This is a genomic window from Ruegeria sp. BC5 (genome assembly GCF_056539205.1).
The window spans coordinates 166,701-221,685 of sequence record NZ_JBQFUN010000005.1 but is presented as its reverse complement, the minus strand read 5'-3'; the positions used below and the strand labels follow the sequence as shown (position 1 = coordinate 221,685).

The 54,985-nt window shown below is 58.0% G+C and carries 57 protein-coding genes and 1 tRNA gene (2 of these 58 only partly in view); 28 read left to right on the top strand and 30 right to left on the bottom strand.

What is annotated here, in order from left to right; all coding sequences use genetic code 11:
* The 4 genes in view from ACR0LY_RS14005 to ACR0LY_RS13990 are tightly spaced (each overlapping or abutting the next) and all read left to right on the top strand, a layout consistent with a single transcriptional unit that may run on beyond the window.
* On the top strand, positions 1-1,064 hold the 3' portion of the coding sequence (locus ACR0LY_RS14005; RefSeq protein WP_170350512.1) for a BtaA family protein. It extends 37 nt beyond the left edge of the window; only the last 1,064 of its 1,101 coding nucleotides appear in the window; its start codon lies beyond the left edge, outside the window; its stop codon occupies positions 1,062-1,064.
* A complete protein-coding gene (locus tag ACR0LY_RS14000; protein ID WP_170350513.1) occupies positions 1,061-2,392 on the top strand; it encodes a hypothetical protein in 1,332 nt (443 codons plus the stop codon). Before ACR0LY_RS14005 ends, ACR0LY_RS14000 begins: the two co-directional genes overlap by 4 nt.
* The gene (locus ACR0LY_RS13995) at positions 2,389-3,234 is read left to right on the top strand and encodes a hypothetical protein (RefSeq protein ID WP_170350515.1); all 846 of its coding nucleotides are present in this window, start codon (positions 2,389-2,391) and stop codon (positions 3,232-3,234) included. Before ACR0LY_RS14000 ends, ACR0LY_RS13995 begins: the two co-directional genes overlap by 4 nt.
* On the top strand, positions 3,227-4,648 hold the full coding sequence (locus ACR0LY_RS13990; protein WP_170350517.1) for an AMP-binding protein: 1,422 nt from the start codon (positions 3,227-3,229) through the stop codon (positions 4,646-4,648). The genes ACR0LY_RS13995 and ACR0LY_RS13990 overlap by 8 nt, the downstream gene beginning before the upstream one ends.
* A 139-nt stretch (positions 4,649-4,787) precedes the next feature.
* Here ACR0LY_RS13990 and ACR0LY_RS13985 read toward each other — a convergent pair.
* The 3 genes from ACR0LY_RS13985 to ACR0LY_RS13975 all read right to left on the bottom strand — a co-directional run bounded on the left by ACR0LY_RS13985 (position 4,788) and on the right by ACR0LY_RS13975 (position 5,688).
* Positions 4,788-4,864: transfer RNA gene (locus ACR0LY_RS13985), tRNA-Arg, on the bottom strand.
* A gap of 21 nt (positions 4,865-4,885) precedes the next feature.
* Complete coding sequence (locus ACR0LY_RS13980) at positions 4,886-5,380, bottom strand: GNAT family N-acetyltransferase (protein WP_480641038.1); 495 nt, start codon at positions 5,378-5,380, stop codon at positions 4,886-4,888.
* The gene (locus ACR0LY_RS13975; protein ID WP_170350520.1) at positions 5,377-5,688 is read right to left on the bottom strand and encodes an ETC complex I subunit; all 312 of its coding nucleotides are present in this window, start codon (positions 5,686-5,688) and stop codon (positions 5,377-5,379) included. Before ACR0LY_RS13975 ends, ACR0LY_RS13980 begins: the two co-directional genes overlap by 4 nt.
* Before the next feature lie 153 nt (positions 5,689-5,841).
* On the opposite strand from ACR0LY_RS13975, the gene uvrB reads away from it, so the two are divergent.
* From uvrB to ACR0LY_RS13960, 3 genes are all read left to right on the top strand, one after another.
* Entirely contained in the window at positions 5,842-8,028 is a 2,187-nt protein-coding gene (gene uvrB / locus ACR0LY_RS13970) for an excinuclease ABC subunit UvrB (protein WP_254440240.1), read from the top strand.
* Positions 8,029-8,122: 94 nt separating this feature from the next.
* Positions 8,123-8,758 carry a hypothetical protein gene (locus ACR0LY_RS13965; RefSeq protein WP_170350522.1) on the top strand — a complete coding sequence of 212 codons (636 nt, stop codon included), beginning with the start codon at positions 8,123-8,125 and terminating at the stop codon, positions 8,756-8,758.
* Between the two features lie 200 nt (positions 8,759-8,958).
* Positions 8,959-9,666 (top strand): ORF6N domain-containing protein, encoded by a 708-nt coding sequence (locus ACR0LY_RS13960; protein WP_170350524.1) that lies wholly within the window; start codon positions 8,959-8,961, stop codon positions 9,664-9,666.
* Here ACR0LY_RS13960 and ACR0LY_RS13955 read toward each other — a convergent pair.
* The 4 genes from ACR0LY_RS13955 to ACR0LY_RS13940 form a co-directional block, all read right to left on the bottom strand.
* On the bottom strand, positions 9,663-10,016 hold the full coding sequence (locus tag ACR0LY_RS13955) for an MmcQ/YjbR family DNA-binding protein (protein ID WP_170350525.1): 354 nt from the start codon (positions 10,014-10,016) through the stop codon (positions 9,663-9,665). The genes ACR0LY_RS13960 and ACR0LY_RS13955 overlap by 4 nt on opposite strands.
* Before the next feature lie 77 nt (positions 10,017-10,093).
* On the bottom strand, positions 10,094-10,477 hold the full coding sequence (locus ACR0LY_RS13950) for a hypothetical protein (protein ID WP_170350527.1): 384 nt from the start codon (positions 10,475-10,477) through the stop codon (positions 10,094-10,096).
* 87 nt (positions 10,478-10,564) lie between these two features.
* A complete protein-coding gene (locus ACR0LY_RS13945; protein ID WP_170350529.1) occupies positions 10,565-10,855 on the bottom strand; it encodes an antibiotic biosynthesis monooxygenase family protein in 291 nt (96 codons plus the stop codon).
* A gap of 98 nt (positions 10,856-10,953) precedes the next feature.
* Entirely contained in the window at positions 10,954-11,259 is a 306-nt protein-coding gene (locus ACR0LY_RS13940; protein WP_226689361.1) for an excalibur calcium-binding domain-containing protein, read from the bottom strand.
* Positions 11,260-11,501: 242 nt separating this feature from the next.
* Here ACR0LY_RS13940 and ACR0LY_RS13935 point away from each other — a divergent pair, with 242 nt between their 5' ends.
* On the top strand, positions 11,502-12,005 hold the full coding sequence (locus ACR0LY_RS13935) for a HugZ family pyridoxamine 5'-phosphate oxidase (protein WP_170350531.1): 504 nt from the start codon (positions 11,502-11,504) through the stop codon (positions 12,003-12,005).
* Here ACR0LY_RS13935 and ACR0LY_RS13930 read toward each other — a convergent pair.
* Together ACR0LY_RS13930 and ACR0LY_RS13925 are read right to left on the bottom strand one after the other, a co-directional pair.
* Positions 11,990-12,397, bottom strand: coding sequence for a universal stress protein (locus ACR0LY_RS13930; RefSeq protein ID WP_170350532.1), 408 nt, complete (start codon positions 12,395-12,397; stop codon positions 11,990-11,992). The genes ACR0LY_RS13935 and ACR0LY_RS13930 overlap by 16 nt on opposite strands.
* A 62-nt stretch (positions 12,398-12,459) precedes the next feature.
* Positions 12,460-12,786, bottom strand: coding sequence for an antibiotic biosynthesis monooxygenase family protein (locus ACR0LY_RS13925; RefSeq protein ID WP_170350533.1), 327 nt, complete (start codon positions 12,784-12,786; stop codon positions 12,460-12,462).
* Between the two features lie 125 nt (positions 12,787-12,911).
* On the opposite strand from ACR0LY_RS13925, the gene ACR0LY_RS13920 reads away from it, so the two are divergent.
* Positions 12,912-13,595: a hypothetical protein gene (locus tag ACR0LY_RS13920; protein WP_480641035.1), complete on the top strand. Its 684-nt coding sequence runs from the start codon at positions 12,912-12,914 to the stop codon at positions 13,593-13,595.
* 45 nt (positions 13,596-13,640) lie between these two features.
* Here ACR0LY_RS13920 and ACR0LY_RS13915 read toward each other — a convergent pair whose 3' ends face one another.
* The 5 genes from ACR0LY_RS13915 to phhA all read right to left on the bottom strand — a co-directional run bounded on the left by ACR0LY_RS13915 (position 13,641) and on the right by phhA (position 19,374).
* Positions 13,641-15,929: a glycosyl hydrolase family 28-related protein gene (locus ACR0LY_RS13915; protein WP_170350535.1), complete on the bottom strand. Its 2,289-nt coding sequence runs from the start codon at positions 15,927-15,929 to the stop codon at positions 13,641-13,643.
* Between the two features lie 134 nt (positions 15,930-16,063).
* Positions 16,064-16,465 carry a DUF4864 domain-containing protein gene (locus tag ACR0LY_RS13910; protein WP_170350536.1) on the bottom strand — a complete coding sequence of 134 codons (402 nt, stop codon included), beginning with the start codon at positions 16,463-16,465 and terminating at the stop codon, positions 16,064-16,066.
* A gap of 48 nt (positions 16,466-16,513) precedes the next feature.
* On the bottom strand, positions 16,514-18,088 hold the full coding sequence (locus ACR0LY_RS13905) for a lysine--tRNA ligase (RefSeq protein WP_170350537.1): 1,575 nt from the start codon (positions 18,086-18,088) through the stop codon (positions 16,514-16,516).
* Positions 18,089-18,212: 124 nt separating this feature from the next.
* Positions 18,213-18,566 (bottom strand): 4a-hydroxytetrahydrobiopterin dehydratase, encoded by a 354-nt coding sequence (locus tag ACR0LY_RS13900; RefSeq protein WP_170350538.1) that lies wholly within the window; start codon positions 18,564-18,566, stop codon positions 18,213-18,215.
* Between the two features lie 7 nt (positions 18,567-18,573).
* A complete protein-coding gene (phhA, locus tag ACR0LY_RS13895) occupies positions 18,574-19,374 on the bottom strand; it encodes a phenylalanine 4-monooxygenase (protein ID WP_170350539.1) in 801 nt (266 codons plus the stop codon).
* Between the two features lie 109 nt (positions 19,375-19,483).
* Between phhA and ACR0LY_RS13890 the strand changes: the two genes are divergently transcribed.
* Entirely contained in the window at positions 19,484-19,951 is a 468-nt protein-coding gene (locus tag ACR0LY_RS13890) for an Lrp/AsnC family transcriptional regulator (RefSeq protein ID WP_368040146.1), read from the top strand.
* A gap of 80 nt (positions 19,952-20,031) precedes the next feature.
* Positions 20,032-20,454, top strand: a complete 423-nt coding sequence (locus tag ACR0LY_RS13885; protein ID WP_170350540.1) for a tellurite resistance TerB family protein — start codon at positions 20,032-20,034, stop codon at positions 20,452-20,454.
* A 2-nt stretch (positions 20,455-20,456) separates the two neighbouring features.
* Here the strand turns inward: ACR0LY_RS13885 and dacB are convergent, their stop codons facing one another.
* From dacB to ACR0LY_RS13870, 3 genes are all read right to left on the bottom strand, one after another.
* Positions 20,457-21,935, bottom strand: a complete 1,479-nt coding sequence (gene dacB, locus ACR0LY_RS13880) for a D-alanyl-D-alanine carboxypeptidase/D-alanyl-D-alanine endopeptidase (RefSeq protein WP_170350541.1) — start codon at positions 21,933-21,935, stop codon at positions 20,457-20,459.
* A 66-nt stretch (positions 21,936-22,001) separates the two neighbouring features.
* Positions 22,002-22,622, bottom strand: coding sequence for a nicotinate-nucleotide adenylyltransferase (locus ACR0LY_RS13875; protein WP_170350542.1), 621 nt, complete (start codon positions 22,620-22,622; stop codon positions 22,002-22,004).
* 32 nt (positions 22,623-22,654) lie between these two features.
* Complete coding sequence (locus ACR0LY_RS13870; protein ID WP_170350543.1) at positions 22,655-23,125, bottom strand: MOSC domain-containing protein; 471 nt, start codon at positions 23,123-23,125, stop codon at positions 22,655-22,657.
* 135 nt (positions 23,126-23,260) lie between these two features.
* Between ACR0LY_RS13870 and ettA the strand changes: the two genes are divergently transcribed.
* The 5 genes from ettA to ACR0LY_RS13845 all read left to right on the top strand — a co-directional run bounded on the left by ettA (position 23,261) and on the right by ACR0LY_RS13845 (position 27,742).
* Complete coding sequence (gene ettA, locus ACR0LY_RS13865; protein ID WP_170350544.1) at positions 23,261-24,928, top strand: energy-dependent translational throttle protein EttA; 1,668 nt, start codon at positions 23,261-23,263, stop codon at positions 24,926-24,928.
* The gene (locus ACR0LY_RS13860) at positions 24,925-25,671 is read left to right on the top strand and encodes a hypothetical protein (protein ID WP_170350545.1); all 747 of its coding nucleotides are present in this window, start codon (positions 24,925-24,927) and stop codon (positions 25,669-25,671) included. Before ettA ends, ACR0LY_RS13860 begins: the two co-directional genes overlap by 4 nt.
* A 38-nt stretch (positions 25,672-25,709) precedes the next feature.
* Positions 25,710-26,573, top strand: a complete 864-nt coding sequence (locus tag ACR0LY_RS13855; protein WP_170350546.1) for a sulfotransferase family protein — start codon at positions 25,710-25,712, stop codon at positions 26,571-26,573.
* A gap of 210 nt (positions 26,574-26,783) precedes the next feature.
* Complete coding sequence (locus ACR0LY_RS13850) at positions 26,784-26,990, top strand: cold-shock protein (protein ID WP_170350547.1); 207 nt, start codon at positions 26,784-26,786, stop codon at positions 26,988-26,990.
* Positions 26,991-27,181: 191 nt separating this feature from the next.
* Positions 27,182-27,742, top strand: coding sequence for a L,D-transpeptidase (locus ACR0LY_RS13845; RefSeq protein WP_170350548.1), 561 nt, complete (start codon positions 27,182-27,184; stop codon positions 27,740-27,742).
* Here the strand turns inward: ACR0LY_RS13845 and ACR0LY_RS13840 are convergent, their stop codons facing one another.
* Entirely contained in the window at positions 27,743-28,402 is a 660-nt protein-coding gene (locus ACR0LY_RS13840; protein WP_254440241.1) for an arylesterase, read from the bottom strand.
* 26 nt (positions 28,403-28,428) lie between these two features.
* On the opposite strand from ACR0LY_RS13840, the gene ACR0LY_RS13835 reads away from it, so the two are divergent.
* Positions 28,429-29,124 carry an ABC transporter ATP-binding protein gene (locus ACR0LY_RS13835; RefSeq protein ID WP_170350549.1) on the top strand — a complete coding sequence of 232 codons (696 nt, stop codon included), beginning with the start codon at positions 28,429-28,431 and terminating at the stop codon, positions 29,122-29,124.
* Positions 29,121-31,649, top strand: coding sequence for an ABC transporter permease (locus ACR0LY_RS13830; RefSeq protein WP_170350550.1), 2,529 nt, complete (start codon positions 29,121-29,123; stop codon positions 31,647-31,649). The genes ACR0LY_RS13835 and ACR0LY_RS13830 overlap by 4 nt, the downstream gene beginning before the upstream one ends.
* Positions 31,650-31,651: 2 nt before the next feature.
* Here ACR0LY_RS13830 and ACR0LY_RS13825 read toward each other — a convergent pair whose 3' ends face one another.
* A complete protein-coding gene (locus ACR0LY_RS13825; protein ID WP_170350551.1) occupies positions 31,652-32,098 on the bottom strand; it encodes an RrF2 family transcriptional regulator in 447 nt (148 codons plus the stop codon).
* A gap of 94 nt (positions 32,099-32,192) precedes the next feature.
* Here ACR0LY_RS13825 and ACR0LY_RS13820 point away from each other — a divergent pair, with 94 nt between their 5' ends.
* Entirely contained in the window at positions 32,193-32,804 is a 612-nt protein-coding gene (locus ACR0LY_RS13820) for a gamma-glutamylcyclotransferase family protein (RefSeq protein ID WP_170350552.1), read from the top strand.
* A gap of 26 nt (positions 32,805-32,830) precedes the next feature.
* Here ACR0LY_RS13820 and gltX read toward each other — a convergent pair whose 3' ends face one another.
* Both gltX and ACR0LY_RS13810 read right to left on the bottom strand, forming a co-directional pair.
* Positions 32,831-34,156 carry a glutamate--tRNA ligase gene (gene gltX, locus ACR0LY_RS13815; RefSeq protein WP_170350553.1) on the bottom strand — a complete coding sequence of 442 codons (1,326 nt, stop codon included), beginning with the start codon at positions 34,154-34,156 and terminating at the stop codon, positions 32,831-32,833.
* Between the two features lie 59 nt (positions 34,157-34,215).
* Positions 34,216-34,650 (bottom strand): DUF1801 domain-containing protein, encoded by a 435-nt coding sequence (locus ACR0LY_RS13810; RefSeq protein WP_170350554.1) that lies wholly within the window; start codon positions 34,648-34,650, stop codon positions 34,216-34,218.
* Between the two features lie 116 nt (positions 34,651-34,766).
* Between ACR0LY_RS13810 and ACR0LY_RS13805 the strand changes: the two genes are divergently transcribed.
* The gene (locus tag ACR0LY_RS13805; RefSeq protein ID WP_170350555.1) at positions 34,767-35,699 is read left to right on the top strand and encodes an MBL fold metallo-hydrolase; all 933 of its coding nucleotides are present in this window, start codon (positions 34,767-34,769) and stop codon (positions 35,697-35,699) included.
* A 3-nt stretch (positions 35,700-35,702) separates the two neighbouring features.
* Here ACR0LY_RS13805 and ACR0LY_RS13800 read toward each other — a convergent pair whose 3' ends face one another.
* The 3 genes from ACR0LY_RS13800 to ACR0LY_RS13790 form a co-directional block, all read right to left on the bottom strand.
* The gene (locus ACR0LY_RS13800) at positions 35,703-37,031 is read right to left on the bottom strand and encodes an NAD(P)/FAD-dependent oxidoreductase (RefSeq protein ID WP_170350556.1); all 1,329 of its coding nucleotides are present in this window, start codon (positions 37,029-37,031) and stop codon (positions 35,703-35,705) included.
* 160 nt (positions 37,032-37,191) lie between these two features.
* On the bottom strand, positions 37,192-37,425 hold the full coding sequence (locus tag ACR0LY_RS13795; protein WP_170350557.1) for a hypothetical protein: 234 nt from the start codon (positions 37,423-37,425) through the stop codon (positions 37,192-37,194).
* Between the two features lie 314 nt (positions 37,426-37,739).
* Positions 37,740-39,398 (bottom strand): NAD+ synthase, encoded by a 1,659-nt coding sequence (locus ACR0LY_RS13790; RefSeq protein WP_170350558.1) that lies wholly within the window; start codon positions 39,396-39,398, stop codon positions 37,740-37,742.
* A 146-nt stretch (positions 39,399-39,544) separates the two neighbouring features.
* Between ACR0LY_RS13790 and ACR0LY_RS13785 the strand changes: the two genes are divergently transcribed.
* Positions 39,545-40,990 (top strand): MORN repeat-containing protein, encoded by a 1,446-nt coding sequence (locus ACR0LY_RS13785; RefSeq protein ID WP_170350559.1) that lies wholly within the window; start codon positions 39,545-39,547, stop codon positions 40,988-40,990.
* Positions 40,991-40,994: 4 nt separating this feature from the next.
* Here ACR0LY_RS13785 and ACR0LY_RS13780 read toward each other — a convergent pair whose 3' ends face one another.
* On the bottom strand, positions 40,995-41,660 hold the full coding sequence (locus ACR0LY_RS13780) for an SDR family NAD(P)-dependent oxidoreductase (RefSeq protein ID WP_170350560.1): 666 nt from the start codon (positions 41,658-41,660) through the stop codon (positions 40,995-40,997).
* A 291-nt stretch (positions 41,661-41,951) separates the two neighbouring features.
* On the opposite strand from ACR0LY_RS13780, the gene ACR0LY_RS13775 reads away from it, so the two are divergent.
* On the top strand, positions 41,952-43,520 hold the full coding sequence (locus tag ACR0LY_RS13775) for a 2-isopropylmalate synthase (RefSeq protein WP_170350561.1): 1,569 nt from the start codon (positions 41,952-41,954) through the stop codon (positions 43,518-43,520).
* 171 nt (positions 43,521-43,691) lie between these two features.
* Here ACR0LY_RS13775 and ACR0LY_RS13770 read toward each other — a convergent pair whose 3' ends face one another.
* Positions 43,692-44,477, bottom strand: a complete 786-nt coding sequence (locus ACR0LY_RS13770; protein ID WP_170350562.1) for a 23S rRNA (adenine(2030)-N(6))-methyltransferase RlmJ — start codon at positions 44,475-44,477, stop codon at positions 43,692-43,694.
* Between the two features lie 154 nt (positions 44,478-44,631).
* Between ACR0LY_RS13770 and ACR0LY_RS13765 the strand changes: the two genes are divergently transcribed.
* The 6 genes from ACR0LY_RS13765 to ACR0LY_RS13740 are packed head-to-tail and all read left to right on the top strand — an operon-like array spanning position 44,632 to position 51,196.
* On the top strand, positions 44,632-45,678 hold the full coding sequence (locus ACR0LY_RS13765) for a rod shape-determining protein (RefSeq protein ID WP_008756832.1): 1,047 nt from the start codon (positions 44,632-44,634) through the stop codon (positions 45,676-45,678).
* 56 nt (positions 45,679-45,734) lie between these two features.
* Complete coding sequence (mreC, locus tag ACR0LY_RS13760) at positions 45,735-46,637, top strand: rod shape-determining protein MreC (RefSeq protein ID WP_170350563.1); 903 nt, start codon at positions 45,735-45,737, stop codon at positions 46,635-46,637.
* Positions 46,630-47,166, top strand: a complete 537-nt coding sequence (locus ACR0LY_RS13755) for a rod shape-determining protein MreD (protein ID WP_170350564.1) — start codon at positions 46,630-46,632, stop codon at positions 47,164-47,166. Before mreC ends, ACR0LY_RS13755 begins: the two co-directional genes overlap by 8 nt.
* Entirely contained in the window at positions 47,163-49,112 is a 1,950-nt protein-coding gene (gene mrdA, locus ACR0LY_RS13750) for a penicillin-binding protein 2 (RefSeq protein ID WP_170350565.1), read from the top strand. Before ACR0LY_RS13755 ends, mrdA begins: the two co-directional genes overlap by 4 nt.
* Positions 49,109-50,248, top strand: a complete 1,140-nt coding sequence (rodA, locus tag ACR0LY_RS13745; protein WP_170350566.1) for a rod shape-determining protein RodA — start codon at positions 49,109-49,111, stop codon at positions 50,246-50,248. The genes mrdA and rodA overlap by 4 nt, the downstream gene beginning before the upstream one ends.
* Before the next feature lie 15 nt (positions 50,249-50,263).
* Positions 50,264-51,196, top strand: a complete 933-nt coding sequence (locus ACR0LY_RS13740; RefSeq protein ID WP_170350567.1) for a 2-hydroxyacid dehydrogenase — start codon at positions 50,264-50,266, stop codon at positions 51,194-51,196.
* Here the strand turns inward: ACR0LY_RS13740 and ACR0LY_RS13735 are convergent.
* From ACR0LY_RS13735 to coaBC, 4 genes are all read right to left on the bottom strand, one after another.
* Positions 51,193-53,208: a M3 family metallopeptidase gene (locus ACR0LY_RS13735; RefSeq protein ID WP_170350568.1), complete on the bottom strand. Its 2,016-nt coding sequence runs from the start codon at positions 53,206-53,208 to the stop codon at positions 51,193-51,195. The genes ACR0LY_RS13740 and ACR0LY_RS13735 overlap by 4 nt on opposite strands.
* 198 nt (positions 53,209-53,406) lie before the next feature.
* Positions 53,407-54,456, bottom strand: coding sequence for a HesA/MoeB/ThiF family protein (locus ACR0LY_RS13730; protein ID WP_170350569.1), 1,050 nt, complete (start codon positions 54,454-54,456; stop codon positions 53,407-53,409).
* Complete coding sequence (gene dut / locus ACR0LY_RS13725) at positions 54,456-54,911, bottom strand: dUTP diphosphatase (RefSeq protein WP_170350570.1); 456 nt, start codon at positions 54,909-54,911, stop codon at positions 54,456-54,458. Before dut ends, ACR0LY_RS13730 begins: the two co-directional genes overlap by 1 nt.
* Before the next feature lie 15 nt (positions 54,912-54,926).
* Positions 54,927-54,985, bottom strand: partial view of a bifunctional phosphopantothenoylcysteine decarboxylase/phosphopantothenate--cysteine ligase CoaBC gene (coaBC, locus tag ACR0LY_RS13720; RefSeq protein WP_170350571.1) — the final stretch only. 1,138 nt of this gene lie beyond the right edge of the window; only the last 59 of its 1,197 coding nucleotides appear in the window; its start codon lies off the right edge, out of view; its stop codon occupies positions 54,927-54,929.

Genomic DNA, 54,985 nt, shown 5'->3' with positions numbered 1-54,985 from the left:
ACCATATCCGGTACGCCCAACTGTGGGAGGACGCGGACGTCCTGACCGCCGCATTGGGTGATTGCACGGGGCGGACACTGGTGTCGATATGTTCGGCCGGAGACAATGCGCTGGCCATGCTGACACTCGATCCCGCGCGTGTTGTGGTGCTGGATTTGTCCCCGGCTCAGATCGCCTGCCTCAAGCTCAGGATCGCGGCGTATAAGGTGCTGACGCATTCAGAGTTCATTGAGTTGACAGGCTCGCGCCAAAGTAAGCGGCGGCTTGCTTTGCTGAACCGGGTGTTGGAAGAAACCGATGAAGAAACAAACGCCTTCTGGCAGACCCTTGCGTCCGAAGTAGACAGACACGGCATCGGCGGCGTCGGTAAGTTCGAGCGGTATTTTCGCATCTTTCGAACTTGGCTGTTACCGCTGGTCCATTCGCGCCGCACCGTCGACGACGTGTTCACGCCCCGCCCCCCCGACGCACGCGAGGTTTTTTTCGACACGCGGTTCAACACATTCCGATGGCGGTTGTTGCTAAACACTTTCTTCTCGCGATTCGTGATGGGGCGGATGGGGCGGGACAGCGCGTTTTTCGACCACGTAGATGGAAGCCCGGCCCAACATGTTGCTCGCCGACTGCGCCATGCCGGGGTCGCGACCGATCCATCGCAAAACCCTTATCTGCACTGGATTCTGAAGGGCACCCATGGCGACGCATTGCCGATGGCGTGGCGTCCGGAACATTATGAAACTGTCCGGTCCCGATTGGATCGCCTGGATATTCGCCTTGGCTCGCTCGAGGCTTTCGTCGCGACAGGCGAAAAGGCCAGCGGGTTCAACCTGTCCGACATTTTCGAATACATGTCCCCTGAAACGTTCAAGCAGGTCTATGGGGCGATCCTGAGTGCGGCAGAGCCAAATGCACGATTGGTTTATTGGAACATGATGGCGCCGCGCCGTGTACCAGCGGATTACCGGGACAGGATTGAAACCCTGACCGAAATCGAAACACAGAAGAAGGCCCGCGATCTGGCCTTCTTCTATTCGGATTTCGTGGTCGAAGAGGTTCGGCCTTGACCGTTCTCATGCAGATATTGCTGGCGGCAGGGTCGGTTTTGGCATTGCTCGGCGTGATGATGGTCATCCGCCATCTGGCCAAAGCTGCAGGGCTGAACGCCGAAGTGCAGCGGAAACTGATGCATGTAAACACGGGGCTCTTTGCGTTGCTGCTGCCCTGGATCTTTCCCGACCGCTGGCCGGTTTACATGCTGATCGCCGCCACAATGCTTGTGATGCTTGTCTTGCGCCTTCCTCGTTTTTCGAAAGGTCTTGGCGCGACCCTGCATGGGGTGGAGCGGACATCCTATGGAGACTTCCTGCTCGCGTTGTCGGTGGGGCTTTGCTTCCTGCTGGCCGGGGACAACCTGTTGTTCTACATCTTGCCGATTGCGGTTCTGACCTTGGCAGACGCCGCCGCCGCGCTGGCCGGAACCGCGTATGGAACGCGGAGATTCATTGTCGAGGATGGTGAGAAAAGCGTCGAGGGATCGGTCGTTTTTTTCGTGGTTACGATGCTGATCGCGATCGTCTGTTTTCTGTTCATGGCCGCCTTGCCACCGGCGAACACCCTTATGCTCTGCGTTATGGTTGCTGCTTTTGGAACCCTGGTCGAGGCCCAAAGCTGGCGGGGTTTTGACAACCTGTTCCTCCCACTTGGTCTCCTGATTTTTCTGAGCGTACACTTCGACAGTTCCTTGATTGAGCTGGCGATCATAGCCTTGGTTTTTCTGGCCTCGCTCGGCGGTTTCAGCATCCTGGGCGCAAGGCTGGGTCTTACCAAACATGCCACACGGGTTTACGTCATCACCGTTTTCCTCTTGCTGGCGGTCACTGCACTTCAAAATGCGGTCCTGCCTATTTTGGTACTAGCGACGCATCTTTGGGCACGGGTATCGACCCCCTGTGACAGCAAATACCCGGATCTGGATGTCGTGGCGTCTCTGGGGTTGTTCAGTTTCGGATGGCTGGCGCTTGGCAATGCGACCGGGTGGAATGCCGTATCGTTTTATGGCCTCAGTGCGATGGGGCTGGCCATGGGGTTCAGCGTTCTGGCGCTGCGAGGCAAAATCCTTGCGATCCTTGTGGTGGCCACAACATTATTCTTAGTCAGACACTTTGCTACTGCGCTGAACCCGGAACCTGCACGCTGGGCCGAACCGCTGACAATTCTGGCGCTGCTTTCCTTAATCTGCATGACGGCCGTACCGTGGATCAGACCGCGGTGGTTTGAAAAAGATCGGGTGCTGAGGTTAACAGTATTGGCCCTTGCCCTTCCGTTGATCTATTACGCGTACTCCGTTGCGGGATCGATCGGTGCAGGTTTTTTTGCCGGAGTCGCGTCATGACCAAAGAGACAATCAAAACCGCTGATGCGAAGCTGACCGTTTACCTGAACGGCCCCAATTGGGAGGGCGTACAAGCGGCAACATTCGGTGACTTTACATGCAAATCACTCGAAGCCGGTGCCGAAATTCTGGATACGGGTATAGAACTGGTCAGAAACGCAGGCATCGACCGGGTCATTGGGCCGATGTCGGGGGACACCTGGCACAGTTACCGGTTCGTCTCCTACAGCGACGGTTCCTCTCCGTTCCTGATGGAGCCGACCAACAAAGCGCATGAACCTGAAGTATTCCGATCCGCGGGTTTTTGCGAAATCAGCCGGTATTTCTCGGCCCGTGTACGGTTGGAGGATACCGACACAGTTGCACCGCCTGAAAACGATGGTTTTGAGGTGGAAGCGTGGGATGGAAATGATCCCGAGGGCTTGTTTCGCCAGGTGTTCGCGCTGTCTGCACAGGCGTTTTCAGAAAACGCGTTTTACAAACCGATTTCCGAGTCCGAGTTCTTAGCCATGTACCTGCCTGTCGTGCCGATGATGAAGCGTGAACTGATCCTGTTTGCGCGTCGCCACGATGGCAATTTGGCGGGTTTTCTGTTCGGCATTCCCAACTATGCCGAAGGGCCCACCCCCAGTTCCGCGATCCTCAAAACCTATGCAAGCCTGGAACCGGGCGCAGGGCGGCATCTGGCCCACAGGTTTCACAAAGCGGCTGCAGAGATGGGGTGCAACACTGCCATCCATGCCCTGATCCACGACGACAATAAGTCCGCTGATCGCAGTGCGGCAGAAGGGGCGACTATATTCCGGCGATACTCTCTGCTTGGACGTAAGCTGAATGGCTGATTTGATAGCACATTTTGCTGACGCGGTTGAACGGTTTCCGAACAGAACCGCCATAGTGGACGGCAAAGGCCGCCAGATCAGTTTTCAGCAACTGCACTCTCGCATGCAGAAACTGGCAGGCCGATGGCACGCAAAAGGTATCAGGCCAGGCGACCGCGTATTGCTGGCAATGCCGGTCGACGCAGACCTATATGCAAGCCTGGCGGCCCTGTGGTCGTTGGGTGCAACCGTTGTGCTGCCGGAACCGGCAATGGGACTGGCCGGTTTGCGCCACGCTGCGCGGGCCACTTCGCCCAAGGCGTTCTGCGCAGCGGGCGCGTACTTTTTGCTCAAGTTTCTAATTCCAGAGCTTTGGAGGCTGCAACTTCTGACGCCCAAAGAAGGCCCCGGCTCGCCGCCCAATCATCAGATTCAGGCGGATGACACAGCCTTGATCTCATTCACCTCCGGAACGACAGGCCAGCCCAAGGCCATCCCGCGCTCGCATGCGTTTTTAATGGCGCAACACGACGCCATTGCTCCCCTTCTAGAAAGCGACAAGGCTGAAAGGGATTTGGTGGCCTTTCCGGTGTTCACCCTGATCAACCTGGCCGCAGGGCGCACCACCGTTATGCCAAACTGGCGGCTGAGCAAGTTTGACCGCCTTGCGCCCACCCACTTGGCGGACTGGATTCAAAAGCAGCAAGTTACTCGCGCCCTCATTCCACCCTCAATTTGCGAAAAACTGACCCAAACCCAAAATACCGGACAGTTGAACACGGTCTTCACGGGTGGCGGTCCGGTTTTTCCGGACCTTGTTGACACGTTGCGAACCCGAAACGGGCTTTCCGTGGTTTGTGTCTATGGATCGACCGAGGCTGAACCGATTGCCCACCTTGATGCCACAGATATCTCAGAACACGATCACCGACAGATGGCCGAAGGGAAAGGTCTACTTGTGGGGTATCCGGTTCCTGAAATCATACTCCGTATCTGCGACAACGAGATACAGGTCGCTGGGGCGCACGTGAATGACGGCTATCTTGATCCCGCACATTCGGGCGAAAATAAAATCAAAGAAGGCGCCGTCATCTGGCATCGCACCGGAGACGCCGGCACGTTGGATGAAGAGGGACGCTTGTGGTTGTGGGGTCGGGTGGGGTCTGAAATAGAAGTGAAATCGGGCCTGCTCTTTCCCTTTGCGATTGAAGTCGCGGCAAGACAATGGCCGGGTGTTGCGCGCTGTGCGTTGATCAACACTGGGACCGGACCGACGCTATGTGTCGAAGGGCGGCGTGATCACCTTCAGGATTGGCGTAAATTCGCGTCGGATTTTGGCGTGCCCAATGTGATTTCAGTTCACAAAATCCCCATGGACAAACGCCACGCATCTAAAGTTGACCGCTCGGAACTTGAACGTATCGTTGCCCGCTAGTGCAACACGGGTCGAAATCATGGCGAAGCACCTTCCCACTGAAATCCAAGTAATCTCCAACAATTGCGACCGACCTTGGTACAGCGACAACGGACGTGTTCAAGATTTCTTTCTTTGGTATTTCGATGATTTGGTGAAATGGCGATCCCTGAAGGACTCGAACCCTCAACCTGCTGATTAGAAGTCAGCTGCTCTATCCAGTTGAGCTAAGGGACCGCTGCGCCCTTCTTGCGGTTTTTACGGGCGGGGTTCAAGACCCAAGCGCATGAAGGCGCTGTTCGGGTCGGCCTCATACCCAAATATCGGTCCGCAATAGGTATATCCCAGCGCCTCATAGAGTTTGCGCGCGGCATCATATTCCGTCAGATGTTCCGCCCCAGTTTCCAGCACCAGGGCCGTCACACCTTCTGAACGGGCAAGGTCAGCCAGGTAGGTCATGATCACTCGCGCCAGACCACGGCCACGGGCGGCGGTCACGACATGCACTGATTTCACCTCAGAGGTGCCATCGGGCAAGGCTTTAAGCGCTCCGCATCCCAGCGGTTTACCCGCTTCATACAATGCCCAGAATCGAATGCCGGGCTCTCGCAATGCATCGACGTCCAGGGTGTGGTTCGAGGTCTGGGGCGTGGCATCCCAGCTATGGGCCAAATGCGCTTGAATGATCGGGCGCATGTCCTGCGCTCCGGGATCCACTTCGCGGATGTCGATCATTCCAAGGGTCTTGGTCAATGGGTCCAGGGTGCCCGACGACTCGGGGCGAAGTTTTCACCATACCCACCTGCGCGTACGTTGGGCTTGCGCTTATGCGGTTCGCTGACCTGCGCATCAATCCCGTTGTCCTTGGCGTAATCCAACGCCTCTTCCTTGGTGTCGAACTTCAGGCGCACTTGGGTCTGCGTGTCGTTGGACGAGGTCCAGCCCATCAGCGGATCAACCTCGCGCGATGACGCGGGGGCGTATTCCAAAACCCACTTGCGGGTCTTGGCCATTCCCGAGGTCATTGCATTTCTTGCGGGCTGGTAAATCCGTGCGCGCATGTCGCCTCTCCGTACTCATTTGGATAGGAATGTTTATGCGTCAGGCAGGCGGCGCGGACAAGTCCGCAATTGTCGCAATTTCGGCATTTGGAAATGCCCCCTTGAACAAGAACAAAAACAGATCAAAATCAGGCGCGAAAGGAATCTCCCCCTATGGCCTATGCTCATTCCGACAAGACCCAGATGAATGCCGAGGATGTCCGCGCTCGCCTGAAGCTGGAAGGCGGCAAGGAATTCGTTATGCATACCGAGTTCGCACCAGCGGGTGACCAACCAACGGCCATCAAGGAGCTGGCCGGGGGCGTGATGGACGGTGAACGCGATCAGGTTCTGCTGGGCGCGACGGGGACGGGCAAAACCTTTACCATGGCCAAGGTGATCGAGGAGACCCAGCGCCCGGCTATCATCCTTGCACCCAATAAGACGCTGGCAGCGCAGTTGTATGGCGAATTCAAAGGCTTCTTCCCCGAGAACTCGGTCGAGTATTTCGTGTCCTACTATGACTACTACCAGCCCGAGGCCTACGTGGCGCGGTCGGACACCTATATCGAAAAAGAATCCCAAATCAATGAACAGATCGACCGGATGCGCCACTCGGCCACGCGGGCACTGTTAGAGCGGGACGATGTAATCATCGTCGCCTCGGTTTCCTGCATCTATGGTATTGGTTCGGTCGAAACCTATGGGGCGATGACGCAGGATCTGAAGGTCGGCAACGAATACGACCAACGGCAGGTGATGGCCGATCTGGTCGCCCAGCAATACCGCCGCAACGATCAAGCGTTTCAGCGCGGGTCTTTCAGGGTACGCGGCGATTCCCTGGAAATCTGGCCCGCCCACCTTGAGGATCGCGCCTGGAAATTCTCGTTCTTTGGCGAGGAACTGGAAACCATCACCGAGTTCGACCCGCTGACCGGCGAACGCACGGCCACAATGGAGCAGGTGCGCGTTTATGCGAACTCGCATTATGTGACGCCGAAACCGACCATGCAGCAGGCCATCATCGGCATCAAAAAAGAACTGCGCATCCGTCTGGATCAATTAGTGGGCGAGGGCAAATTGCTGGAAGCGCAGCGACTGGAACAGCGCACCAATTTCGATCTGGAAATGCTTGAGGCCACCGGCGTCTGCAACGGAATCGAGAACTACTCGCGCTATCTCACAGGCCGCGCACCGGGCGAGCCGCCCCCGACCCTGTTCGAATTCATCCCCGACAACGCGATTGTCTTCGCCGACGAATCCCACGTCAGCGTGCCGCAGATCGGCGGCATGTACCGGGGCGACTATCGGCGCAAGTTCACGCTGGCTGAACATGGGTTCCGGCTGCCCTCCTGCATGGACAACCGACCGCTGAAGTTCGAAGAATGGGACGCCATGCGCCCCCAATCCGTGTTTGTCTCGGCCACCCCGGCAAAATGGGAGATTGAACAGACCGGCGGCGTCTTCACCGAACAGGTGATCCGCCCCACCGGCCTGCTGGATCCTGAGGTCGAAATCCGCCCTGTATCCATGCAGGTCGACGACCTGCTGGACGAAGTGCGCAAGGTCGCCGCCGATGGCTATCGCACGCTGGTCACCACGCTCACCAAACGCATGGCCGAGGACCTGACCGAATACCTGCACGAACAGGGCATCAAGGTCCGCTACATGCACTCGGACATCGACACGCTGGAACGTATCGAGATTCTGCGCGACCTGCGTCTGGGCGCGTTCGACGTGCTGATCGGCATCAACCTGCTGCGTGAAGGCCTCGACATCCCCGAATGCGGGCTGGTCGCCATTCTGGACGCGGATAAAGAGGGTTTCCTGCGCTCGGAAACCTCACTGGTCCAAACCATTGGCCGCGCCGCGCGGAACGCCGATGGCCGGGTGATCATGTATGCCGACAAGGTCACCGGTTCGATGGAACGCGCGCTGAATGAAACCAACCGCCGCCGCGCCAAGCAACTCGCTTACAACGAGGAACACGGCATCACGCCTGAGACGGTGAAGAAGAACGTCGAAGACGTTCTGGCCGGTCTCTACGAAGGCGACGTCGACATGAACCGCGTCACCGCCACCATCGAAAAACCGATGCACGGCGCCAACCTCGAGGCCCATCTGGACGGTCTGCGCGAACAAATGCGCAAAGCCGCCGAGAACCTGGAATTCGAAGAGGCCGCCAACATCCGGGATGAGATCAAACGTCTGGAAGCGGTCGATCTGGCCGTTGCCGACGACCCGATGGCGCGCCAGTGGGCAGTCGAGAAAGCCTCGGAAGACGCGGTGAAATCGCGTGGGCGGTCAACGGCGGGGCGACCGGGGCAGCGGGGCGGGAATGTGAAGAGGCGGAAGCGGTGAATATCTAAGCCACTTTTTACCATTGAGGCAGCACCAAGAAACAACCTATAGAGGTAGTCGCCCTGAAAAATTTGTTAAATACAAAAGGCGACCTATGCGATTTCTTATTCCGGTTTTCACTGTCATTGTAACTTCTATTGCACCTGCATGGTCAGATGAACCTCGTACGGACTATTCTGGGCGCACTCTCATTTATCATTCGGATGTCAAGCTGCGAGGCTCACAAAAGAGAGATGTTAGGTACTCGCAAAAAGCTGATTTCTTTGGTGCAGTGGTAATCAACACAACAAAGAAAACGGATAACTTCAATGGTGCTGCATGGGGATATCACAACTTGAAAACAGCTCAGGACGTTGCGATGCGGTCATGCCGCTTCAAAGCGGAAAGTCCCGAAGACTGCGTCCTATACCTTTCCGTTGTTCCTACAGGCTTTGACATAAAATCAAAAGAGTTGACCCTGTCAAAAACCGCTTTGGATGCATACAACTATCTCGACGGGTGGTCGCAGATCAATTTTGATGAATATCGGTCTTTCGCGACAAATGGAATTCATACCTGGGCCTATTCCAAGAGCGCACCAAGCCGCGAAGCCGCCGAAAAGGATGCAATGAACCTGTGCGAAGAGACGTTTGCGAAATCGCTGAAAAGAAAGAAACCCGCTTGGGTTGAAGCTGTCTATGCTGAAGATAAGTTAAAATGCAGGGTTTTCACCACGTTTTCGCCTGATTGACCGTATGTGGGAGAGTTATCACGAATGCCCGAGCTTTTTCTCAGATCGCTTCGTCTTAATTGATGCGGTCCAAGTCGGCTCTGGAATCATTGCGATAGTTTCGCTCGGTGAAGTATCGAACTCTCCCACACTTCAAACTTGCAGCCCAGCGCGCACTCCGCCACGTTTGAAATCACAAATTGTGATTCCAAACGGTTGCCATGACAAACCCAAACACCTTGCCCAGCACGTATGAGGTCCAAAGCGCCATTCACCGGGTGCGCGGCACTCGCGTGGTGCTGGCCGAGGATCTGGCGCAGTTCTACGGAAAGTCCGTCAGCGCCTTCAATCAGGCCGTCTCGCGCAACAAGGACCTGTTCGAGGGCTACCGCTTTCAGCTGACCGATGCCGAGGTCGCCGATTTGCAATCACAGAATGTGATCTCAAAACCCAAGGGCCGTGGCGGACGGCGGGTCAATCCGTGGGTCTATACCGATTACGGCGTGGCCATCGCCTCGGCCCTGTTCAAGGACCCGCGCGCGATCAAGATCACCCGGATGATCACCGAGGCCTTCGTTGACGGCGCAAATGCGCTGGCCGAGACCCCGCGCAGCGTGCCGGAAATCCTGCCGCCCGAGAACGCCCCGACCCCGCTGTTGCCCAATGGTGAGCAGTTGCGCGATCTGGCCGAAAACATCCTCGATTCCGGGCAGCAGAGCCTTGTCGATTACATCGCCAACCCCACGACCAAACGGCAGCAAGCCGTGGCGATGATCATGAAAACGCTGGCGGAAACCGCCGGAGAAGAAGTGCGTACCCAGCACGAACGCCTGCGCCTGAACATCGCCCAGCGTCTGGCGATCGGAGATTACGCCGATGATGACGACCGAAAACGTCTGCTGGAATTGCTGCACGCGATGAAAGGTTAGACGCCCAATTCGGCCCGCGCCTTCTTGGTCAGCTTGGCCACGACCAGATCATAGGACGTCACGATATGCTCGCGCAGGGAGGTATCGCTCATTCCGCGTTCCTCATAGACCTGCAGCCACTTCATCCCCCGCGAGGCCAGATAAGGCGCTGGGCGGATGCCGGGCTCATCACCCAGCACCTCAAAAGCCAGATCGGTGGCCTTAAAGGTGAACGCATCACGCCCGTCGTTCCAACCGCAGATCGCAAAGACCTTGCCGCCCACCTTCCACACATCCGCATTGCCCCATTGCACCACATGGCTGGTGGCTTTGAGGCTGGCGCAAAAGCTGTTGAATTCATCACGGGTCATGGCCCGATCTTGGCTTGCAGGATCAACTGAAAGCAAGCGAGAAGATCAATCCTCTCGCTTACTTTCTTTCCATGCGTTTAGTAGCTGACCCACCAATCATGTAAGTTGCGTTTGCCGTCAGTGAATCTCAGGTCGCGGCCCATAAAATAGACCTTCGAACAGCGTTCGCCCTTACCAGAGGTATCAGATTCCCGGCATAGTTCATTGCCTTTCACCGACCAGGTTCCTTTGTCTGTCCATGACCCGTCATTTGCCGTCGAAGATTGTTTTCCATCTTTTTCAAACGTCCAGGTCCAGTTGGAACTCTTGAGAGTGTTCCCCGAGACGATCTTTTCTATCGACGCCCCGTCCATTTGCTGTGCGCCCATATCCTTAATCTGGGACACCTTGGTCGCCGTCAGGAAATCTTTGGATGAGTCGGCAATGGCCGCACCGGAAAACAGGGTTGCGATCAAAGCCATAGCTGCGCATTTCGAAAAGTTCATTGAACATTCCTCCTGAAAAAGTCTGGCACTAGAGTTGAGAAATTTGGCCCTGAATACGCGGACCTATCCTTTATCCCAATGGACAACCACGTCGAACCCGGCCGGTGATGGCGGGCCTTCTAGGAATTCGGCAAAATGTCCCCAAAGCGCCGCCACTTTGGGGGCGTTGGCGTTCGAGGTTTCCTCGCTTTGAACCACGGCCACAACAAAACCGGTACCGTCCTCATTCATGACATTGGTAAAGCTGTGCATGCCTTCCATGCCCATAATCTGATCTTTAAGCTCGTTCATCTTTGCCTCGGCCGCATCCCGCATTCCGGGCTTCATCTTGAACTGAGTAATACGTGCAAACATGATTTTCCTCGCTATCTGGGCGAAATCCCCCAATGACGGCCAAAACGGCGCGTCCGGCGGAGTGTACCACAGTCACGGGGATTCTGTTAGAATTGGGGTCAGGGCCGCAGGAATTTGGCGTTGCCGACTGTCCGCGATCTGGGCGTTTCAGCCGGTTGCGGCACTGCGCTCTGCCCGGAAATCGACCTTTGCGTTCCGCAGGCCACACCGTCGCCATCGGGGTCATTGCGCGGGTGATACCCAGGACCGCCCTCAACGAATGGCCCCGGCACAATTGTTTCAATCGCGCCGCACCCGGCCAGGGCAATCAGGTGCAGCAAAGCTTCTTCGTGCCTATACTCAGACGTCCGCAGATAGACCCCCACGACGATACCCATAATCGTCACCGGCAGCATCAGGACCATGAGGAAAATTCGAACCGGGGATAATGCGCGTTTCCGCTGCGCCTCAGCCCGTTTTTGACGCCGCGAAACCTTGGGGACAGAAGATTCCGTTTCAGGGGTGGGTTTTCTAAACTGCATGTCCCTCTGTTACCCTCGATTTGTGGCGAAACCGAGACCCCAATTGACCCGGAAACAAGCCCTCGCACAGGGAGGGCATAGGGGGTATCTTTTGCGTGTTTCAAACAGCTAGAACCACGCACATCATGAGCCAATCCAGCCCATTTCACCCGGTCGATGAGACCGCCCGATGTTTGACTCGTGATCTGATCGAGGGCGCAACCTATGGTGCGCTTGCCACTTTGCGACCTGACTTAGGGGTGCCTTCGGTGTCGCGCATCGCCCTGGCCACGGATGACGCGGGCAGCCCTATGACCCTGATTTCGACATTGGCGGATCATACAGCCGCCTTGCGTGCCAATCCGGTTTGCGCGTTGCTAATCGGAGAACCCGGCAACACCGGCGACCCGCTGACCCATCCCCGATTGACATTGCATGCCACAGCCACGTTCGTTGCCCGTGAAAGCGCCGAACATGCCAGCTTGCGGTCGCGGTATCTGACCTTGCGACCCAAATCGAAACTCTATGTCGATTTCACCGATTTCAGCTTTGTGCGTTTCGCCATTTCAGACGCCGTTCTGAACGGAGGGTTCGGCAAGGCCTGGCGCCTTGCCCCCAACGATTTGCGGCCTGATCAACGCACCACGTGAACCGCACAGGCGGCATGACGGACCACGTGGTTTGTGGTTGAGCCCAACAAAAGATCCTGCATGCCAGGCCGGTGTGAGGCCATGATGATCAGGTCAGGCTTGTGGGATTCCGCCCAGTCCAGAATGGTGCGCCCAGAATGCCCTTCGATCACCACACCCGTCGCATTGGACAGCTTGGCCGCCAACTCATCCAGCTCGCCCTGGACCGCCTTGCGGGCCGCGGTCAGATATTCCGGCGGCATGTAGGAAATCGCGTAGTTCGGAATATGCTCGACCACATGCAGCAGTGTCACCTGAGCATCTGGTGTTGCCAAAATCTCGGCCAGTTTCAGCGGGCCGGAGATATCCCGATCGGCATCAAATGAAATTGGAACAAGAATGTTGTGATACATGGTGAGCCTCTACTTTCTTCAGCCACCATACCTGATTTTATCGATTAAGGTTTTGATACAAGTCAGGAACTGCCAAAAGTTTCGGCCACGTCATACATCACCGGCTCAAAGCTTTTACACATCTCGTTGATCTTGCGATTGCGATCGCGCATTTCCGGCGTTCGCAACATTGCCAGAAAATCCTCACGACGGTTCCATTGGGAATAGTTGGCAATCCGCGTCTGCGCATCGTTCACATGCAGCCCTGCGGAAACAAATCCCGGCTGTTTCGAGATAAACTCGGCGTAGGCGTCGGTCAACGCATCCAACAGATCGTGGCAGGTACCCGGTGTCATCTCAAAAGTGGTGATGACAGTCTGGACGCTCGCGGTCTTGGAAATCTTCGGCATCTGGAATCTCCCTTTTCTTTTGCAAGCTTAACACAGGATTTGGAAAGGTCTTGTGTTTCCTTAAACGACACGTCGCCTTGGATTGGTTTCCAGAAAATAAACAAAACACTAACCAACCGTTAACCATGCTTGCGGAAACTGCGTGCATGTTCCGGGTTCTCGCTTTTTTGGTATTGCTGCTTGCCGCAGCCCCGGCTTGGTCCGGCGCATGGCTGCGTGAGAAGGACGCAGCGTTCACCGCGGCCTCGGTCACTGCATTCAAAGACCGTGACGGCAGCTATGATTACAAAACGGCGCTTTATGCTGAATTCGGATACAGGCCGAACCTCACAATCGGGGTAGATTTCGAACAAAGCCGGGATTTCTACGGCCACGCCCTGTTGTTTGCCCGGGTTCCCGTGGCCAATTTCAACAAATGGGGGCATTTCGCGGCCGAGTTCGGGGCCGGTGCCCACCACAAGCAACTTGACGCCTGGGCGATGTACAAACTGACCCTGTCCTATGGCAAAGGGTTTCAAACCGGTTGGGGCAACGGTTGGGTTGCGGTCGACACGGCCCTGGAAATTCGCACACATGACGCGGTTTATCGCAAACTGGATATCACGGCGGGCCTTTCGTCAGATCGATTGCTCAATCCTCTGATCCAGGTGGAAACGGCTTATACCTCTGGACACTCGTTATTTTGGAGGGCCAGGCCCTCGGTCATGATCCGTGCGCGCGACAAAGGGCCCACCTGGGTGCTGGGCCTTGAACGCAACGATGCCCGCAACGATACCGGTTTGAAAATCGCGCTTTGGGAAGAGTTTTGAGACCGGTGAAATGGCCACCCTGCAAAAGGGTGGCCATCCCAGTTGTCAGCTTTCCATACGAATGTGGGTCGAGACTTCTCCGCGGACCGCCTCGGGCCAGCGCAGGTTGATCGCATTTCTCGACGCACCTTGTTCTAACTGCACATAGGGGGTGGCATAGGTCACCGCGCCGAATGTATTTCTCAAAGCTCCCAATGCCGTAACCGCGTCGCAACTACGCGCATAGCCCCCGAAAGGCAGCTCTCCGGCTGTCTGAACGGACCAGGCTTGCGCTGCGGTTCCTTGCATATGCTTGACCCGCAATGGGTTCGCAACTTTTTGGTCAACGCCGTGAAAGGTATTGTTTTCAAACATCACATTGCGATGCGCAAAGTTGTTCATACTGGCAAATGAGGTATCCACCCGTTCCACCCGCGTGATACCACCGCTTGTTGCGCGGAACTTATTTCCGGTCACGATCACACCGTTCAGGAAGTGTCCTGCACCATGGGGACGAACAATGAGATAGGTGAACCAGGCCGGGGCCTCGCTGGAATAGAAGATATTGTCGGTAATGGCCATCGAGCTGAAGGAAAACCCGGTTGTGTAAACCGGATCTGCGTCCCGTTCATTGGTCCACAGGATCGAGCAATTGTCGATATAGTTCCCCGAGATTGTCGAGCTGTTGTAAGTGCCGATCATGACCAATCCAGGGCTGCGTACACCTTGTGGAATGCTGTCGCCCTGGAAAAAGTGATTGCCGAGGATCATGTTGTTGGTGCCACCCAGAACCGCAAAATGGCGGAACCGTACGGCCCGGTTGTGGCGCAGTTTGACGTCGTTGGCTGTCGCGTTTAGCGCGATCGACGAACGGTCTGGGACGTTAAAGGATTCTTCGGTGGACAGGAATTGACACGTATCGATCAACATGCCCTGACAACCGGTACCGATAGACGTGATCCCGCGATCTTTGGGGCGGCTGACAAAACAGTTCGCCAATGCAAAGGTGCTACCTGACGGGGCCAGACGGATCGCGCTGCTGCGGCCGTTACATTGGAATTCGATCTGTTCCATTCCAAATTTGCGCAGCGTGCTGAAACCGCTGAAATCCAGCAGGTACTTGAAGGACAGGAACGTGAATGTCTGCGTACCAGACGCATCGTAGAGCGGCGCGCTGAGCGTGATTTCACCCGCGCCGTCGTTCTTCGAACGCACGTAAATCTCGCGACCGACCCCGCTCCCCTGTACCAGACAACCAACCGGAATATTGCCCACATTCGCGACGTTCACCAACCGGGTGGGATCGTTCGGGTTGTAGGTCGCGACCGATGTAAAGGTTTCGGTATCCCAGGCCGTACTGCTTTTGACGTCGAACTGTCCGTTGCGGATCACACGGCGCGTCGAGAATCCGGTTTGCCGGTTCGGAACAGCAGCGGCCATATCGATCGGCTCGGTTACCGATACCTTGCGCCCACCCATATCCAGCGATTCATGGTCAGAATTGTTCAACAACGCCTGAAACGCCTTTTTAAAGGCCCGCATTTCATCACCAAACGCATTGATATAGGTCGGCAGATCAAAATTCTTGGTCAGCAGCAGCATCTTGTCATCCGGCATTGTTACGGTGCCTTCAAATTCGATCTCGGATGCCACCGACGTGTTTTGCGCCAGCAGATAGGTCCCCTCGGGCACGAAAATACGACGACCATTCGCAGCCTGATCCGCGGCTTCAAACGCAGCTGAGTCATCCGTCACGCCATCCCCGACCGCGCCGAAATCGCGGACATCGACCAGACTGATGAGATTGCGAAGGAACACACCGGTGACATCCAAAATCTCGATATCATCAACGCGGATAACCGCCCCATTTGCGCCGTCGATATCCAGACCGAAATGCCCGTAAAGGGCTTGTACACCCCATGGCATATCCACGCCAGGGCGTTGACCGGTGCCGACAATGGCCGTGATCTCGTGCACAGTGCCATAGCCCGAAAGCTGCGTGGCCGGGCCTTGCTCGACCACACCGGTAACCTGAACATCCCCGGTACCGCCAGCCCATCCGGCGATACGTACCTCGGGCAGCGGGCCGCTGATGGCTTTGACCCGAGCCTTGATTTGCAGGTAACAGCCCGGCAGCAACGGCGTCTGCCCCATGTAACGCAGGCGCTGGGTGGTGCTGACTTTCAGGATTTCCAGACAGCCCGCAAAATCCGCATCCGCCGGAACAAATGCGCCGGTGCCAGATCCGTCATAGGTAGGCGAGCCGGGCGTCCCGTCGCCGCTGGACCACACATTCAAACCATTTGCGAAAGCAGGCGGCGTGAACACGATACCGTCGGTGATTGCCTTGTTCATAGAAATCCCTTTCCCAATCGCGCCGCATCAGCGCGCATAAACCCAGTGCCCGGAGACACACGCCCCGAACGCAAAAGCCTGAGTACCGAAAAGGGATTAACCGCCGCTCATATCACCGTGACGGTGGTGTTGCATCAAGCTGCCGGATCAGAATTGCCCAGCAATTGCACGCCATTGATCTTCCAACCGTTGTCCATCTGCACCATCTGATAGTCCAGGATATGCACCTTGCCAGCGTCATCAGTGATCATGACTTTTTGCCACAGCGCCCCGGCCACCTCGCGCAATTCCAGAAAACGAACCTCCGCCGGACGCCAGACCATCGGATAGCCGCGCCTTACCATGACGCCGAAATTCTCGGGCGTTTGAAACAGTTGCTGGATATTGGGGCTGGCAAAGGTAAAGGCGGTGGCAAAATCATCAGCCTCAAACGCCTTAATCTGCGCCGCGATGTTTTTCTCGATCTCGGCGCTTTGGGCAAACGCGCCCGAGGCCAAACCGGCGCTGAGGGATAGTGCAAGCAGTATTCGACGCATGGGGCCACCTCCTGTTGAAAGAGTAGCCCCACGCGGTATCAGGTCAAATCAGACCAGCTCACCCGTCAACGCCTTATCGATCAGCGCGATCGTTTCCGGCACGCCGTACAGCGCGATAAAGCCGCCAAAACGTGGGCCCTGCGAGGCACCCAACAACACTTCATACAGCGCAGTAAACCACCCGCGCATGGGATCGAACCGCTCTCGCCCGATCGAATAAACAACCGATTGCAGCGCTTCATCCTCAATGGGGCCATCATAAGCTTCCAACGCAGTTTTCAGTGCCTCCAACGCTTCGCGTTCCTGATCCGTCGGGGCGCGGTGCTGACGTGTTGGTTTGACGAAATCGTTGAAATAGCGCACGGCAAAGCCAGCCGCCTGATCCAGATCCGGATGCGTTTCAGCCGTCGCCTCAGGCGCATAGCGGCGGATAAAGCCCCACAGTGCCTCTTTATCCTCAGCCCCCGAAACGGATGCCAGGTTCAACAACATCGCAAACGGCACCATCAGTGTGGATGCAGGAACATCACCACCATGGATATGCCAGACGGGGTTGTTCAACTGCGCCTTCAGCTCCTGCCCCGGATAGGCTCGCAGCTGTTGATGATACTCATCCACTGCCTTCGGGATTACGTCAAAATACAGCCGCTTGGCCGTTTTCGGTTTCTGATACATGAAGTACGACAGGCTTTCAGGCGCGGCATAGGTCAGCCATTCGTCCATCGACAAGCCATTGCCCTTCGATTTGGAAATCTTCTGGCCCTGCTCGTCGTTGAACAGCTCATAGCTCAGCGCCTCGGGAGGCTTCTGGCCCAGCGCTCGGCAAATCTTGGAGGACTGCGTGACCGAGTCGATCAGGTCCTTGCCCGACATCTCATAGTCCACACCCAGCGCAGCCCAGCGCATCGCCCAATCCGGCTTCCACTGCATCTTGACGTTACCGCCAGTGACCGGGATTTCGACCTTCTCGCCGTCAGGTTCCTGATAGACGATCGTGCCCTTAGCGACATTGCGCTCCAGCGTCGGCACTTGCAGCACGTGCCCGGTTTTCGGGCTGATCGGCAGGAAGCACGAATAGGTCTCGCGCCGTTCCGGCCCAAGCGTCGGCAGCATGATCTCTTGAATTTTGTCGAAGCGCTCCAACGCGATCAACAGCATCTCATCAAACCGACCGCTGGTGTAGTAATCCGTGGCCGAGGCGAACTCGTACTCAAACCCGAAACTGTCCAGGAAATCGCACAGCATCGCATTGTTGTGCTGGGCAAACCCGGCATGGGTGCCAAACGGATCGCGCACCTTGGTCAGCGGCAGATGCAGGTCTTCTTTCAGCTCTTCCTGCATCGGCACGTTGGTCGGCACCTTGCGGAAACCGTCCATGTCGTCCGAGAAACAGATCAGCTTAGTCGGGATGTCACTGATTTGTTCAAAGGCGTGACGGACCATCGAGGTCCGTGCAACCTCGCCAAATGTACCGATATGCGGCAGACCCGACGGGCCATAGCCGGTCTGAAACAGCACGTATCCCTTTTCCGGAGCCGCTTTCTGATAGCGTTTGAGCACCCGGCGCGCCTCTTCGAAAGGCCAGGCCTTGGACGCAATCGCGGTTTCACGCAGTTCAGACATTTTTAGACAAGCTCCATCGGGAAAAACAGCGCCGGTCACCCCATGCAACCGACCGGACCCTCCTATTGTGCCGGTGCAGCATGAGTCAATAAAGCGCTGGTTTTTTCCTGTATGGAAGGCTGATCTATATGGTCAACTGGTCCAGTTTGGCCGCCCAGATGAAATCATTCTCGCTTAGACCACCAATTTCATGCGTGGTCAGTCTGACATCCACATAACCCCAGCCAAAGGTGACATCCGGGTGGTGCCCCTGCTGATCGGCGAGCCACGCGCAAAGATTGGCCAGATAGGTCGCCTTGGCGAACCCTTTGAACTTGTAGTGACGGCTCAGTTCTTTCGCATCAGCGTCCAAATTCCAATCGGGCGAAAGCTCCGCCATGTGCGTGTTCGCCTCATCCCGCGTCAAAGCTGGAACGCCACCTGAACAGGGCACACAGGTTCGGTCCGATAGGCTGCAGGTTTCTCCTGTTAGTGTCATGATCCGTTCACTCCGCTGCGGTTGCCTTTTCCGGGAACTTGTTTGGCAACAATCCCAGGGATTGTGCCTGCCGCACGTCTGCCAACAAATCGCGGTCGGCGGCGGCAAAAAGTTCCTCGGGTGAGTTTAGCACGAAATAGCCCATCTGATGCATATCGATCCGATAAGGCGTGCGCAGGATCGTCAGCACATCGAACGGATCCCGATCAGGAATGTCGCTTTCGACGGCATAGACAAGCTCTGTCGGCGAGGACGCCAACCCCGACCCCAACGCCTTGATCACACCATCCTGACGACGCAACCCAAATTCGATCGAAAACCAATACAGTCGGATCAGCCAGGCATAGTCCTTGTCATCAGCCTGCACGCCTGCCTTGCCGATGGCATGGCTGAACGCCGCAAAGCGTGGATCGCTCAGCAGCGGGGTATGACCGAAAATTTCATGAAAAATATCCGGTTCCTCAATGTAATCGAAATCCTCGCGTGACCGAATAAAGGACGCAGCGGGAAACACCTTATCTGCCAGCATGCCAAAGAATGTCTTGAACCCGATAAGCGCTGGCACAGGCTGAACCCGCCAGCCGGTCATGTCCAACAGCCGTTCCGAGATATCCGCGCATGAAGGCACGCGGGTCATTGGCAAGTCCAGCCTTTCCAACCCTTCAAGATAGTCTCGCGCCATAAAACGCTGCACGTTCTCTGCTTGCGCAGCATAGAGGTCAGCCCAAACGGCGTCCTCTTCTTCTGTATAGGCGATATGGCCGCGTTCATCGGCCACTTTGGCGATGTATTTGGTCGACTTTGGCATCTGCATTCCCTCCGCAGGAAAAGTATAGCCACGCGACTTGAAGGTTTTGATTTGGACAATCGATGGTTTCTGATTATTTTGGCAAATATATATCGAAAGGTGACAATTTGTGAAACAAACCATCCAACCTGCTGATATCGCCATCCTGCAAGAGCTGCAGACCAATGGCCGCCTGTCTATGCAAGAGCTTGCCGACCGAACCGGTCTTTCCGCCTCGCAATGTTGGCGGCGCGTACGCGATCTTGAGGCATCCGGGGTGGTATCAGGCTACATTGCGCAGGTGCGGGCCAAATCGGTCGGGCTGGACGCCATTGCCTATGTTCACGTCGCATTGCGCGATCATCAAGAGGACAGCATCACCTCATTCCTGCGGTTGGTCGAAACCGAGCCGCAAATCGTCGAATGCGCCTCAATCACCGGGGACCACGACTTTATCCTAAAGGTTTATGCCAAGACGCCCGAGGACCTTGAACATTTCATCATGCAACGGCTGCTGAAATCCGGCCTTGTCCGCGACACGCGCAGCAATTTTGTGCTGCGCCAGACCAAAACACGCGGCCCGTTGCCCATTCTCTGATCGGTCAGGGGCAAAATCCGTTGAACCTGCCCGCCAGCCCTCCTATCGTGCGAGCGCAAAAGCCCAATCAGGACGACACCATGACCGAACAAGTACCCCACCCGATGTCCCCACAGGATTGCCTGGTTGCGATCATGGTCGCGGTCTCTGCATCGGATGAAACCATTCGCACGGCCGAGCTGGTCAAGATCGAAGGCGCCGTCAACATGTTACCTGTCTTTGCCGAATACGATATCGACCGCACGCGCCGTGTATCTCAGACGGTGTTCGACCTGTTCGAGCAAGAGGACGGGCTGGATGCACTTTTCGGCCTGATCCGCGATAACCTTCCCGAGCGGCTGAATGAAACGGCCTATGCGCTGGCTTGCGATGTGGCCGCTGCGGACGGGTCGCTTGCGGAAACCGAACTGCGCCTGCTGGAAGAAATCCGCTACGAGCTGAGCATTGACCGTCTGCACGCCGCAGCGATCGAGCGTGGCGCACGGGCGCGCCACACGACCTGATCCTAGCTGCCCTGTAACGTTCCCCAACGTTCGATCAATGCGCGTTGCAGCTTGCGCGACCTGTTGTTCCAGCTGCGCGCGCCTTCCGGACGCTCGCGCAGCGCACGGGGAATGGTCGCGCGGTGATCAACGTCAGCGGTAAAGATGGCAAAGGCCAATTCGGAGCCATCCGGTGCAGTTATGAAGCCGCCCAATCCCGACACGAAATTCAGCGTCCCGGTCTTTGCGTCTACTTTGATCGGGTGATCCTTGACCGGCCGTCCCTGACGGTCCGCCAGGGTAAATTTCTTGAGCAAGGGCCGCAGCGCGCCATCTTTGCGCGCCACCACCAGCGCGGTAACCAAATCCGCGGGTGCCACGCGCGACGCATCGCCAAGCCCCGAATGATCCACCATCGCAATTCCGGTCACACCATAGGTCTCGGCCGCCCAGCGATTCATTTCAGCGGCGGAATCGGCGAGGCTTTGCATATTTGCTCCGCGGGCTTTCGAAGCCGTCATACCGACCAATTCGGCCGTTATGTTGGTCGAATATTTGAGCATACCGCGCAGAATACTTTCCAGCGGATCACTCTGATGCACCACCAAAACAGTGCCCTGCGGGGTTTGCCGCGTGATCTGTACGCGCCCCAGCACAATGCCATTTGCTCGCGCCAGAGTACGGAAAACATCCCCCGCATAAAGCGCAGGTTTGCGAACGGGCAGCCAACGCGCGCCACCATTGCCCAGCGCACCGCGGGCAACGGTCCAGCGATCCTGCCGCGCACTTGGCTGATAGGTGTATATCGGCAAACTGCGCTTTTCGACCTGCATCGACGCCATATCCACAGACGGAGTATATCGGGCGGTGCGCGCATCCATACTCACGTCATAACTGGCACCAGCGCGCTTCCATTCGAAATGGACGCGATTGAAATTGAGTGAGATGCCGCTGATGGCCGGGCTGTAGCCCAGGTGATCCGGCTGCCCGGGGTCAATGCTAAACACATAGGGCAACGCTCCGTCGTAGACCTTGAATGCCCCGCGTACCTCGGTGATTCCGGCCTCGCGCAGATTGGCGGCCATCGTGGCCAGATCATCGGTGTCCAGCAACGGGTCGCCGCCACCAACAAGGATCAGGTCACCATCCAACACGCCATTCTCAATCGGCCCATCCGCCATCAAGGTTGTTTCGAACCGATAATCCGCGCCCAGAACATCCAGCGCATAAAGCGCGGTCAGCGCTTTGGCGACACTGGCGGGCGGCAAGCCTTGATCGCCGCCAAACGCCTCAACCTGCGTACCGGTCTCTGCATCAGCGACTGCAAACACAACCTCTCCGCGCAACCCGGCGGACTGGATAAGCCGCTCGGCCCCGCTGGGCAGGTCCCCCCGCAGCTGCGGTCGCAAGGATTGAACAGGCGCGTCGGCCAACGCTGAGCCCGACGCAATAGAGGCCCCTAGGCCCGCAAGAAACAAACGACGCGAAATACGATCAACCATGGGTCAATTAAAATCCCAGAGATCACAGGCAAACAACCACTGAATGTGATTATGCCCGCATGGGGGCTATTCAGGCAACACCCCTCCATTCCAGCCACCGCGTGTGCGAATCTCGGTCGAGCTGACATCGACCATCGGTACATTCACGAAACACCACGCCGGTGCCTGCGCCCGCCCCAGCAAATGCCGCGCTTGGCCGTCAATGCGATATCGAGCGTAAAGCCGCGCCGCAGGCGACATCCGTGCCGAGATCCGATCCCCCGGCCGTGCGACAACCCCCACCGGCACGCTGTCCATGATCAGCCGCCAATCCTTCCAGCGATGAAACTGCGCCAGATTGTCCGCGCCCATCAGCCAGACAAACCGCACCTGCGGATAAAGTTTTTGCAAGGCCGCCAGCGTATCCGCCGTCGCCCGCGTCCCGGTCAGGGCTTCGATATCCGTGACCTCGACCTTGGGGTGCTGCATGACGTCCCGCGCAGCCTTGATGCGCCGCTGTAGCGGGGCAGGTCCACGCGCCTTTAACGGATTGCCCGGAGACACCAGCCACCAAACCCGATCCAGCCCAAACGCCTTCATCGCTTCAAGCGAGACATGCACATGTCCCTGATGTGGCGGATCAAAAGACCCGCCGAACAGACCAACGACCTGCCCGGGCCGTGCATATGGAATAGCGCTTCGCAACATCCTTTGCTGATGTTCAGAACTGAAGCGGCTTGTCAATCAACCGGTTGCACCAGATCGCCCAGCCGGACCCGTCCGGACCTGATGACCTCGGCGCACCATCCCCCATGCCCACGCACGGCGGAATAGCCGCCCTTGCCCAGCGCCTCCTCCATCCGGCTGCAAGGCGCGCAGATGATTGTAAAGCGCAATATAGCCCCGCCAACCTGCACCTCCCGCCCCTTGAGCGCCGCCAGATTGATCCCCGACACGACCAAGTTGCGCCGTAGGATGTCGGCGGCAATCGGCCCTTGCCCCAAGTAGGAACCAATCGCCGCCAGATGTTCTTGCTGGATCAGAGTCACAGCCCTTTTGCCAGTGCGACCCCGGTCGCCCTCTAGGCCGTCGGCTGAAATCATAATATTATCAACCGCGCGCATTTCTTTGCAGCGCTCAGGTCGCAATCCAATCCAATCGACACAACCCGGCTTGGCCCAGCCAGCTATCAATTCCGCCAAATTCGACATTTTAGCTCCCACTCAGCGAATAGATCTAACTAAATTCGACGCCATTAGAAATTCACAAAACCACCAGCTTGCCCCGCCCGCCCCGCTTAGATATCTAGCGTTTCAACCCAATTTCCCCGACCCAAAGGACGCGACATGGCCGCCTATCAATATGTCTACCACATGCAGGGTGTCTCAAAGACCTATCCCGGTGGCAAGAAGTGCTTTGAAAACATCCACCTGAGCTTTCTGCCTGGCGTGAAAATCGGTGTTGTCGGCGTCAATGGCGCGGGTAAGTCGACCCTGATGAAGATCATGGCGGGGCTCGATACAGATTTCACCGGCGAGGCATGGGCGGCCGAAGGCGCCAAGGTCGGCTATCTGCCGCAGGAACCGCAGCTGGATGAATCGCTAACCGTCCGCGAAAACGTCATGCTGGGCGTCGCCGCGAAAAAGGCCAAGGTCGATCGCTTCAACGAAATAGCCATCGAGATGGCGGAAAACTATTCCGATGAACTGATGGAAGAAATGACCGCCTTGCAGGACTCTATTGATTCTGAAAACCTGTGGGACCTCGACAGCCAGATCGACGTCTCGATGGAGGCACTGCGCTGCCCGCCGGACGACGCCAACATCGCCAACCTCTCGGGTGGTGAGAAACGCCGCGTGGCGCTCTGCAAACTGCTGCTCGAAGCGCCCGACATGCTGCTGCTCGACGAACCGACCAACCACTTGGACGCCGAGACAATCGCATGGCTGCAACAGCACCTGATCGACTACAAGGGCACCATTCTGATCGTCACCCACGACCGGTACTTTCTGGATGATATCACCGGCTGGATCCTCGAACTCGACCGTGGCCGCGGCATTCCTTACGAAGGCAACTATTCCGCGTGGCTGGAACAAAAGGCCAAACGGTTGGAGCAAGAAGCGCGCGAAGACAAGTCCAAGCAGAAGACCCTGCAGCGCGAGCTGGAATGGATGCGTCAAGGCCAGAAGGCCCGTCAGGCCAAATCCAAGGCCCGGATCAACGCCTATAACGAGCTGGCCGAACAGTCCGAACGCGAAAAGCTCACCCGCGCCCAGATCGTCATACCCAACGGCCAGCGCCTTGGTGGCAAGGTTATCGAGGTAGAAGGCCTGTCGAAACACATGGGCGACAAGCAACTGATCGAAGGTCTGGACTTTGCCCTGCCCCCCGGCGGCATCGTCGGTGTCATCGGCCCCAACGGTGCCGGTAAATCGACCCTGTTCAAGATGCTCACCGGTCAGGAACAGCCCGACAGCGGCACCATCACGCTGGGCGACACGGTTGAATTGTCATACGTCGACCAGTCCCGCGACGACCTGAAAGACAACGACACCGTGTGGGAGGCGATCACCGGCGGTGCCGAGATCATCCAGTTGGGCGACGCGCAGGTCAATTCCCGCGCCTATTGCTCGTCCTTCAACTTCAAGGGCGGCGACCAGCAGAAGAAAGTCTCGCTGCTGTCCGGGGGTGAGCGCAACCGCGTCCACATGGCCCGTCTGTTGAAAGAGGGTGGCAACGTCCTGCTGCTCGACGAACCGACCAACGATCTGGATGTCGAAACCCTGCGCGCGCTGGAAGACGCCCTGGTCGATTTCGCCGGCTGCGCGGTGGTCATCAGCCACGACCGTTTCTTCCTGGACCGTATCTGTACGCATATACTGGCCTTCGAAGGTGATGCCCATGTGGAATGGTTCGAGGGTAACTTCGAAGATTACGAAGAGGACAAGAAGCGTCGTTTGGGACCAGATGCGCTGGAGCCCAAGCGGTTGAAGCACAAAAAGTTTGCGCGATGAACGGTTTCATCGAAGCACGTATAGACAAATGGATGCGCAGCGTACGCAAAAGGCTGGCCCCCCGGCGTTTGAAGCGCATCCCGCAAAACGCGCCGGAAAATTGCGTCATCGTCGCCAGCAATGGCCGGTCAGGTAGCACAATGACCTTTCTGGCCCTTGCGGATTCGCTAAGGGACGTTGATAGGGAAGCTGCGAAAAAATCGAACTTCATCGCCCGGCTGGACGACGCTACATTTCACGCGCCGTGCGTGTACAAGACACACGATTACCCTCAGCCTCTCTCTTCATGGCCCGAGAACACTCGGGTCGTTTTTTGTTTTGGGTCTGCTAAGGATTCCGCGTTTTCCGTCTATTCCGCGCTGGACAGATACGGTGCAGATTGGATCGACCTGCATTTTCATCACCTGCATGCCACCGGTACCTATGACGAACTGTTTCAGCGTGATGTGCTGCAGCAGGCGCGGCAGATCAAGGAATGGGTGACATATGAAGACGTGCCTGTTCTGTGCGTTCACTATGACGCGCTTTGGGAATATCAGGAAACCATCTCGCGCTTTACTGGATTGGACTTCAGGCCCCCTGAACGGCGCGAGCGTGTGCCAAAGGACATTCCGGCAGAACTCAAAGCTGCAGCCGATCTTGTTTACGATCCGATCGACGACGTGATCGAACACCTGCCACGGTGTTTTGTTGCGTCCAAACAATACCGAATGACTGTCGAAGAACTACCGATTTCCAACTGAAGACCGCAGATCAAAGCACCCTGACTGGATGTTCGACGATGCATCACCCAGGTCAGACCAGCTTGGCAATTGGAAAAAAGTGGGTCAGGTTGCAACTGTTGGTCACATCGCAGCCGCAGCAGACGAGTAACAAAAGGACAATATTTGTGAGAGTGCTTTTCTCAAAGGGGCTTGTTTTCATATCCAAGCCACGCTGTGGTTCCACATCAATCCGCAGACATCTGGGCCCTTTTCTTTCAAAGGATGACGGTGATTTTGCTGTCGATGTGGCCAAAACGGTCGAGCATTTTCACCCGCATGATACGGCGCCCTATGTCAAAGCAAAGCTGGCAGAGTTGTACCCGGATCACCCAAAGCTGACCTATTTCATGACCATCCGTAATCCGGTTGATATGCTCTGGTCATATTATCGGTTTTTTCGACCTGATGCTGATTGTCTCTACAACTATCAATCCGATTGGAATGAAAACTCGACAATCGACTTTGAAGAATGGATTCAATTCGGCAAAGTTGGCATGAACCCTGCCTGGCAGGAACTTGCGCCCAAATGGATTTCGACCCAGAATCTTTCCCCGCTCAGCCTAGAAGCACATGCCATCGACCGCGCAGGTGTCAACCACGTCAAAAACGTGTTTCAGCTTGAAAACACTGAGAAACTGAACAGGTGGCTAACCAGCAAGCTGGAAAATCGTAGATTCCCAGCTTTGTCCGAGGCTTGGCGGTCTCGCAGACTTAAGCCACTTTCCAGCGCCAAGAACAAACAAAAGGCGCTTCCACACGTTAATCAATCGGATGGGGTTGGAAAGGCCGCAAGTGATCAACGACCCGTTGTTCTGTCAGACCAAAGTCTGAAGGCGATCCGAACAATGTTTCCTGAGGAAAGCAAGATTTACAAGATTTGACTCGCCCTTAACCGAACGGCCAATTGCCTACTGAAGGATATCGCCTTCAGCACTCTCTTGCCCTGCGCTTGTGCAAATGCCATATCTGACGGGCACACGTTTTTCTATTTCGACCTACTGTCTCCTTCTACGGCGCTCAGTCTATCGATACAGACAACGACGCCGGGCTGCCGCAACACCGTGGGCAGCACTAAACAGGAGACAACGGATATGCCCGCAGGCACCGTAAAATGGTTCAACACCACCAAAGGCTATGGCTTTATCGCACCCGAAGATGGCGGCAAAGACATCTTCGTACACATCTCAGCTGTCGAGCGTTCGGGTCTGACCGGCCTGGCCGACAATCAGAAAGTCACGTACGAGCTGCGCTCGGGTCGTGACGGCCGCGAAAGCGCCGACGACATTCAGTTGGCGTAAGTCAATGAAAGGGCAGAGCATTTCTCTGCCCTTTTCCTTACTGGACGACCACTTTTGCGTTTGACCATCATCCGCAAGTGTGTCCCGGCGAATACATCACAAACAGGTTACTTCTCTCCGGCGATTGACCAGATCGGCTATCATTCCGACATTAGGGTCAAGAATTTTGTGTTTTGTTGAAGAGAGCTGCCATGTTCACGCGCCGTACTTTCCTGACAGCAACTGCTGCCACCAGCCTTTTGCCCGGTGTTGCAATCGCAAAGCAAAAAGCTGTCGAATACGATCCCACGCCGCAATACGTGCGGATCAAGAAAGAGTTTTTGCCGGGTCAGTTGCTTGTCGTTCCCCGGTCCTTCTACCTCTACTACGTTACCGAACCGCGCAAGGCGGTCCGCTATGGGTGCGGGGTGGGTAAAGCGGGGTTGGAATTCACCGGCACCGCCACGATCGACGTCAAGAAGGAGTGGCCGACCTGGCGCCCGACTGATGAGATGATCGAACGCGAACCTGTCACATATGCCAAGTTCAAGGACAATGACTATGTCCAACCCGGTGGAGGCGACAATCCATTGGGGGCGCGGGCGCTGTATTTGTTCCAGAACGGTGTCGATACCTATTTCCGCATTCACGGCACCACGCAGCCGCAAACCATTGGGCGGGCAGCATCCAACGGCTGTATTCGCATGCTGAATTCACATGTGGTCGATCTGTATGAGCGTGTGCCCATCGGCACCGTGGTCACTGTCGTCTGATCACTGCCGGGTGGCGTTCACAAGCTCCAACACGTAAGGACCTAGGTTCTCAACGATCAAGGACACACCTGCGGCATTCGGATGAATGCCATCTGATTGCATGTAGTTGCGGGCGGCGTCCGGATCGCCCCCGGCTGTCAGCCCAGCAAAGAAACTGGGCGCATAACCCGTTTCATACGCTGTCGCCAAGTCGGGATAGATCGCGTCAAACGCTTCTTTGTAGTCCGCCCCATAATTCCCCGGCGCTTGCATGCCGACCAGCAGGATATCGACCTCCGAGCTGTCTGCCACTTTTACAATTACCTCAAGATTACTGCGCGACACTGCCGGATCGATCCCCCGCAGCAGATCATTACCGCCCAGCGCCACGATCATACCATCCACGTCCGGCGTCAAAGTCCAGCCCACGCGCGCGACGCCTCCGGCTGTGGTATCGCCGGATACACCGGCGTTGATCAGGCGCACATCCGCGCCTTGTGCCCTCAACCACCGATCCAACTGCGGTACAAACCCGTCCTCTTCCGGCAACCCATAGCCTTGTGTCAGGGAATCGCCTAAGGCTGCGATTACGACCTGTTCGGCTGTGGCCCCAAAACCGCAGCAAACAAATATCACCGACATCAAAGCCTTGCGCACCATCAGAACCGCTCCATATCCCATTTGACCGCCTTCATTTGGAAAGACCTATGACGACACCTGTTCTTTCGCTCCAAAATGCCGCTTTGTCGCTGGATGGCAATGCCGGGCGGGTCAATATCCTACATGACATATCCCTGACCGTAGCCAAAGGTGAGACACTGGGGCTGGTGGGGCCGTCCGGGTCGGGCAAATCCTCGTTGTTGATGCTGATGGGCGGGCTGGAACTGGCGACGGCGGGCAAGATCACCGCCCTTGGCAACGATCTGACAGAAATGGACGAAGACGCCTTGGCCCGTTTCCGGCGGGACACGATGGGGGTGGTGTTTCAGAACTTCCACCTTATCCCGACCATGACCGCGCTGGAAAACGTGGCCACGCCGCTGGAACTGGCCGGGCACAGGGATGCGTTCGACCGCGCCGAGGCCGAACTGGAAGCGGTCGGCCTGTCCCATCGGCGCGATCATTACCCGGCGCAATTGTCGGGGGGTGAACAACAACGGGTGGCGCTGGCCCGGGCGTCAGCCCCGCGACCGCAGATATTGCTGGCGGATGAACCCACGGGAAATCTGGACGATGCAACTGGTGCCGCCATTGTCGATCTTCTGTTTGGTCTGCGTGACAAACACGGCGCGACACTGGTTCTGGTCACGCACAGCCACAGTCTGGCGCGCAAGTGCGACAGGGTCGTGCGGTTGCGAGACGGAACGATTGCCGAAGACGTTCAGCAGGAAGCCGCGGAATGAGCCTGCGGCTGGCTGGCCGTCTGGCCCGGCGCGAGCTGCGCGGCGGCCTGCGCGGTTTTCGGGTGTTTCTGGCCTGTCTTGCGCTGGGTGTTGCCGCCATCGCCGCCGTTGGATCGGTGCGTCAGGCCATCCAGACGGGACTTGCCCAGGAAGGCGCTGCGCTTCTGGGTGGCGATGCCCAATTGGAATTCACCTACCGCTTCGCCAATGAGGTTGAGCGTGACTGGATGGAACAGACCGCAACGGCTGTGTCTGAAGTGGTCGACTTCCGCTCTATGGCCGTAGTCCAGCAAGGCGAGGAAGCCCAGCGCGCGCTGACCCAGGTGAAATCGGTGGATGCGGCTTATCCGTTGTTGGGCACACCCGTGCTGGACCCTGACCAAACGCTATCCGCCGCTCTGGATGGTGATCAGAACCTGCCCGGAGCGGTCATGGATCCGGTGCTGATGGATCGGTTAGGTCTGTCCGTCGGAGACCGCTTTGCCCTTGGTACGCAAGAGTTTGCCCTGACCGCCGCCCTGATTCACGAGCCGGACGGGGCTGCCGACGGGTTCGGATTGGGGCCGCGTACTTTGGTACGAACCGAAGATTTACAGGCGTCGGGCCTTTTGGCGCCGGGGACGTTGTTTTCCACCAAATACCGGCTGGCTTTGCCACCCGATACTGACCTTGCGGCCTTGTCCACCACAGCACAGCAAAGTTTCGACAGTACCGGTATGCGCTGGACCGATGCCCGCAATGGCGCTCCGGGGATCGCGGAATTCGTCGCCCGTCTCAGCGCCTTTCTGGTTCTTGTGGGACTGTCGGGTTTGGCGGTTGGCGGTATTGGCGTCTCTGCCGCCGTCCGGGCCTATCTGAGGCAAAAGACCGAAACCATTGCCACGCTGCGCACTTTAGGGGCGGATCGCGCGACGATTTTGCAAATCTACATGATCCAGATCGGTGTATTGTCCGGTATTGGCATCCTTATAGGCATAACTTTGGGTGGGCTACTTCCCCTGCTACTGGCCCCGCTGATCGAAAGCCAATTACCTGTCCCGGCGGTCTTCTCGCTTTATACGCGTCCGCTGGTCGAGGCCGCGCTATACGGAGTTCTGACAGCCTTCCTGTTCACCCTCTGGCCCCTGGCCCGCACCGAAGAAGTGCGTGCCGCGACCCTGTTCCGCGATGCGTTGTCTTCGGCCCGCGCCCTCCCGCGCCCGGTATTCATCCTGGCGACCGGCATCGGGCTGGTCCTGCTGGTCGCATCAGCATCCTGGTTCAGCGGTTCGGCACGTCTGACACTCTGGACCAGCGGAGGGCTGGTCGGCGCGCTGCTTGTGCTGTCTCTGTCGGCTTTGGCAATCCGCAAGTTTGCCCGTTTCGGTGCCAAACCAGCACGTGGTCGCCCGGCCCTGCGATGGGCCTTATCGGCCATCTCGGACCCGCGCGAAGGGGCTGCGTCGGTCGTGCTGTCCTTGGGGCTGGGGCTTTCGGTACTGGCCGCCGTTGGCCAGATTGACGGAACCCTGCGCAATGCAATCGCAGGCAATTTGCCGGACGTGGCGCCATCCTATTTCTTCGTCGACATTCAAAAAGACCAGATGCCCGGTTTTACCGAACGGCTGAACGCTGACCCGGCTGTCACCCGTGTTGAAAGCGCACCAATGCTGCGGGGGATCATCACCCAGATCAACGGACGCCCTGCCCGTGAGGTAGCTGGCGACCACTGGGTTCTAGACGGTGATCGGGGTGTGACCTATTCCGCCGCTCGGCCACAAAACACCCGCGTCACGGCAGGCGAATGGTGGCCGGACGATTATTCCGGTTCACCGCAGGTCAGTTTCGCGGCAGAAGAGGCCGAGGAAATGGGCCTGTCCCTAGGCGACGAGTTGACCGTAAATATCCTTGGCCGGGACATCACTGCCGAAATCACCTCACTACGCGAGGTCGATTTTTCAACCGCCGGCATCGGCTTTATCATGTCGATGAACCCTTCGGCGCTGGCCGGAGCCCCACACAGCTTTATCGCCACCGTCTATGCCGAAGAACAGGCCGAGGCTGCCATTCTGCGCGACCTGGCCGGGCAATATCCGAACATCACAGCGATCCGGGTGCGGGACGCGATTGATCGTGTCTCAGGCCTGCTGGCCGGGCTGGCGGCGGCGACCTCCTATGGAGCGGGTGTGTCTTTGCTGACCGGTTTCTTGGTCCTGATCGGGGCCGCCGCAGCAGGCGAAACCGCGCGCCGCTGCGAATCTGCGATCCTCAAGACATTGGGCGCAGACCGGCGGCGCATCTTGCTCAGCTTTGCGCTGCGTTCGATCTTGCTGGGCGCGGCCGCCGGATGTGTCGCCCTGCTGACCGGGATATTAGGGGGTTGGGCTGTGGCCACATACATCTTTGACACCGGGTTCACGGTCATCTGGAGTTCAGCCCTGGGTATCGTGCTGGCTGGAATCCTTGTGACACTGGGCGCAGGTCTGGTCTTTGCCCTGCGCCCACTGGCGGTACGCCCGGCCAGCATTCTGCGCGCCGCTGACTAGGATCAGCGCACGCAGGCCACCGGTTGCAGGATTTGCAACAGCTGTTCGTTGTCACAGACCAGCGCATCCAGCGTGATCTCGTCCAGCGAGGCATAGAAAACCTCGGCAGCGTCGCTAAGCGCCACCCGCAACCGACACGCATCGGTCAGTGGACAAGTATTGTCGGCATCGGCAAAACACTCGGCGATCGGTAAAGCGCCCTCGACATGGCGAAAAACCGACCCGACGCGAATTTCGTCAGCTGGGCGCGCCAGAGACATACCGCCATTGCGACCGCGCTGGGTGCTCAGGTAATTTAGCTGGCTCAATTGATTGATCACCTGTGCCAGATGGTTTTCCGAGATATTGCACACATCCGCAATCTCGGCCTTTGTCACCAATCGATCCTGATGCGCCGCACAATACATCAAAAGGCGCACTGCTATGTTTGTCCGTTTGGTAATCCGCATGTTGGCCTCCCAAATTTCAAGGTGGGACCTTATTGCATGTCTGGCAAAAAAGCGGTTTGACATACATCAATCGCTTAGAAGGACATGTAGGCGCATGGCGGACCCTTATTTCTTTGGCTATGGCAGCCTTGTGAACCTTTCGACCCATGATTTCCCCGATCCGCACCCGGCCCGGTTAAAGGGATGGCGGCGCGCCTGGCGCCATACCGATCTGCGCCCGGTGGCCTTTCTGACAGCAGTGCCGGACCCGGATTGTGAGATTGAGGGGATGATAGCTCATGTGCCGAAAAACGACTGGGCGGCGCTGGATGAACGGGAATGGGCTTATGATCGGGTGCCTGCCACGCAGGCGGTGACACACCCCCTGACCCATGACGTTGAAATTGCCGTCTATGCGGTGCCGCATGACCGTCATACCGCACCCAGCAACCACCACCCGCTGCTGCTAAGTTATATTGACGTGGTTGTGCAGGGTTATCTGCGTGCCTTCGGACCCGATGGAGTGGATCGGTTTTTTGCAACCACCGATGGTTGGGACGCGCCAATCCTGAATGATCGCGCAGAACCTCGGTATCCGCGCCATCAGCAACTAAAACCGGCAGAGACCGAATTGGTGGATGATCGTTTGCAACAGGTTTCGGCACAAGTGCTGCAGACCGGCCAACAAAAAAAGGCAGGCGGTTTGCCTGCCTCATTCGTGTTCTAGGCTGATTAATACCGGATCAGGTACATTCATCCGCGCGCGCGGATCACCTGCAGCAACGGCAGCAAGGTCGCCATTTCCGGGCCCCGCTCCATGCCGGTCAGCGCCTTGCGCAGCGGCATGAAAAGGCCCTTGCCCTTGCGGCCGGTGGCCTCTTTCACCGCTTTGGTCCATGCGCCCCATGTTTCACCATCGAAAGGCCCTTCGGGTAGCAGCGCAACGGCTTCGGCGATAAACTCACGGTCCTCATCCGCGATCAAGGGTTCAGCCCCGTCGCGGCACAGCTCCCACCAGCCTTTCAGATCGGCTAGGGTGGTGATGTTTTCGCGCGCCATCGACCAAAACGGCTCGGCCAAGTCGGCTGGAACGCCTGCGTCGGCAACGGCGTCGGCCACATCGGCCAGCGGCAGCGATTGCAGGTGCTTCGCCGTCAGCGGGAACAGGTCCTGCACGTCGAACTTGGTTGGTGCAGCCCCGAAGCGGTTTACATCGAATCCTTCGATCAGTTCAGCCATGTCCGAACGCAACTCAACCGGATCGGACGAGCCCAAACGCGCCATCAGGCTCAGCAGAGCCATTGGTTGCACTCCCTGTTCACGCAGATCGCGCAGGGCCAGCGTGCCCAGACGCTTGGACAAAGCTTCACCCTGCGGGCCGGTCAGCAGCGAGTGGTGTGCAAAGCGCGGGCAAGTGCCGCCCAGTGCCTCGATGATCTGAATCTGCGTCGCAGTGTTGGTCACGTGGTCCGAGCCGCGCACAACGTCAGTAACGCCCATTTCGGTGTCATCCACCACTGACGCGATCGTATACAATACCTGACCGTCCCCCCGGATCAGCACCGGGTCAGACACCGAGGCCGCATCGATTGAGATGTCGCCCAGAATGCCATCGGTCCATTCGATCCGCTCATGATCCAGCTTGAACCGCCAGACACCATTACCACGCTCAGCCCGCAACGCGTCTTTCTCAGCCTCAGAAAGGTTCAGCGCGGCGCGGTCATAAACTGGCGGCTTGCCCATGTTCAGCTGTTTCTTGCGCTTCAGGTCCAGCTCGGTCGGCGTTTCAAACGCCTCATAAAACCGTCCCATCTCACGCAGTTTGTCCGCAGCTTCGGCATAACGGTCCAGCCGTTCGGACTGGCGCTCGACCCGGTCCCAATGCAGACCCAACCATTCCAGATCCTGCTTGATCGCATCGACATATTCTTCTTTCGAACGCTCGGGATCGGTGTCGTCGATACGTAGGATAAACGTACCGCCTGCCTTACGGGCGATCAGATAGTTCATCAAGGCGGTGCGCAGGTTGCCCACATGGATATAACCGGTGGGCGACGGGGCAAAACGGGTGGTGGTCATGGAGTTCTCCTGTTGGCGCGGCTCATGTCACAAAGGCGCGTTTTTGTCCAGCAGGGGTTTCAGGTCGGCTGTACCGGCCAGTGCCGATCAAGGTCCTTCAACCCGGCGCGGATCAGCTCGGAGAGCACATCCAGATCAATATCCGCCAGCTTGTTCACATAAAGGCAGGATTTGCCCAGTTTGTGTTTGCCCAGGCGCGTCAGGATATCCCCGAAATCCGCATAACCGGGCATGATATAGATCGACAGTGCAGATTTACGTGGGGAAAACCCGGTGGCCAGAAAATCACCCTCGCGCCCGGATTTATATCGGTAATGGTATCGCCCGTACCCGATCATCGACGGCCCCCACATAACAGGTGCAAATCCCGTCGCGTTGCGGAATACTGCATCCAGTACCCGTGCCTCCTCGGCTTTTCGCGTTGGCTGTACCGCCGAAAGGAAACTCTCAACGCTTTGCCCTGTGGGGACGGTTTTGTTTACAGATCGCGCCATGAACAAAATTTAACACGTAATGTTCAACCACACAGCCCATGTCTTGGGTGTATAGAGTGGCAAGTGACCCTCTCCGCCCTACCTAACATCCTGATATTCTGACAGGGAGATCGAAAATGACCATCAAATTGACTCGCCGCGCGGCCCTAGGAGCCGCAGCAGCATTGCCATTCGCATCCGCCGCCGCCCCAGTTTTGGCCGCCGGGACCGAGGCCAAGGCCAATTCAACCATCGCCAAATCCTTTAAGTTGGGCGACTTCACCGTCACCACATTGTTGGACGGTAGCCTGCCCCGTGACGGCGCCAAGGATATCTTTGGCGGCGGCGCTTCGGACGAGGATTTCGCCAAGGTCTCAGCCGACAACTTCATCTCGCCCGAGGTGGCGCAGTTCTTTTTTACACCAACACTGGTCAATACCGGGTCTGAGCTGGTTCTGTTCGACACTGGCCTAGGTCAGGGCGGCATTCAGGCCGCGCTGGCGGATGCGGGCGTGACGCCAGATCAGATCAATACCGTTGTGATCACCCATATGCATCCCGACCATATCGGCGGCATGACCACGAACGACGCGCCGACCTTCCCGAATGCGCGCTATGTCACTGCATCGCCTGAGTATGATTTCTGGGCCGCGCAAGACGCAGGCAACCGCGTTGGCGATCTGGTCGCAGCCAAAGTGACACCGCTGGCCGAAAAGATGACCTTTGTCGAAGACGGGGGCGAGGTCGCGTCGGGCATCACCGCAGTCGCAGCCTATGGGCATACTCCGGGTCACACGGTTTACCACTTGGAAAGCAACGGGCAACGTCTGGTGCTGACCGCTGATTTGGCCAATCACTATGTCTGGTCTTTTGCCCACCCGGAATGGGAGGTGCGCTTTGACATGGACAAGGCGGCAGCCACTGCATCCCGGCGCAATGTGCTGGGCATGCTGGCCGCCGACAAGGTGCCTATGATCGGCTATCACATGCCGTTCCCGGCGGCTGGCTTTGTCGAAACGCGCGGTGACGGGTTCCGCTTTGTCCCGGTCAGCTATCAGATGATGGGCTAAGCCCTAGTATCCAGGGTCCGGCCGCACTACTGAGCCATCCGTGAAACGGGACAGGCGAAAAGCGGCCGGATCGACGCAAGGCGTGGTTTCGGCGACCAGGTCAGCCATCAGACGACCTGCTGCGGGGCCAATACCAAACCCGTGACCGGAAAAACCGGTTGCAATATACATTCCCGCCATCTCATCCACCCCCGAGATTACCGGCACCGCATCCGGTGTTACATCGATCATCCCCGCCCAGCTTTGTACAATCTCGGCCTGTTCAAGCGCCGGAAACGCATTGCGTGCTTTGGCCCATGCCTTGCGCAACACTTTTGACGACGGCTCGGGGTCCAGCACACGGCATTTTTCGAATGGCGTCACATCGGTTGGCAGCCAGGTCTGATCCTGCTGCGCCTCGGTGCGCCAGCGGCCCGACAATCGAAAGCGCAAAGACCGCCATTCCTGTTTAAAGGCAGGTAGGAACTGTCGACCCAGACGAAAGCTATCGGGCACGATATCAACCGTATTCTCACGACCGGACGCGATGCTATAGCCGCCATCGGCACGCTTTCGCATTGCGAATTCATCCGCCCAAAGCGCTGTTTCAGGACCCTCGACAGGTGACGTGCGCAAAACCGTGTTCAGTACCTTCAGTTGCGGCAGATCAATCCCGGCATTCCCGGCAAACAGACGTGACCACGCACCACCGGCCAGAACCACATAGTTACATGCCACCCGACCACGCTCGGTGAACACACCAGAAACGCGGCCATCCCTAAGATCGACACTGCGCACTGCGCAATTGGTCATCAGCACCGCCCCACGGTCCCGCGCCGCCTCGGCGATGGCGGGTGCGGCCCATTGCGGCTCGGCCCGACCGTCCTGCGGCATAAAAAGGGCGCAATCAAAATCCGCTGCAGTATCAGGCAGCATCGCGTCCAACTCACCCCCGGCCACCAATCTGGCACCGGTTTGCAACCCGTCGACATGGCGTAGCCAGCGTTCCAGATTTCCGCTGCTGCGTTTGCCCGAGGCGCCAAACAGGATGCCTGCACGGGTATAACCTGTCTTGCGGCCGGTCCGCTGATCCAGCCCTTGCCAAAGGTGCAGCGCCTCGACCATCAACGGGATTTCCCGCGGGTCGCGCATACCCAGACGCACCCATCCCCAGTTGCGCGAGCTTTGCTCGCCCGCGATCTGCCCCTTTTCACACAGCAGCACCGAAGCACCGCGTTCAGACAGTTCCAACGCGGTGGACGCGCCGATTATGCCGCTGCCAATGACAACCACATCCACGGTTTTGGGCAAGTGCAAATCAGGTTCGACGGGGGTTGGCTTGGGGCCGGGCATCAACCGCTCTTATTTCATGGCTCGAACCGCCATGAAGGCCCAGAGCGAGCGCGCAGGCAACGTGCCTTGTGCCGCAGGGGTGATGATTTTCAAAAGTTGTGGCGAACACGCCAATAGGCGCGAGAAAACACGCGCCATTCCGTCCGTATTCACCTAGAAATTAAGCCGCGCCGCGCAACTCTGCCAATTTCTGGCGCAGGGTCGCCCCCAACCCGCTGTCTTTCGTCTCGACCTCTTCATCCATCTCGGCCTGTTGAGGCAGTTCAGGAAAGACGGCCGGCGCTTTTGTGGATTTCACCTCAGGCTCGGGGTCTTCGGGCTCATCCTCGCGAAGAAGATCCGCGATGGCAGAATCCAACTTAGCTTCGTCCAGAACCCGCGCCTCGGACTCCATTGATTTGTACCTCAACGGCGGGTGAAGCGGTTTGTCATATCCCTCATACATAATAACACCAAATCGTTAACTCAGACATCCAATACCAAGTGCGCCACAATTCGATACTTTCGAAATAAGGTCACACCGCCCCAGATGGGGCGTGAATTAAGCTAAAATGTGGCAAAAAAAAGTCTCAATTTCAAGCCATCCATTCCAAGAGAGGCTGGAAAATTAGAGTGTTATCGGAAAATTTGAAACAATGCTCACCTCTCTGGGCAAACTAGCCTAGCGAAGGAGACAATCATTTTTTCCTTAATTGGTTCCAGAGCAGTTCAGCCTTTGTCCCGCCAGCGATTCACAATCGGATAGCGGCGATCCAGCCAGAAAGCCCGATGTGTCAACCGAGTTCCGGGGGCGGACTGAAAGCGTTTGTATTCGCTGATATAGATCAGATGCTCGACCCGCCGCGCATCAGCCTCGTCAAATCCGGCAGCGACACAATCGGCGATCGAGCCCTCACGATCGACCAGAATATCCAGAATGGCATCCAAAACCGGATAGTCGGGCAGGCTGTCGCTGTCCTTTTGGTCCTCACGCAGCTCGGCACTGGGCGGTTTGTCGATGACCGAAGGGCGGATCACCACACCTGCGGGCCCCATCATCCAGTCGCGGTGGTTTGCATTGCGCCAGCGGCAGGTCTCGAACACACGGGTTTTGTACAAATCCTTGATCGGGTTATAGCCGCCGTTCATGTCGCCGTAGATGGTGGCATATCCCACCGCGACCTCGGATTTGTTGCCTGTGGTCAAAAGCATCTCACCAAACTTGTTCGAGATCGCCATCAACAGCAATCCGCGCAAGCGGGATTGGATGTTCTCTTCGGTCAAATCCGCATCACGCCCAGTAAACAGCGGGGCCAAGGTCTCGGTCACGGCTGCCCTGCTGTCCGAGATCGGCACATAGTCATAGTGAACGCCCATCGCCTTGGCGACGGCTTCGGCATCGTCCAATGACGCCTGACTGGTGTATTCCGAAGGCAGCATCACACAGCGAACATTCTCAGCGCCAATGGCATCCACTGCGATAGCCGCGACCAAGGCAGAATCAACGCCGCCCGACAAACCCAGCAGCGCTTTTTTGAACCCGGTCTTGCCCATATAGTCGCGCAAGGATTGCACCATGGTGCGATAGTCCTGCTCCCATTCGTCGGGCTGCGGCACGATTTCTGCGGGCACGATGCGCCAGCCATCATCGCCACGCTCCAGATCGATCTGCGTCACGGCCTCGTCAAAGACAGGCATCCGAAACGCCAGCTCTCCGCCCGGGTTCAGGCCAAACGTGGCCCCGTCGAATACCTGATCGTCCTGACCGCCAACCATGTTCAGATAGATCAGCGGCAGGCCAGTCTCGACCACGCGGGCCACCATATGGTTCAGGCGCACGTCGTATTTGTTGCGGAAATACGGCGAACCATTGGGGATCAGCAGAAACTCGGCCCCGGTTTCCTCAAGCGTTTCGGCCACGTCCGGATGCCAGCTGTCTTCGCAGATCGGGCTGCCGATGCGGGTGTTGCCAACCGCATAAGGCCCGCCCAAAGGCCCGGCATCGTACAGGCGCACTTCGTCGAACACGGTTTCATTGGGCAAATGATGTTTCAACGACTTGCTGCTGATCCGCCCGTTCTTGAGGATCAGGTACGCATTGAAAAGATTGCCATCTTCTGCCCAAGGTCCGCCAATCGCCACCGCAGGGCCATCGGCGCATTGTTTGGCCAGATCCACGACCGCCGCCATCGCCGCCCGGTGGAACGCAGGCTTCATCACCAGGTCCTGCGTGTTGTAGCCGGTGATGAACATCTCGGGGAACGCCACCAGATCGGCCCCGGCCTCGCGCCCCTGCTTCCACGCGGCCAACGCCTTGGCAGCGTTACCGTCGATATCCCCCACAGTGGGATTGAGTTGCGCCAGAGTGATACGGAAACGGTCGGCCATTGTGCCCTCTTGCCCTCGTCAGTCTTACAGCCATTTAGCAGATCATTGCGCAAGTAAAAGGCAAATGCGGCAAAACCCGTTGCTCTGCCCCCACCGGTACCTTAGTTTTGCGCAAAAGGATGAACACTGGGCAGGCAGGACAGATTATGAACGCTTTTCGCATTTCCATTGCCGCATCAGCAATCGCTCTGATCGCTGCTGGCGCCGCCGCGCAGAACGGTCAGGTAATCACCACGGACGATGAAGTTGGCGGCGTCTATGAAGGCACGTTCGAAAACGGCCTGCGCCACGGGACCGGCACGTATCGCCTGCCTAACGGGTTCGAATATAGCGGCGAATGGGCCGAGGGTGAGATTCAGGGCAAAGGGATTGCCCGTTATGTCAACGGCTCGATCTACGAAGGCATGTTTGTCAAAGGGCAACCCGAAGGGCGCGGCAAGATCATCTATGCCGACGGCGGCAGCTATGACGGTGAATGGGCCGACGGGTCGCTCAATGGCGCTGGCATCGCTATCTATGCCAATGGCGCGCGCTACGAGGGCAATTTCAAAAACGCGCGTTATCACGGCAAGGGCGTGATGACGGACCCCAGCGGCTTTAGCTATGACGGGGACTGGGTTGATGGTGTCAAACAGGGCAGTGGCAAGATTACCTATGCCGAAGGCGGTATCTACGAGGGCGAAATCAAGGATGGTCAGCGCCACGGTCAAGGCAGCCTGACCCTGCCCGACGGGATGACTTACGTCGGCGATTGGGTCGAAGACCGCATAACAGGCTCCGGGCGCATGACCCTTGTCAACGGTGACGTCTACGAAGGCGAACTGATCGAGGGTCGGCGGCAAGGCAAGGGCAAGATGATTTATGCCAATGGCGACGTCTACGAAGGCGACTATGCCAACGATCTGCGCCATGGTCAGGGGGCCTATACCGGCACTGACGGATTTGCATACACAGGCGAATGGACCGACGGGCTGCTTGAGGGTTTAGGTGAGATGACTTATCCGGATGGCTCGGTCCATGTCGGCGATTTCAAGGCTGATTTGGCCGAGGGCAAGGGCCTGATCACCTACCCCGACGGCTCGACCTATGATGGCGATTGGATCGCTGGTGTGATTGAAGGTCAGGGTATTTCCACCTATCCCAACGGCACGGTCTACAAAGGACAGTTCAAAAACGCCAAACCGAGTGGCAAGGGCATTCTGACTTCTGCTGACGGGTCCAGCTATGACGGGGATTGGGCCGATGGTCTGCGTCAGGGCAAGGGCTTGTCCACGTATCCCGATGGCACCACCTATTCCGGCGAGTTCAACGCAGGCAAACGCCACGGGCAAGGTGAAATCGTCATGGCCAACGGGTTCAGCTATTCTGGCCAATGGACCGAAGGCAAGATCACCGGTGACGGGATCGCCACATACCCAAGCGGTGATGTTTACGAGGGCAGCTTTGTCGACGCCAAACGGCACGGCAACGGCACAGTGCGCTATGCCAACGGCGAAGAGGAAACCGGCGTTTGGGAAAACGGTGCATTGGCGACATCGAACAGCACAACCCCTGAGACGGATACAGCAGACACCACCGATTCGGACGGCTGAACCATCACCACGGCACGGGGTCTCCGGCCCAATCGAAAAACCCTCCGGTTTCGGCTGGGGTTAAATGCGCCATCACGGTCAACAGGTTCTCGGCGGCTTCATCCGGTGCAACAGCGGGATGACGTCCCAGGTATTTTCGGGTGAATTCAGTTTTCACGGTGCCGGGATGCAGGGCAACGCAGATCGCTTGCTGGTGGGTACGATGCAGTTCGATCGCCCCCGTATGTACGATCTGGTTCACCGCGGCTTTTGCTGCGCGATAGCTGACCCAACCGCCCAGCCTATTGTCCCCGATGGACCCGACGCGTGCCGATAGCACAGCAAAAATCGCCCGGCGATCCCGCGGAAGCAGGCGTGATGCATGGCCCAGAATCAGCGCAGGTCCGACAGCGTTCAATGCAAACTGGTCCATCATTGTCTGTGCTGTGACCGCACGCATTGTCTTTTCCGGGGCCGCCCCGTTGATTTCTAACGCGCCCGAGGCGACGAGGATCAAATCGAAGGGGCCGGACAACTTGCCCAATACGCTCTCAATACCGGCGGGATCGGTTAAATCAAATCCGTCCGTAGAACGCGACAAGGTGGTCACCGCCACGCCCTGCCCCCTTAGGCGGTGACATATCGCCTGACCGATTCCTCCTGACGCGCCTATGATCAACGCTGTTTTCATCACTAACCACCTAGACGTCCTGTTACGCGGATCAATACGCCACTCTTGAAAGAAACCCCTGCAACAGCAGTTAAGGCGCAAATGGGTCTTTTCATTCTGGGCGGGCTCTGTATAAATTCCGGCCCATGATCAACCGCGCAGATATCCCTTTTGCCGACACCGCCCTGCGCGGTGCGTTTCTGCGTGGCCTACTGATCCTAATCCGCCTCTGAGCGTGCCATCCGGCGCGCCCGCTCAGAGGAGGACGCCCGCGCGCCATAGGCTTTAGGACAGAAGAAGAAAGAGAATCCCATGACCAACGTGACCGACCAAGACCGCGTCTTGATCTTTGACACCACTTTGCGCGACGGCGAGCAAAGCCCCGGCGCAACCATGACCCATGACGAAAAGCTGGAAATCGCAGAACTGCTGGATGAAATGGGCGTCGACATCATCGAGGCCGGTTTCCCCATCGCGTCCGAGGGCGATTTCAAAGCGGTTTCCGAGATCGCCGAGCGATCCAAAAACAGCCGCATCTGCGGCCTGGCGCGTGCCAATTTCGCGGATATCGACCGCTGTTGGGAAGCCGTCAAGCACGCCGGAAAGAACCGAATTCACACGTTTATCGGCACCTCACCACTGCACCGCGCCATTCCGAACCTGACACAGGACGAAATGGCCGAGAAAATCCACGAGACTGTCAGCCACGCTCGCAACCTGTGTGAAAACGTGCAATGGTCGCCGATGGATGCAACGCGGACCGAGTGGGACTATCTGTGCCGCGTGATCGAGATTGCGATCAAGGCCGGCGCCACGACGATCAACATCCCAGACACTGTGGGCTATACGGCCCCGATGGAATCGGCTGACCTGATCAAGCGCCTGATCGAGACGGTGCCGGGTGCAGATGAGGTGGTATTTGCCACCCACTGCCACAACGATCTTGGCATGGCGACGGCGAACTCGCTGGCCGCTGTCGCGGGCGGGGCACGTCAGATTGAATGCACGATCAATGGCCTTGGCGAACGCGCAGGCAATACGGCGTTGGAAGAGGTCGTCATGGCGCTGCGCACCCGCAACGACATTATGCCGTGGAACACCGGCATTGATACGACCAAGATCATGCATATCTCTCGCCGCGTTGCGACGGTGTCGGGCTTCAACGTGCAGTTCAACAAGGCCATCGTTGGCAAGAACGCCTTTGCCCATGAAAGTGGTATCCACCAGGATGGCATGCTGAAGAACCGCGAAAACTTTGAGATCATGCGCCCCGAAGATATCGGCCTCTCGGGCACGTCCTTGCCTTTGGGAAAACACTCGGGCCGTGCGGCGTTGCGCGACAAGCTGGAAACGCTGGGCTATGAGGTTGGTGACAACCAGCTCAAGGATATCTTCGTGCGGTTCAAGGATTTGGCTGACCGCAAGAAAGAGGTGTTTGACGACGATCTTATTGCACTGATGACGCTGGACGATGAAGACGATCATCTGCAATTGGTGTCGATGAAAGTGACCTGCGGAACCGGCGGGCAAGCGGAGTCGACGGTTGAGTTGGAAGTGGACGGCAAAGACATCATCGCAACCGAACACGGCGACGGTCCGGTGGATGCGACCTTCAAGGCTATCCGCGCGATCTTTCCGAACAAAGCCCATCTTCAGCTGTATCAAGTGCATGCAGTAACCGCGGGCACTGATGCCCAGGCCACGGTGTCAGTCCGTCTGGAAGAAGACGGCATGATTGCAACGGGTCAATCGGCCAACACGGATACGGTTGTGGCTTCGGCCAAAGCCTATCTTCACGCCTTGAACCGCCTGATCGTACGCCGTGAAAAAACCGGCCCCGGTGCCGACGCGCGCGAGATCAGCTACAAAGATCTGACCTAGAGACAAAGGTCAAAGGCTCCCGCACCCGCGGCGGCCCGGCTTCGCCGAACCTTCTTGGGTTTTGGGCCCGGCAGCGCGCCAAAGGCGCGCTGCCGGGCCCAACTCGGTTGGCTGCATCTTTGCTGCGGGCAAGCGAGGCGGGAGCATTCTGGAATTGACTGTAGACTGTGTTCAGAGCGCCTTGAACAACTTGGTCAACCGGGCGGCTTCGTTTTCCAGACCGAATGGTGCATTGACGATAAACATACCTGAACCGACCATGCGGTGCCCTTCTCGCACCGGGTCAAACCGAACCTCGTGGCAAAACGCCTTAGGTAGATTCTGCGCCTTCAGCGCCGAAACCATGGCCCGGTGACGGTCATCCGTTAGAAGCGGATACCACAGGGCAATGACGCCAACATTCCACTTGCGATGCAGTTTGGCGATGATGCCGGGCAGACGATCATATTCCGATTTCACCTCGTAGCTTGGGTCGATCAGCAACATCCCTCGCCGCGGCGTCGGCGGCAGCAGGGATTGCGCCAGTTCGTACCCGTCCTGTTGGTACACTTTGGCTCCATAGGGTGACATCGCCATAGCCAAAGCCGCGTGTTCCTGCGGGTGTAGCTCCGCAAAGTGCAAACTGTCCTGATCGCGCAGCAAACTGGCCGCGATCATCGGAGAACCGGGATAGGCCACGCTCCCCTGTCGCTGCTGAACCGCCGCAATTGCCCGGCTCAGTGGATGATCCGCATCGAACCAGTCGGCCTTTTGGGCTCGCCCGATTCCCGCCGCCGCCTCGCCCGTGCGCAGTGCCTCAACCGCATCCAGCTTATACAGCCCCCGTCCAGAGTGGGTTTCAAGGTATGTCAGCGGCTTGTCTTTGCGGGTCAAATAATTCAGCACCCATGCCAATAATGCGTGCTTTTGCACATCAGCCAGATTCCCGGCGTGGTAAATGTGTTGATAAGAGAGCATATTGCCTTCTAAAGTCCCTCTCAATAAGGCGGAAAGGTGCTGATTGTCGCGGAATCAGCCCTTTAACCGGGCGTATTGGCACCCTATAAGTCATCCGTCCCGGAACCGTCGAGTCGCGGGCAGTAGAAAACCGACATACAGGATCAGGGGAATCATGGGGATCTTTGGCAATCTAGGCGGCCTGTTCACAGCGGACATGGCCATCGACCTTGGGACAGCGAACACGCTGGTTTATGTCAAAGGACGCGGCGTGATCCTATCGGAACCGTCCGTTGTCGCCTACCACGTGAAAGACGGTGTGAAAAAAGTGCTGGCCGTGGGCGAGGATGCCAAGCTGATGTTGGGCCGGACGCCGGGTTCGATTGAAGCCATCCGCCCGATGCGTGAAGGCGTCATTGCCGATTTCGACACCGCCGAAGAGATGATCAAACATTTCATCCGCAAGGTGCATAAGCGCTCGACCTTTTCGAAACCCAAAATCATCGTCTGCGTTCCACACGGCGCAACTCCGGTTGAAAAGCGTGCGATCCGTCAGTCGGTTCTGTCCGCAGGTGCGCGTCGCGCCGGATTGATTGCGGAACCTATTGCTGCCGCGATCGGTGCTGGCATGCCAATTACTGACCCGACCGGCAACATGGTCGTTGATATCGGCGGCGGTACCACCGAGGTGGCCGTTCTGTCGCTGGGCGACATCGTCTATGCCCGTTCAGTCCGTGTGGGCGGAGACCGGATGGATGAAGCCATCATCTCGTATCTGCGCCGCCAGCAGAACCTGCTGGTGGGTGAATCGACCGCCGAGCGGATCAAGACCACCATTGGCACCGCCCGTATGCCCGATGACGGCCGCGGTCAGTCGATGCATATCCGTGGCCGCGACCTGCTGAACGGCGTGCCGAAGGAAATCGAAATCAGCCAGGCGCAAGTGGCCGAGGCATTGTCGGAGCCAGTTCAGGCGATCTGCGAAGCCGTCATGACCGCGCTGGAAACCACTCCGCCCGATCTGGCTGCGGACATCGTGGACCGAGGCGTCATGCTGACCGGAGGTGGCGCGCTGCTGGGCGATCTGGATCTGGCCCTGCGCGAACAAACCGGGCTGGCCGTGTCGATTGCAGATGAAAGCCTGAATTGTGTGGCTTTGGGCACCGGCAAGGCGTTGGAATATGAAAAACAGCTGCGCCACGCGATTGACTACGAAAGCTAAGGCGCGCACCCTTTAAGGGACAACACTCGGGCAAGAGCAGCACGGGAAGGTAACCTGTGGCAAAGGACCGATCACAGCGCGACGAATACACCACCCCCCTGCGCCGTCTGCTGTTGGGGATTGTGGTGCTGTGCCTGCTTGCCATCTTTTTGGTCTGGCGGATCGACAGCCCGCGCGTGGAACGGTTCCGCGCGCAGGTCGTGGACCGGGTGGTGCCCTCGATGGAGTGGGCAATGGTCCCGGTCACCGCCGTGGTCAACCTGGCCCGCGATTTCCAAAGTTACCAACGCCTGAGCGAACAGAACCAGGAACTGCGCAGCGAGCTGCGCCTGATGCGCGCCTGGAAAGAGGCCGCGCTGCAACTTGAACAGGAAAACGCCCGGCTGTTGGATTTGAACAATGTGCGTCTCGATCCCCGTCTGACCTATATCACCGGGGTCGTGATGGCCGATAGCGGGTCACCCTTCCGGCAGTCGGTTCTGCTGAATGTTGGGGAACGCGACGGTATCACCGATGGCTGGGCCACAATGGATGGGATTGGTGTGGTCGGGCGCATTTCCGGCGTGGGGCCGGACACGGCACGGGTGATCCTGATGACCGATGCCTCCAGCGCGATCCCTGCCACAATCCAGCCCTCTGGCCAGACCGCCCTGATCACCGGCGACAACACATCCGCACCGGCGGTCGAGTTTCTGGAGAACCGAGAGCTGGTCCGCCCCGGCGACCGGGTCGTAACCTCGGGCGATGGTGGCGTGTTTCCCGGCGGTTTGCTGATCGGTCAGATCACTGCTGATCCCGGCGGTCGCCTGCGGGTGCGCCTGTCAGCAGATTTTGAACGGCTCGAATTTCTGCGGGTGCTGCGCTATCAATCAGCGCCTCAGATCCGCGATACGGGTGATATCGTCGGTCCACGAAACCCCGAGGCCGCCCTGACCCCGTCTGAGGTCGGCGATGGATAACGCAACCTCACAGCTTTGGTCCAAGCGTGGGCTGTATCTTATACTGGCCGCTCTTGTGCTATTTCTGCACTTGCTGCCACTGGACACGAAACCGGACCGCTGGCCATTTCCCGACTTTTTGATCGCACTGACTTTTGCCTGGGTACTGCGGCGGCCCGAATATGTACCGACCCTGCTGATCGCCTTCGTCATGCTGATGGCTGATCTTTTGTTACAACGCCCGCCCGGCTTGTTAGCCGCGCTCGTAGTGTTGGGCTCGGCTTATCTGCGCTCGGCTGCATTTGGAATGCGGGATTCAGGTTTTGTTAGCGAATGGTCCACCGTTGCGGTGGCGATCACGGGAGTTTTCATGCTGAACCGTGTCATTCTTGCTATTGTGTCTGTACAACAAGCGGCATTGGGGCCTGTAGTGATACAAGTGGTTCTGACAATTGCGGTTTATCCTTTGATCGTTCTGCTTAGCCAGAACGCGCTTGGCGTGCGGCGCGCAACCGTGGCCAATACCAATGCCGTAGGGGCACGGGGATGAAACAGCGCAAACCCAAAGCCCCGGGCCTTGCCTATAAACGCCTGCCTCGTCGAGCATTGCTTTTGGGTGGGCTACAAGCCGCCTTCATCGGCGGGCTCGCCGCCCGGATGCGCTATATGCAGGTGGATCAGGCCGATGAATACCGCCTGCTGGCCGAGGAAAACCGGATCAATATCCGCCTGATCCCGCCAACCCGTGGACGGATCTACGACCGGAACGGCGAGATCATCGGCCAGAACTCGCCCTCATACCGTATCGTCATGGTGCGCGAAGATGCCGGTGACGTCGATCAGGTTATCGCCAAGCTTTCAGAGCTGATCCCCCTGACGGCAGATGAGATTGAACGCGCCAAGACCGAAATGCGCCGCTCGGCCCCGTTCCTGCCGGTCACGCTGGCCGATCAGGTCACGTGGGAGGATATCTCGAAGGTTGCCGTCAACGCACCCGCCCTGCCCGGTGTGATCCCCGAAGTGGGACAGACAAGGCAGTACCCGCGCTATGAGGATTTTGCCCATGTGGTCGGCTATGTCGGCCCGGTCAGCGATTATGACCTGAGCCAGATCGAAGACCCAGAGCCGGTCCTACGAATTCCGCGGTTCCAGATCGGCAAAGTCGGGCTAGAGGCCAAGCAAGAGATTGCCCTGCGCGGCAAAGCCGGGGCGAAACGGGTCGAGGTCAACGCCACCGGCCGCGTGATGCGTGAACTGGACCGGCAAGAAGGTGAGACCGGGGCCGACTTGCAGCTTTCTGTCGATGCGGATCTACAGCAATACGCGCAAGCACGTCTGGCCGGGGAAAGTGCCGCCGCCGTGGTGATCGATTGCGAAACCGGCGATATCCGTGCCATCAGTTCAGCCCCCAGTTTTGATCCGAATCTGTTCGTGCGCGGTATCTCGGTCGCAGACTATCGGACGCTGACACAGGACAATTACCGCCCGCTGGCCAACAAGACGGTTCAGGGCACCTATCCGCCGGGCTCGACCTTCAAGATGATCACCGCCATGGCCGCGCTTGAGGCCGGGGTGATCGGGCCATCGAACACAGTCTATTGTCCCGGCCACCTAAAGGTGGGCAGCCGCCGCTTCCACTGCTGGAAACGCGGCGGGCACGGCACGGTTGATTTGGAAACCTCGCTGAAACGCAGCTGCGACGTCTATTATTATGACGTGGCTCTGCGCACCGGTATCGACAAGATTTCGGAAATGGCGCGCATTTTTGGTCTGGGCGTAAAGCACGACATACCGATGTCTGCCGTCGCCGCCGGGTTGGCACCTAACCAGGCGTGGAAGCAGCGTGTTCATGGCGAGGAATGGCTGGTCGGCGACACGGCGAATGCCTCGATCGGTCAAGGCTTTATGCTGGCCTCACCGCTGCAATTGGCAGTCATGACGGCGCGGATTGCAACCGGTCGCGCGGTGTCGCCGCGGCTGGTACGCTCGGTGAACGGGATTGAACAACCTTCCGGCGCGGGAGAACCGCTGGCGGTGAACCGCAATAATCTGGAACAGGTGCGTCATGCCATGTTCACGGTCTCGAACAACCGGCGCGGCACCGCCTATCGCAGCCGTATCATCGCGGATGAATTCCGCATGGCCGGTAAAACCGGCACCAGCCAGGTGCGCAACATCACCAAGGCGGAGCGCGCAGCCGGTGTGATCCGCAACGAAGACCTGCCATGGGAACGCCGCGACCACGCGCTGTTCGTCAGCTTTGCACCCTATGACAATCCGAAATTCGCCGTGGCCGTGGTGGTGGAACATGGCGGCGGTGGCTCCAAGGCAGCGGCCCCGGTCGCACGGGACATCATGTTGCAAGCGCTGTACAACGGCACACCGCCGCTCGAGGCCTATCCGGCTGGCGATCGCGACCGCATCAAGGAACAGCAAAAACGGCTTGAGGGCGATCGCCGCCCCAAAGCGCGTCCGACCGAGAAGGACCGCGCATGAGCTATCTTGAATATGCCGTCAAATCCACACCGTCAGGGTTCCGCAAATTCCTGTATATGAACTGGCCACTGACCCTGTTGCTGATCAGCACAGCAAGTGCCGGATTCCTGATGCTGTATTCGGTTGCGGGTGGATCGTGGATGCCCTGGGCGGAACCGCAGATGGAACGCTTTGGGCTGGGTCTGACAGCGATGTTCATCATCGCGCTGGTACCGATCTGGTTCTGGCGAAACATGTCTGTCGTGGCCTATCTCGGGTCAATCGTATTGCTTGTTTTCGTTGAGCTTTTTGGCACCATCGGCATGGGCGCGCAGCGCTGGATCGACCTGGGATTCATGCGACTGCAGCCGTCCGAGGTTATGAAAGTTGCGCTGGTTATGGTTTTGGCCGCCTATTACGACTGGCTACCGTCTCATAAAACGTCACGCCCGCTGTGGGTGCTGATCCCGGTGGCGTTGATCCTGATCCCCACGTTCATGGTTCTGAAACAGCCCGATCTGGGCACCTCAATCCTGCTGTTGGCGGCAGGTGGCGGGCTGATGTTTTTGGCTGGAGTCCACTGGGCCTATTTCGCCGCCGTCATCGCCGCTGTGGTCGGCCTGATTGCCACCGTGTTCAACAGCCGCGGGACCGAGTGGCAGTTGCTCAAGGATTATCAGTTCCGACGGATCGACACGTTTCTGGACCCGTCTACCGATCCGCTGGGCGCAGGGTATCACATCACCCAGTCCAAGATCGCTTTGGGATCGGGGGGATGGAACGGGCGCGGGTTCATGCAGGGTACGCAGTCGCGTCTGAACTTTTTACCCGAAAAACACACCGACTTCATCTTTACCACGCTGGCCGAAGAGTTCGGCTTTGTCGGTGGCATCACCCTACTGACTCTGTATGGCCTGATCCTGGTGTTCTGCCTAATCACCGCGCTCTCGACAAAAGATCGATTCTCATCACTGGTGACGCTGGGCATCGCACTGAATTTCTTCCTGTTCTTTGCTGTCAACATGTCGATGGTGATGGGCCTTGCCCCGGTGGTGGGAGTGCCGTTGCCGATGGTCAGCTATGGCGGTTCCGCCATGCTGGTTCTGATGGCCGCCTTCGGCATCGTCCAAAGCGCCCATATCCACCGCCCCCGCTGATCCGAAAGGCCCCTTATGCCCGTGAACGTCCTGTTTTCCGCGCGCCCAGCGCAATGGCCGATCTATAAGCCTCTATTGACCAAAGGCCTGACCGAAGCCGGGGTAGACTTTCACCTGGCAACCGAGTTTGAGCCGGATCAAGTCGACTATATTGTCTATGCCCCAAGCGGTGGGTTACTGGATTTCACCCCATACACCCGGCTGAAGGCCGTGCTTAGCCTGTGGGCCGGGGTAGAAAAAATCGCGGGGAATGCGACCCTGACCGTGCCGCTGGCGCGGATGGTGGATCATGGCCTGACACAAGGCATGACCGAATGGGTGGTGGGCCACGTGCTGCGCCATCACCTCGGCATGGATCGACACATCACCGTGCAGGATGGTGTCTGGACCCCTGCACCGCCCCCGCTGGCAACCGGACGTCAGGTCTGTGTTCTGGGCCTTGGCGCGTTGGGCGAGGCCGCGGCGCGTGCGCTGGCGGCGCTGAAATTCGATGTCACCGGCTGGAGCCGTACAGCCAAGGATATTCCCGGTATTACCTGCCTGCATGGTCCCGATGGGCTGCGCACAGCCTTGTCGCGGGCCGAGATCGTGGTTTTGCTGTTGCCTGACACTCCCGCCACCGTGAGTATATTGAACGCCGACACTCTGGCCCTGCTGCCAAAGGGTGCTTGCATTATCAATCCCGGTCGGGGCCCGTTGATCGACGACGATGCCCTGCTGGCGGCACTGAATGCGGGTCAGGTTGGCCACGCGACGCTGGACGTGTTTCGGGTTGAGCCCCTGCCTGCAGATCACCCCTATTGGGCGCATCCGAATGTGACGGTGACCCCGCATATCGCCTCGGAAACCCGGCCCGAAACAGCAGCGCAGGTGATCTGCGAGAACATCCGTCGGGGTGAGGAAGGTGAACCCTTCCTGCACCTCGTTGACCGGTCTCTGGGGTACTAAGCCGCGATCAGACCGCGCCCTTTCAGCAAGGCCTCAACCCCCGGCAACCGACCCCGAAAGGCGAGGTACAGCTCTTCGGCCTCGCGTGAGCCGCCTGTGGACAGGATGTTTTCTTCCAACGCTTTAGCGCGTTCGGGGTCAAAGGCCCCTCCGGCCTCTTCAAACGCGGCAAAGGCATCGGCGTCCATGACCTCGGACCACATATAGCTGTAATAGCCCGCGCTATAGCCATCGCCTGCAAAGACATGCGCGAAATGCGGGGTGGCGTGGCGCATCCCAATGGCTTGCGGCATGCCGATCTGGGACAAAACCTCAGCCTGTTTCGCCATCGGATCAGCCGGGGCATCGCCATCGTGGAACGCCAGATCGACCAGCGCCGAGGCGACATATTCCACCGTCTGAAACCCCTGATCGAAATTGGCGGCCTTAAGCACTTTTTCCAGCATCTCCTGTGGCATCGCTTCGCCGGTTTCGGCGTGAGTGGCAAATTCGGCCAGAACCTCGGGCACTTCCAGCCAGTGTTCAAATAGCTGGCTGGGTAGCTCTACAAAGTCCCGCGCCACGCTGGTGCCCGAAATGCTTTCATAGGTCACATCGGACAGCATCTGATGCAGCGCGTGACCGAACTCGTGGAATAGGGTCCGGGCATCGTCGTAAGACAACAACGCAGGATCGCCCTTGGCAAAGTTGCAGACGTTGATCACGACCGGCGCCTGCACTTTGGGGAACTTGGCCTGCGACCGCATCGCACTGCACCACGCCCCTGACCGTTTAGACCCCCGTGCGAAGTAGTCGCCTATGAATACGGCTATATGTTGCCCGTTGCGCGTGACTTCCCACGCGCGGCAATCGGAGTGATAAAGCGGCACATCCAACGGTGCGAATTCAAGCCCGAACAGGCGGTTTGCGCAGGCAAAGGCAGCCTCGATCATCCGATCCAACTGCAGGTAAGGCTTCAACGCGGCCTCATCCAAATCATGCTCGGCCTTGCGGCGTTTCTCGGCATAATAGCGCCAGTCCCAAGCTTCCAGCGGGCCGTTGACGCCGTCCTCCTGCATCATCTGCGTCAGGATTTCAGCATCGGCATCGGCGCGTGACTTGGCGGGGCCCCAAACTTGCATCAGCAGGTCGCGCACCTTGTCAGGCGTGCGGGCCATTTCAGTTTCCAGCTTGAAACCGGCGAAGCTGTCATAGCCCAGCAGCTTGGCGCGTTCTTCGCGCAGTTGCAAGATTTCAGCTGAGATATTGCGATTGTCGGTCTCACCGCCATTGGCACCACGCGCCGCCCAGGCCCGATAGGCCTTTTCCCGCAGGTCGCGCCGAGGCGAGAATTGCAAGAACGGCACAATCAGCGAGCGCGACAGGGTGACCACCGGACCCTTTACTCCTTTTTCCTGCCCCGCAGCGCGGGCGGTATCCACCACGAATGCAGGCAACCCCTCCAGATCGTTTTCGGATAGCTCCATGTACCAATCACGCTCGTCGGCCAGAAGGTTTTGCGTGAAAGACGTTCCCAACGAGGCCAGCCGTGCCTTGATGTCCTGCATCCGGGCGTCCTTTTCGCCCTCAAGCGCCGCACCCGCACGGACAAAACCGCGATGGGTCAGCATGAGAACGCGGGCCTGTTCATCCGTCAGGTTCAGATCCTCCTTGCGAGACCACAGATCGGCCAGCCGTTGAAAAAGAGCCTTATTCGAAGAAATACCCGAGAAATGCGCCGCAAGTTTGGGCGAGAAGTCTCGTTGCAGTTCCTCTCGTGCCGGGTTGCTGTCTGCCCCTGCGACCGTGAAAAAGACCGACAACACCTTGTCCATCTGCTCTCCAGCAGCTTCCAGCGCTTCGACCGTATTGGCAAAGGTGGGCGCATCGGGGTTGTCGGCAATCGCGTCGATCTCGGCGTTATGCGCCTGCATGGCCTGCTCGAGCGCGGGGGCGAAATCGTCGTCTGAGATTGCGTTGAACGGAGCGATTTCAAACGGCGTGGTCCAGTTGGACAGGATCGGGTTGGTCATGCAAATCTCCTTTGCTGGTCAAGCTAGGGAGGCGGGCTGGAATGGTCCAGAGGTGGCGTATCAAATTCCGCGACAATCCAGTTTCGCGCGCCAGAAGCAGGGTGCGGTTTCAGGGGCTCCCGCCCCCGCAGCGCGCATCAAAGATGCGCCTTGGCGGCGTTGGGCCGGACCGTGCGCTGACGCGCGCGGCGGTTGCATCTAGTTTTTGGAACCTGCGCAAATGGGGCAATCTTCCCGACGTGATAGGGTGATTTTGCGACTTTCACCAAATAGCGCGTCGTAGATCAACATCTCACCGCGCAGAGCTTGCCCAGCCCCGGTGATTACCTTGATCGCCTCAACCGCCATCATCGAGCCTACCACGCCGGGCAACGGGCCAATCACACCAGCCTCGGCGCAGGAGGGGGCCAGACCGGGGGCCGGAGCCTGGGGGAAGATACATTGATAGCAGGGCGCACCATTGGCCGGGTCGAAGACGCTGAGCTGGCCTTCCCATTGTGACAGCGCGCCCGAGATCAGCGGCTTGCCCAGCGCGACAGCAGTGCGGTTTGCCAGATAGCGGGTGTCAAAGTTATCGGTGCCATCAAGGATCAGGTCAAAATCTGCAAACAGGTCAGTGGCGATTTCATCCGTCAGGCGGCGGTGATAGGGCAGGACGATCACATTGGGGTTCTGCGCCAGCATCGCCTGTTGCGCCGAAAAGACCTTGGGTATGCCGATATCTGCGTCGCGATGGATAACCTGCCGTTGCAGATTGGCGTTTTCAACCTCGTCATCATCAATCACGCCGATAGTCCCCACCCCGGCGGCAGCCAGATATTGCAACGCAGGTGCTCCAAGACCGCCAGCACCGATGACCAGAACCCGCGCCTGTTTCATCTTTTTCTGTCCCGGCCCGCCCAGTTCACGCAGGACGATATGGCGGGCATAGCGCTCAAGTTCGGTCTCAGAAAACTGGTCGGATGGCATTGCGGGCTCCTTGGCTGAGGCTGGCGCGGCGCGGTTTCGCAACGCTTTCAGAACACGTCCGTAAACCAGTACCAGCAGCACCGTACCCGCCAGTATCAGCCACATCGCCGCAGAACCGCCGGTCGCCTGACGCAACGGATGCCCATCAGGAAGCAGCAATTGAGCCGTAATCACACCCAGAAGCAGCACGGCCACCGAAGTCGTGCGGGCCGTCCGCGATACACCAGCCAGATAACCGATGCCCCACAGACCAGCCGCTAAAATCCCGACCAGAAGCATCAGCCGCGCCCGGTCGAGCCGAAACCACCCGCCCCGCGCGCCGTGTCGCTGAGCATATCAACCGCTTCGAACGCAGCTTGCACGACCGGGGCTACGACCAGTTGCGCGATGCGTTCGCCATGAGTGATCTCGAACGCCTCTTGACCTGCGTTCAAGACGATCACACCCAATGGGCCGCGATAGTCGCTGTCGATCGTACCGGGCGTATTGGGCAGGGTGATCCCGTGTTTCAGAGCCAGACCCGAGCGGGGGCGCACCTGAACTTCGAACCCCTGCGGAATTTCGATCCTTAGACCAGTGGGCACCAGGGCGCGTTGGCCCGGTTCAAGCGTGATTGACGCACCGCCGGGCAGGTTTGCCCGCACATCCGCACCAGCCGCCCCCGCGGTTTCATAAGACGGCAAGGGTACTGAGGGGTCAGCGCCCTGTTCGCGGATCACACGAATTGCAACCATCACTGTTCCTCTTGTCTAGCTCGTCAAAGCGTCGGCGATCCTGGTCGCCAAACGCTCGGCCACTGCATCTTTGC

What these genes read in the sequence shown, in the direction of transcription:
- ACR0LY_RS13995 (WP_170350515.1), top strand. Translation starts at nt 2,389, where the DNA reads ATGACCAAAGAGACAATCAAAACCGCTGATGCGAAGCTGACCGTTTAC.
- ACR0LY_RS13990 (WP_170350517.1), top strand. Translation starts at nt 3,227, where the DNA reads ATGGCTGATTTGATAGCACATTTTGCTGACGCGGTTGAACGGTTTCCG.
- ACR0LY_RS13975 (WP_170350520.1), bottom strand. Translation starts at nt 5,688, where the DNA reads ATGCGCGCACGGATTTACCAGCCCGCAAGAAATGCAATGACCTCGGGA.
- uvrB (WP_254440240.1), top strand. Translation starts at nt 5,842, where the DNA reads ATGGCCTATGCTCATTCCGACAAGACCCAGATGAATGCCGAGGATGTC.
- ACR0LY_RS13965 (WP_170350522.1), top strand. Translation starts at nt 8,123, where the DNA reads ATGCGATTTCTTATTCCGGTTTTCACTGTCATTGTAACTTCTATTGCA.
- ACR0LY_RS13960 (WP_170350524.1), top strand. Translation starts at nt 8,959, where the DNA reads ATGACAAACCCAAACACCTTGCCCAGCACGTATGAGGTCCAAAGCGCC.
- ACR0LY_RS13955 (WP_170350525.1), bottom strand. Translation starts at nt 10,016, where the DNA reads ATGACCCGTGATGAATTCAACAGCTTTTGCGCCAGCCTCAAAGCCACC.
- ACR0LY_RS13950 (WP_170350527.1), bottom strand. Translation starts at nt 10,477, where the DNA reads ATGGCTTTGATCGCAACCCTGTTTTCCGGTGCGGCCATTGCCGACTCA.
- ACR0LY_RS13945 (WP_170350529.1), bottom strand. Translation starts at nt 10,855, where the DNA reads ATGTTTGCACGTATTACTCAGTTCAAGATGAAGCCCGGAATGCGGGAT.
- ACR0LY_RS13940 (WP_226689361.1), bottom strand. Translation starts at nt 11,259, where the DNA reads ATGGTCCTGATGCTGCCGGTGACGATTATGGGTATCGTCGTGGGGGTC.
- ACR0LY_RS13935 (WP_170350531.1), top strand. Translation starts at nt 11,502, where the DNA reads ATGAGCCAATCCAGCCCATTTCACCCGGTCGATGAGACCGCCCGATGT.
- ACR0LY_RS13930 (WP_170350532.1), bottom strand. Translation starts at nt 12,397, where the DNA reads ATGTATCACAACATTCTTGTTCCAATTTCATTTGATGCCGATCGGGAT.
- ACR0LY_RS13925 (WP_170350533.1), bottom strand. Translation starts at nt 12,786, where the DNA reads ATGCCGAAGATTTCCAAGACCGCGAGCGTCCAGACTGTCATCACCACT.
- ACR0LY_RS13920 (WP_480641035.1), top strand. Translation starts at nt 12,912, where the DNA reads ATGCTTGCGGAAACTGCGTGCATGTTCCGGGTTCTCGCTTTTTTGGTA.
- ACR0LY_RS13915 (WP_170350535.1), bottom strand. Translation starts at nt 15,929, where the DNA reads ATGAACAAGGCAATCACCGACGGTATCGTGTTCACGCCGCCTGCTTTC.
- ACR0LY_RS13910 (WP_170350536.1), bottom strand. Translation starts at nt 16,465, where the DNA reads ATGCGTCGAATACTGCTTGCACTATCCCTCAGCGCCGGTTTGGCCTCG.
- ACR0LY_RS13905 (WP_170350537.1), bottom strand. Translation starts at nt 18,088, where the DNA reads ATGTCTGAACTGCGTGAAACCGCGATTGCGTCCAAGGCCTGGCCTTTC.
- ACR0LY_RS13900 (WP_170350538.1), bottom strand. Translation starts at nt 18,566, where the DNA reads ATGACACTAACAGGAGAAACCTGCAGCCTATCGGACCGAACCTGTGTG.
- phhA (WP_170350539.1), bottom strand. Translation starts at nt 19,374, where the DNA reads ATGCCAAAGTCGACCAAATACATCGCCAAAGTGGCCGATGAACGCGGC.
- ACR0LY_RS13885 (WP_170350540.1), top strand. Translation starts at nt 20,032, where the DNA reads ATGACCGAACAAGTACCCCACCCGATGTCCCCACAGGATTGCCTGGTT.
- dacB (WP_170350541.1), bottom strand. Translation starts at nt 21,935, where the DNA reads ATGGTTGATCGTATTTCGCGTCGTTTGTTTCTTGCGGGCCTAGGGGCC.
- ACR0LY_RS13875 (WP_170350542.1), bottom strand. Translation starts at nt 22,622, where the DNA reads ATGTTGCGAAGCGCTATTCCATATGCACGGCCCGGGCAGGTCGTTGGT.
- ACR0LY_RS13870 (WP_170350543.1), bottom strand. Translation starts at nt 23,125, where the DNA reads ATGTCGAATTTGGCGGAATTGATAGCTGGCTGGGCCAAGCCGGGTTGT.
- ettA (WP_170350544.1), top strand. Translation starts at nt 23,261, where the DNA reads ATGGCCGCCTATCAATATGTCTACCACATGCAGGGTGTCTCAAAGACC.
- ACR0LY_RS13860 (WP_170350545.1), top strand. Translation starts at nt 24,925, where the DNA reads ATGAACGGTTTCATCGAAGCACGTATAGACAAATGGATGCGCAGCGTA.
- ACR0LY_RS13855 (WP_170350546.1), top strand. Translation starts at nt 25,710, where the DNA reads ATGCATCACCCAGGTCAGACCAGCTTGGCAATTGGAAAAAAGTGGGTC.
- ACR0LY_RS13850 (WP_170350547.1), top strand. Translation starts at nt 26,784, where the DNA reads ATGCCCGCAGGCACCGTAAAATGGTTCAACACCACCAAAGGCTATGGC.
- ACR0LY_RS13845 (WP_170350548.1), top strand. Translation starts at nt 27,182, where the DNA reads ATGTTCACGCGCCGTACTTTCCTGACAGCAACTGCTGCCACCAGCCTT.
- ACR0LY_RS13840 (WP_254440241.1), bottom strand. Translation starts at nt 28,402, where the DNA reads ATGGGATATGGAGCGGTTCTGATGGTGCGCAAGGCTTTGATGTCGGTG.
- ACR0LY_RS13835 (WP_170350549.1), top strand. Translation starts at nt 28,429, where the DNA reads ATGACGACACCTGTTCTTTCGCTCCAAAATGCCGCTTTGTCGCTGGAT.
- ACR0LY_RS13830 (WP_170350550.1), top strand. Translation starts at nt 29,121, where the DNA reads ATGAGCCTGCGGCTGGCTGGCCGTCTGGCCCGGCGCGAGCTGCGCGGC.
- ACR0LY_RS13825 (WP_170350551.1), bottom strand. Translation starts at nt 32,098, where the DNA reads ATGCGGATTACCAAACGGACAAACATAGCAGTGCGCCTTTTGATGTAT.
- ACR0LY_RS13820 (WP_170350552.1), top strand. Translation starts at nt 32,193, where the DNA reads ATGGCGGACCCTTATTTCTTTGGCTATGGCAGCCTTGTGAACCTTTCG.
- gltX (WP_170350553.1), bottom strand. Translation starts at nt 34,156, where the DNA reads ATGACCACCACCCGTTTTGCCCCGTCGCCCACCGGTTATATCCATGTG.
- ACR0LY_RS13810 (WP_170350554.1), bottom strand. Translation starts at nt 34,650, where the DNA reads ATGGCGCGATCTGTAAACAAAACCGTCCCCACAGGGCAAAGCGTTGAG.
- ACR0LY_RS13805 (WP_170350555.1), top strand. Translation starts at nt 34,767, where the DNA reads ATGACCATCAAATTGACTCGCCGCGCGGCCCTAGGAGCCGCAGCAGCA.
- ACR0LY_RS13800 (WP_170350556.1), bottom strand. Translation starts at nt 37,031, where the DNA reads ATGCCCGGCCCCAAGCCAACCCCCGTCGAACCTGATTTGCACTTGCCC.
- ACR0LY_RS13795 (WP_170350557.1), bottom strand. Translation starts at nt 37,425, where the DNA reads ATGGAGTCCGAGGCGCGGGTTCTGGACGAAGCTAAGTTGGATTCTGCC.
- ACR0LY_RS13790 (WP_170350558.1), bottom strand. Translation starts at nt 39,398, where the DNA reads ATGGCCGACCGTTTCCGTATCACTCTGGCGCAACTCAATCCCACTGTG.
- ACR0LY_RS13785 (WP_170350559.1), top strand. Translation starts at nt 39,545, where the DNA reads ATGAACGCTTTTCGCATTTCCATTGCCGCATCAGCAATCGCTCTGATC.
- ACR0LY_RS13780 (WP_170350560.1), bottom strand. Translation starts at nt 41,660, where the DNA reads ATGAAAACAGCGTTGATCATAGGCGCGTCAGGAGGAATCGGTCAGGCG.
- ACR0LY_RS13775 (WP_170350561.1), top strand. Translation starts at nt 41,952, where the DNA reads ATGACCAACGTGACCGACCAAGACCGCGTCTTGATCTTTGACACCACT.
- ACR0LY_RS13770 (WP_170350562.1), bottom strand. Translation starts at nt 44,477, where the DNA reads ATGCTCTCTTATCAACACATTTACCACGCCGGGAATCTGGCTGATGTG.
- ACR0LY_RS13765 (WP_008756832.1), top strand. Translation starts at nt 44,632, where the DNA reads ATGGGGATCTTTGGCAATCTAGGCGGCCTGTTCACAGCGGACATGGCC.
- ACR0LY_RS13755 (WP_170350564.1), top strand. Translation starts at nt 46,630, where the DNA reads ATGGATAACGCAACCTCACAGCTTTGGTCCAAGCGTGGGCTGTATCTT.
- mrdA (WP_170350565.1), top strand. Translation starts at nt 47,163, where the DNA reads ATGAAACAGCGCAAACCCAAAGCCCCGGGCCTTGCCTATAAACGCCTG.
- rodA (WP_170350566.1), top strand. Translation starts at nt 49,109, where the DNA reads ATGAGCTATCTTGAATATGCCGTCAAATCCACACCGTCAGGGTTCCGC.
- ACR0LY_RS13740 (WP_170350567.1), top strand. Translation starts at nt 50,264, where the DNA reads ATGCCCGTGAACGTCCTGTTTTCCGCGCGCCCAGCGCAATGGCCGATC.
- ACR0LY_RS13735 (WP_170350568.1), bottom strand. Translation starts at nt 53,208, where the DNA reads ATGACCAACCCGATCCTGTCCAACTGGACCACGCCGTTTGAAATCGCT.
- ACR0LY_RS13730 (WP_170350569.1), bottom strand. Translation starts at nt 54,456, where the DNA reads ATGCTTCTGGTCGGGATTTTAGCGGCTGGTCTGTGGGGCATCGGTTAT.
- dut (WP_170350570.1), bottom strand. Translation starts at nt 54,911, where the DNA reads ATGGTTGCAATTCGTGTGATCCGCGAACAGGGCGCTGACCCCTCAGTA.